This is a genomic window from Psychrobacter sp. TPE 89C (assembly GCF_055522395.1).
In genome coordinates, this window is record NZ_JBVFXW010000020.1 from 1 (window position 1) to 54,210 (window position 54,210).

Here is a 54,210-nt window from a genome sequence, read left to right on the forward strand (position 1 = left end):
ATGCCGGCTTTTTTATTACTATAAGTACGACTTAGTAAAATAGACTTCTAATTAGAAGCTTTTTACGTAAGCAACACCATATACCCAAGGGCTGATATCTACTTCACCAAGATCATCGCCATTTAGGCTTACGTCTGATTTGATGTCGATATAGCGTGCATCAATACGGAAAGCATCCGTTGAAGTGAATGGGAAATCAACACCGACATGGCCAGCAACGCCAACACTATCATCGATATCTAAGTTAGCTGAGCTGCCAGTGTATAGTTTTTCTTTAAAGAACGTCGTGTAGTTCACACCAACACCAATGAAAGGCTTGATGTTTAGAGGGATGTTGTAACCATCAAAGTGATACTGGACAGATAAAGTAGGTGGTAAATGTTGAGTTTCACCTTTAATCGTATCGCCATCAGCAGTAGTCAATGTGATGTCATGGTTGAATGGAATAGCTGCTAGCAGTTCAATACCAACGTTATTAGCAACGAAATATTCGCCAGTAAGTGTTGGACGTGCATCGCCGCCAACATCAACAGAGAGTGCGCCATCTGCAAGAGTACCGTTATCACTCTTAGGGTCAACATAGTGTGCACCGGCAGCAACTGACCAAGTACCAGCAGGTACTGCAAAAGCAGTCGTCATAGTAAGTGCAGTAGCAGCGGCTAAAACTAGGGATTGTAGTTTCATCGTTTAGTTCCTCAATGTAATAAATAGTTATGGGTCAGTTTCTAATAGTGGATTGCATTAGTTACCGATACACAATGTTATGTTTTTTGATTAAGCTGTAACATTATGACTCTATTATAGTACAAAACCGTTTTATCCGTAAGGTTTTAAATGCATATTAGACGTTTTTATCTCATAAGTTACAATATAAAGTTATTTGTATTAATATATTTAGTATTCATTTGGAATAAACAACTACTGTAAGAAGGAGACGTAAATTCTATTTTGATGGAATGAGTGCCTTTGTGACTATTGCTTTTGAACTTCTAATATATTCAATACTTTATTTATCGAATGATTAGGGTATAAAAATAGGCGTAATACATTATGCTTGGCTACTGTAGTAACTCTCCTCTACGCTGTGACAATGCCTATTCTATAAAGATATTGAATCGGATGGATTCTTGTTGTCCTGAATGCAGTCTGTTTCTACTGCCTGCACAGGATGTTAGTCAGCAATTATATGCTGACGAGCAGTTTTTACGATTCGCCATTATGGTAATTATCTTGACGTTATTTACGGTAGTTTATGTTTACTATCTCTGTAATACTTTACCGTGACCTCTCATAAACTCTATTTTGCGACTGTCAGCGTGCTTAGAGTACTATACTGTTAAGTATCTACTAATATAAGACCGGTGTTTCACCGCATAGGAACGGTATGCTATTCCAATCTATACGGCGCCTGCGTATTTTTGTTTATAATATTCTACAAAATGATGAGCATGACACGCTCTTCAGTCGTTATATCGATTATTTTTTGATATTTTTGATCATGACGAATGTGGCTGCCGTGATTGCAGAGTCAGTCGATAGTTGGTATTACCCTTACCAAGATTATTTTACATGGTTTGAAAATTTCTCTATTGTGGTATTTTCTATCGAATACATGCTGCGGTTGTGGAGCGTGGCTGAAGTAAAACCAGATGGCACTACTTGGCGACAGCGTTGGAACTGGCTAAAAAGCCCATCTGCGTTGATTGACTTGATTGCTATTATCCCTGCATTTTTGAACTTCTTTGTCTCCATCGATTTACGTTTTTTACGTATCCTACGTTTATTTCGTATCCTCAAACTGACACGCTATTTTGCTTCGATGCGTATCCTGCTCGTGGTCATCAGTAAGGAAAAAGGCTCGTTCCAAGCGGTTATCTTTATCTTGATTATTATGATTGTAACGGCCTCTAGTGGGATTTATTTGGTTGAGAATCATGCACAGCCAGAGGAGTTCGAGTCTATTCCTAAAGCGATGTGGTGGGCCGTCGTCACGCTTACGACAGTGGGCTATGGTGATGTCACGCCGATTACCAATGCGGGTAAGATATTGGGTGCGGTCATTACGATATTGGGCGTGGGGCTGGCGGCATTACCGGCAGGTATTCTAGCGACAGGTTTGGCCAATGAGCTTGCTCAGCGTCGTGAAGGGCTTGAGCAGCATTTTCGAGAGCAACTGATCGATAGTGATTTTGATTTGGTACAGAATCAGATGATGATCGATAAAATCCGCCGCGAGTTAGGATTAGATAAAGAGCAGGCGCAAAATATTGTGCTGCAAGTACTGCGTGAGCAAGAGCTTGAGCGCCGTGAAAAAGAGGTAGAAATAGGGCAGAAGAATTTTTGCTCACATTGTGGTGAGCGATTATAGAAAATTGCTTTTTTCACTATGAAGTGTGTTCAAAAAAGGGTGCAGCGTTTTTATAATGTCGCACCCTTTTTATACACTATTACTTGGTGAGTATCGTACGAATGCTATATCCCTTGTAGAGGGAGTGCACGTGCCAGCTCGTGAGCCACCTCTTGCGCGGCACTGGCCAAATCTTCGGCAGGCAGCGGTAAGTTTTGCAATGTTAGATGCCAGTCATCCACTTCTCGACGTAAATGAGCGACCCAAAGCGTTGTACAATCACGTGGTAACTTTTTGAGATTGACTTCAAAACAATGGTTACCCTCATCATCACTTAAGTGAATCTCGCCTGTTTTCACTCTAGAAAATGGATGACCATGGTAAGAGTTGGCAATCATAGCAATATGAGTGATATGTGTTGGAATCTTATCTAAGTATAGTCTGATCTGCTCTTGATCAAGAGGGGCCAAATACATCGCTTGCTCACCGCGATCTTTACCGTTTAAGCTATCACCTTGATGCTTAACCGATTCAGCTTTGTCACGCAATTGCTTGAACCAAACGATGTCACTAATAGTACAGTTTTTGTCATACAGCACACAGGCCAAATCAATATCAATCGCGCTTTGATTTTTTTTAAAGCGTTTGAACAACCCTTTGGGTTCAATCTTAGTAAATTCATAGTTTAGCGAAAAAAACAAGGTTCCTGCATCTAGGCCCAGTCCTCTTAAACTGTCTGACAGTAATGGCGATGGGGCAGTGATTGACATAGTGTTCCTTATTCGTTCTTAAATTTTAATAGAGGTATAGTTAGTTTAGAAGTTTGAATATGTCTAGCTTTTAGCGTCATAGCTATTAGTCGTTATCTATCCAGCCGCTATTCATCATCTAAAGACTTGTCTAATACCGCTTGATATAGCAGCTGAGGTTTTGCATCTAATAGACCACTGCCAAAACCGCGTAACCACCAAACCAGTTGTGAGGTTAGATTGACTGTTGCCTGTATAGTCAATTTGTCACCATCTAACGTGACTGTTTGATCGTCGCTGAGCTTGCTTTCAGTGAGGCTTTTGCCTGCTTGTGTGGTGAATTGTAGCTCGATAGCGGTATTTTTACCATGGTCAGGCAGTTCACTGAATAATGGGTGACTAAAGCCCATGCCACCTGCATCTAAGTAAGTATCGAGTTGGAAATTTTCAGGCGTTTTTGCTGCGCTTTCGAGTATCTCAACACTGGCAAAGCGATGTAGCGCAAAGGTGCGGATAACAACTTCGGGATCATCAGTACGAGTTGCCAGTAGGTAAATAATCACACCACGTTGAATGATAGCAATAGGGTTTAGGATATATTCACTAGATTGCGACTTATCACTGCGCGTATAGCATGCTTTAATTTGTAATTGATAAAATAGCGCGTGGTAAATATTGTCTTTGCTATCCAAATCGATATGCGGGGCAATCAATGGCTGCGTGGCAGGTTCGATGCGCACTCTATCGATCCATGAATGGGTGACTTTGCTGTTTTTAAGTTGGCGCCGTGCTAAGTCAAACCAAGGGAAAAGTTCATCTAAAATAACAGGAGGTAGTAATTGGGTGAGATTAGCCTCCACCATGTTAAAGGCCACCGCTTGTGATAAGTTCATATGCGGTAAGCTTTGTAGCGGCGCATCATCGCACCAGCGCCAGCCTTGTGGATTGGCATTGTTTTTTTCGATAGGGAAACGTTTTGCCAGCGCATTTAAATCACGTTGTACCGTGCGTAGACTGATATCAAAACCTGCCATCATCAACTGCTCGTAGATATGCGTGGTGCCTACCCAACGATTACGTTGTAGTTGCGATAGTACTTGCCATTGGCGAGCAGTCGTCGCTGCGCCATGTCGATTATCGTTGCTCACTTCCGAGGTATTACTTCTCTCAGCCGCTAGCGATTTGGTTTGCTCGTTAGCGTCTGTCTGAGTTTGAATGTGATCGGCGTCAGTCGGATGTACAGTCATTAGGAAGTAGCCTTTATGAAGTATCGAGTCAGTTTTTATAGGACAATTTTATATGCTAGAAACGGATCAGTGACCCTATATCATCGCAGAAAATCCCCGTAGCGTCTAGCAACGGAGATTATTCAATGATTCTGCTGTATATGAACTTATATAGCGTCAATAACTCGTTAAATATCACTATTCTGAGTACTTGGTTCGTTATGGGTATCTGCTTCGCTATCAATGATTATAGTGCTGTCATTATCTTTACGTTTTTCTTTCTTTCTCTTATCTGTTTTCTTTTGACGTTTGGTTTTTTTCTGCTTTTTGTCTTTCTTTTTCGATTTTTTATCATCAATATCATCATCGCTATTTTGGTTCTCATCCCACAGCATCAGACGGCTCAAGACTTTTCCAAATAATGTTTCTTTGCGATAGCGACTTTTTTTGTTCATGGTATCGATAGGTAGGCCAGTCATCAGTGTCAATGCCTCGCTCAGGGTATGGACACCATAGATGTGAAATTCATCCGCATTGACGGCAGCAATAATATCGTCGCGTAGCATGAGTTGTTTGACGTTGGCCATCGGAATGACAACACCTTGCTGGCCCGTTAACTCTTGCTCTCGGCAGGCATCGAAGAACCCTGCAATTTTAGAGTTGATACCGCCTACTGCCTGCACTTCACCCAACTGGTTCATAGAGCCAGTAATCGCAAAGGACTGATCAATCGGTACATTTGCTAAGGCAGATAACAGCGCACAACCTTCGCTAACGGTGGCGCTGTCACCATCGATATGGGCATAGCTTTGCTCAAAAGCGAGTGACGCGCTAAAGTTTAAGGCATGATGTTGACTAAATAGGGCTCGCAAGTAGCTGGTCATAATTAACATACCTTTGGCATGTAAGCTACCACCCAAATCTACGTCGCGCTCGATATCCAGAATCTCACCAGTACCAATATTTGGCTGAATAACGGCCGTAAGACGTGCTGGCATGCCAAATTCACTATCGGCATAGCTGACCACCGTTAGTGCATTGACCTGCCCAACGGCACTGCCTTGCGTCTGAATAAGTTGCTGACCATTTTTGAGCTCATCCCAATAGAGATCACGTAAATACCCTGAGCGCTCGTCCATATCTTCGATGGCTTGGGTGACGTGATTGGCATCGACGATGTTTTTACCGCTCAAACGTGCATGGCGATTCGACTCATGCAACAGCTTAATCAATAAATCACTGTGCAAGCTGAGTCGATCTTGGTCTTCTGCTTGTAAGCTCAAATGCTCAAGTAGGGTGGCTTGCGCACTACGATCGAACGGATAGAGGTTGGCATAATCAATAATGTCAGCCATTTTCGCGACCAATGCCAGTTCGTGTTCACTGGTGCGAACCACATCATCGTGGAAGTCGGCACGAACTTTGAATACCGCATCAAATTCAGGCTCAAGCTCTAACAGCTCATAATATAAATCTGCTTCGCCAAGTAAAATCACTTTAATATCAAGGTCGATAGGGGCAGGCGCTAGCGATAAGCTTCCTGTGAGTGTGAGCATCTGCTCAAGACTTGAGAGTTTAATTTTACGGGATTGTAATGCTCGCTTGAGACCTTGCCAAGCATAGGGGTGCTCTAGTAAGTGACTGGCTTCTAATAACAGGTAGCCGCCATTGGCACGGTGTAAAGCCCCCGCTCGAATCATACTGACGTCAGTGGTGACGGTTCCCAGTTGGGTGATTTGCTCGACATGCCCTAATAAGTTTAAATGCGTCGGTAAATCTTCAAAGATCACTGGTGCACCACTGTCTGGCGTGTGACTAACAATAACGTTGACTGCATAGCGACTGGGTGTTGTGGTCAGGACAGCAGTCACAAACTCTTCATCATCGCCATTAACGATACGCTCTACATGAGTGACCATGTCGGCAAATATCGCTTTGAGATAGTCAACAACCAGCGGGTGATTGGCAAATTGCTCATAAACAGGCGTAAATAAAGGTTGTAGCGCACGGCGTGCAATATTGCGATGCAATGCTTCTATCGCGTCATTGGCTTCGTCTTCTAACTGCTCTAAGGCGATGGTCAGCTGACTCAAGCGTTTTTGCATGTGATTCTTTTGGACAAAGTTATTTAGCTCAGCTTCGTATTCACTGTTGCCATATTCGTTGGTGCTGTCATCGTCATTGTTGTCAATACTGGTATTAATATTAGAAATATCAGCGGTGCTACTGTCCTCTGTCGTCGAAGGAGCTTCATCATTGTTAGAATACTTTTCATGCTTGACGTCAGCATCGCTATTTTCTGTGGGTAGCTTGCTAGGATGCACAAACATGGCTTTGTTATCGAAAGAGCGGAATGTCAGGGCTAAGTCATACTGTTTACCTTCAGCATTGAGCACTTCATAAGCCTGACTCTCTTTTTGATGCGTGTCGTTTTTGATGGCTTCGATTTTGCTTTGGTATTGGTCACTACGAAAGCGTTGACTCAGTCGCTTTTTGGCTTGTTGCCACAAGTTATTGACTTGCTGCTGCAATAGCGAAGCTTGACCTGCAGGCAGGCGCAATGCCAATGGGGTACGTGGATCGGTAAAGTTATGCACATAGACCCAATCATCAGGCGTCGGCGCATCGGCTGCGATGCGTGTCAGCAAGCGGCTGATTACGGTACGTTTACCTAAGCCGTTTTCACCTGCTGCAAACACATGGTAGCCACTGGCTTTGATGTCTAAAGCTGTGTGTAAGGCTTTGAGCGCGCGCTCCTGACCAAACCCAACATCTAAATCTGGTGCCGTACGTGTGTCTGTCGGCAGCTCACTTAGCTCGCTATAACGCTTTAATTGCTCAGCGCTAATAAGGCAGCGCTGCTTTACCTCAATAAAGAGTGGGTGCGGTGCTTTTACTTTTTTGTCATTCGTCAATGTGTCTGTCAATTCAGCGATGGGTGTTGCCATATTATTGGTGTCTTTTTTATTAGCGTCTCTTGATACCGTAGAGATAGGGGCGTGTGGCTGTTCGGTCATAGGCGTAGGACATATCTTCTTAAAAAGGTGGAGTGTTGATCTCTATAATTGGTTTTATGCTATCAGGTATTCACATTCATGCTGAACTTTTTATACTTTATATTGAATAGTTAACCAAGAGATTTTACAAGGTATTTTACAAGATACAGCAACGTTTTAGCTAAATCATTAAACGCAATTTTGTATCATTATCAGATATACCAATGTGTATGATGAATAAATGAGAGACAAATTAACAGTGAGTTTATGGCTATCAAAGCAGAATAACGCCTCAATACAGGCCTAGATAGTATAAGATGTCTCACATTGGCGCAATCTGCAACTATTCAATAGACAGAGTGCATGATAAAATAGACGGTTCACATGTCAAAACTGGATAACTCGTTGTATGTCAGCTTCCGATAAAATCACGTCATCATCTGCTAGTACAGGTACTATCCATATTGATCCTACTGGATTTGTAAAGCTTGGATCACAATTGCCAGTGCTGGCCAATACTCTGACGAAAGCCATTCATGAGCTCGGTCTATCCTTAAGTGAGACGCAGCAGCGCACACTATTATTGTACCTAGACCAGCTTTTGTTATGGAATAAAGCGTATAATCTGACCGCTATTACTGATCCTGAAGAAGCTTTAATCAAGCATGTGATTGATTGTTTGGCTATTATAACGCATTTGCCATCGGGGTCATTGCTCGATATTGGTACGGGTGCAGGATTGCCTGCCGTGATTATTGCTATTTGTCAGCCTGAGCGCCAATGTACGGCACTTGATAGTAACCAGAAAAAAATCCGTTTTATTAAGCAAATCAGTAGTGAACTTGGTTTGAGTAATATGCAGCCGATTGCCTCTCGTATCGAAGCGCATGAAGCAAGCTATGAGGTGGTTACCTCTAGAGCGTTCGCCAGCTTGATAGATTTCGTCGATGTGGCACAGCCAAGGCTAGCAGATAATGGTCACTTATGTGCTATGAAAGGTAAGGCACCGAGTGAAGAAGAGCTGCAAGCATTGGATAGTGATTGGCACATAAAAACAATCAAGCTAAAAGTACCACGTTTGCATGATAGTCGTCATTTAATTGAATTGTCTCGTAAAAATGTCTAAGCTATGAGCACCTTTCAGTCATGAAATCGCCATCATGAAATGGTGACTGTCTAATTGTGAAACATAGTTTACGTCTTTAATTAAATGACATAATATCTAAATGGTGTCGAGACAGAGCGAGTTATTTGTATAACGAATGACTAAATATGTCTCACATTTTAAATATATAGCTAAAAAATAACAGTAATAAATTCTAATTAAACTGAGTGAGTGTATGGAAATCATAGCGATTGCGAATCAAAAAGGCGGCGTGGGTAAAACCACGACGGCGGTAAATTTGACCGCTAGCTTGGCTGCAAAGCGTAAGCATGTACTACTGATTGACTTAGACCCACAAGGCAATGCGACCAGCGGTACGGGCGTGGACAAAAATGAGCTCGCGCTGACCATTGCTGATGTTCTACTCGATGGTGTATCACTGACGGATGCTATTGTTACCAGTCCGGCAGGGTTTGATGTTATCGGTGCCAATCGTGATTTGGCTGGGATGGACATCACCTTGATGAACAAGACCAATAGCCATGAATTGTTTAAAACAGCGATGGTGGCTTTGGTTAACGATCAGATAGCGGCTAAAAAACCTGCTTACGATTATGTCGTGATAGACTGTGCGCCCAGTTTGAATTTATTGACGATCAATGCACTGGTTGCCACAGACAGCGTCATTATCCCAATGCAATGTGAGTACTATGCACTAGAAGGCTTAGCAGATTTGTCGCAGACGATTGAGCGACTCACTGAGCTGAATCCGAAGCTCTATATTCGCGGTGTGGTGAGAACGTTATTTGATGCACGCAATACCTTGGCTCGCGATGTGTCTGCTGAATTAGAAGCACATTTTGGCGATATCATGTATAAGACTCATATTCCAAGAAATATTCGCTTAGCAGAGGCACCTGCGCATGGTTTGCCAGTTATTGCATACGAAAGATGGTCAAAAGGGGCACGTGCCTATCAAAAACTAGCCGCTGAAGTGATGAAGCAAAGCAGCTAGTTTTGGTTATAGATAAAATTTGGTGATAAAAGTATCAACCAGATTAAATAACAAAGCACTAAATATCGTATTTATGAGTAATGAGTAAGCCGTATTCACAATCATTTGGCTTTTATTTTAGCGTTATAGGATAGGTAATCATGGCGAAGAAAAGAGGATTGGCTGCCAATCGAGGCTTAGATGCCTTATTGGGGTCAATCAAAAAAGAAAAGCAAATCACTGCGTCTGCCTTACAAGATGATATGGCAGCGCGTGATAATACTTTGCCAGCTGTAACGCCAGATACTGATACGCCAAACGATAGCACGCCCGCTCAAACAGGTCGTGCACAAGACAACGAAAAGCCGACTGCGAAGCCAACGGCTGTGGAAGCTGCTGATTCTAGTAATCGTAAAGTACGTGCGCCGCGTACGATGAATAAGAGCAGCATTCACAAAACTGGTGCTAATAAAAATCGTGTTAGTGGAACAGACACCAGTGCCTCTGAAGATCAAATCAGTTTGGTACAAATCGATGTGACACGATTGCAAGCAGGTAAGTATCAACCACGCCGTGATATGAGTGAAACTGCGCTTGCCGAATTGGCCTCTTCGATTGAACAGCATGGGGTCATGCAACCTATTGTTATCCGTCCATTATTGGCAAATGAAGACAAGAGTGAAGCATTTGTTACTCATGAAATTATCGCTGGTGAGCGCCGCTGGCGTGCTGCAAAAATGGCAGGTAAAGCAGTAATACCAGCGATTGAGCGCGCATTGTCAGATGAGTTGGCTATTGCACTGGCACTGATTGAGAACATCCAACGCGAAGACTTGTCCGTGATTGAGCAGGCAGCAGCATTACAACGCTTTCATACTGAGTTTGGTATGAGTCACGCGATGATTGCAGAAGTTGTGGGTAAGGCACGTACGACGGTATCGAATCTACTGCGCTTGAATCAGTTACACGATACCGTAAAAGATCATTTAGCCACTAGTGCGCTAGATATGGGTCATGCCCGTACGCTTTTGGCATTATCCTCTGAGCAGCAGCCGATTATTGCCCAAAAAATCATCGATGGTGGCATGACCGTGCGCGAAGCGGAAAAGCTCGTGAAGTCAATTTTGCAGCCAGCTCCCAAAGCCAATCGTACTGAACAAGCACAGTCTCATGATGCGGAACGTTTGACACAAAGGCTCACAGATATGCTTGGGGCTGAAGTAAAGCTTAAGCATAAAAAAGACGGACAGGGTAGTGTTGAAATATTTTTCCAAAACCAGGATCAGTTGGCCGCCTTGATTAAGCACATAGAAGCACAGGCTTAAAGTACTCATCCAGTTTGTAATGATTGTACAAGTTTAAGATATTTGGGTCACACTATTATTATAAAAATATAAAAGAGAGCGAGTATGTGGGAGTTGGTAAAAGCGGGTGGTTGGTTGATGACGCCTATCGTGGTGTGCTCAATACTCGCATTGGTTATCATTATCGAACGTAGCCACACTTTACAGTTTAATAAGATTATACCTAGCAGGTTGCGTGAACAGCTAATAACTCGCCTACGTGAAAACGGTGGCATTGGCCGCACACAATTGATGAATGTGAAAGAAAAAACACCTTTGGGTGATATTTTGGCAACGGGTTTGCTTTATCGTCAGTATGGCTTAGAGTCGATGACGATGCATATGCAAAACCGTGCGAGCGTACAAGTTCATCAGTTAGAAAAAAACATCAATATGCTTGGTACTATAGGTGCAATTGCACCGTTGCTTGGTTTGTTGGGTACGGTATTGGGTATCATCTCTTCGTTTTTAGCGATTACTGATGGCGCGATGCAAGACCCAACGATGCTTGCTGCTGGTGTATCACAGGCATTGATTACGACTGCTGCTGGTATGATTGTTGCGATTCCTGCATTGGTTGGCTATCGTTATTTTCAGCGCCGGATCATTGATATCAATGCCCAGTTTGAAACCCAAGCGGGATTGATGATTCAAGAGTTGTATGACTATCAATTGCTAGGAAATGTGCATACTCCTAGCTTTGAGACGTCCAATTCTGATGCTTCATTACATGGCATGGTAGGTAAGGCTTCGTTAGCGGGTTCACTAAACTCAAACGACGGAGTCACAGTGACTTCTTAGTACTATTTTTAATACTATTAGTCTTGTTTTTAGTACTGAGGGTCAGATGAATTATCAATTCATCCTATCTGTATTTTGAACACGCCCTCAGCATAGTAAAAATATTAAGAACATTAAAGAGAGTGATATGCGCTTTAGAAAACCAACCGTTGAACCACTTGAAATTAATCTCACACCCATGATTGACTGCTTATTATTTTTGATTGTATTTTTGCTGCTTGCGACCTCGTTTAACCACTTTAGTCGTTTAAATATTATTCTTCCTGAAGCTGAAGGTGTCGCGCTGACAGAACAAAAAAATAGCATTGAAGTCGCGGTACAAGAAGACGGCAGTTATTTGGTGAATGGTATCACTCTTGCCAGTAGTAATGAGGCTGAATTGATCAGCATGCTACAGCAAGAGGCGGGTAGTAATCGTGATATGCTGTTTGTGATTGCTGCTGATGCTAACGCTACTCATCAATCTGTGGTACGGGTGATGGATGTCGCAGGAAAACTAGGGTTTTTGAACCTCAATATCAGTACAGTTGTGCCACTTGGCCAACCATTACCGCAATAATATATGGCTATATTAGTGTCATAAATACTCCTATAAAACTGTGCTTTGAGTACAGTTTATTCATATCACGATACCCAAACTGAGGCTTTTATGAGCCAAATATATCAATCCGACTCAAAAAAATCTGCTAAAAAATTGTCAGCAGAGCCATCAGATATACCTAAGCGTACGACATTATTGCGCCTGTTACGCTATCTCAAGCCATATTGGTGGGCGTTAGCATTAGTGGTTTTAGGTTTCGCTATCAATGCTGGGACAGAGATATGGGTGGCCAAACTTCTACAGTACATCACTGACGCTATCAATCAAGGTGATCAAAGTAAGCAGAACCTGTTTCCATTACTTATCATCACATTGTTCTTTGTGCGTGGTTTGGGTAGCTTTTTGGGTAATTACTATTCTGCTTTAGTTTCACGTAACCTGGTATATGAGTTGCGAGTAGAAGTCTTCAATAAATTGCTGCGTTTACCAAGCTCATTTTATCTTGCCAACCCAGCAGGTACTATCTCATCAAAGTTGATATTTGACGTTGAACAGGTCACAGCAGCCAGTACAGAGTCAATGAAGACCTTACTGCGTGATGGGTTGACGGTATTGGCATTGATTGGATTTTTGCTCTACAGCAATTGGCGCTTAACTTTAATTTTATTTCTCGTACTGCCACCGATATTATGGCTCATTCGTATAGCGTCTAAGCGTTACCTAAAATTGTCTAAGGGTATTCAAGAGACGATGGGTGATGTCAGTCATATTACCAATGAAGTTATTGGCGGCTATCAGGTGGTCAAAAACTATGGCGGACAAGCATACGAAGCCGAACGTTTTGACAAAACGTCAAAAAAGAACTTGCTCCAAGGTATGAAGGTAGTCGTTACCAATAGTATCAATACGCCAGCAGTACAGTTACTGATGGCAATAGCCATGTCGGTTGTGGTATGGCTCGCACTGCGTCCCTCAGTCATCAATAATATCTCGGCTGGTGAGTTTATCTCATATATTGCAGCTGCTGGATTACTCAGTAAACCAGTGCGTTCACTGACGGACATTAATCAGAAACTGCAAAAAGGTATCGCGGCTGGTGAGTCAATTTTTGCCCTATTAGATGAACCAGAAGAAGAAGATACAGGTGTGATTAATTCAGCCTTAACAGGGGAGATGAGGCTTGATAATGTCAGTCTGATCTATCCAGATTCAACAGTGGCACTGCGCGACTTTACGTTAGATATACGTGCAGGAGAAACCGTTGCACTGGTAGGGCGAAGTGGTGCTGGTAAATCATCTTTAGTAAATCTATTGACACGCACCTTATCAACTTCTGCAGGGCAAATTACTTTAGATGGTATACCAATCGAAGATATCAAACTAGAGAGCCTACGTGCTCAAATTGCGATGGTCAATCAGCAAGTGGTTCTGTTTAATACGACGGTATTTAACAACATTGCTTATGGTAGCTTAGCCAATAAAAGTCAGTCCGACGTAGAGCGCGCCGCAAAAGATGCATTCGCTCATGATTTTATAATGAAAATGCCAAATGGCTACCAAAGTGAAATCGGTGCCGAAGGTCTGCAATTATCAGGTGGGCAGCGTCAGCGCTTGTCTATCGCGCGTGCACTACTAAAAGATGCGCCAATTCTTATTTTAGATGAAGCGACCAGTGCGCTAGACAATGAATCAGAGCATTATATTCAGCAAGCATTGGATAATGTGATGAAAAACCGCACGACATTGGTGATTGCACATCGATTGACTACTATTGAGTCTGCTGATCGTATCGCTGTGTTGGATGCCGGACAGATTGTCGAGTTAGGCACGCATACAGAATTGATGCAGTTACAAGGCTATTATGCACAGATGTATGACCGTGATTTCGAATAGAGTCATATGACTCTGTTTCAATATGCATTTTATGAGAAAGCGGCACTGAATTTATAGAATAAGTGGTCAATAAACATGAGCATCGAAACGACAGTGACACGTGCATGGCAACGTCAAGCTCTTTGGTTGTGGCTATTGCTACCCATTAGCTGCTTGTACGGACTCATTACCATGCTTCGTCGTCAAGCTTATAGAATTGGTTTGCTATCAAGTTATCGTGCGCCCATTCCCATCATGGTCATTGGAAATATCAGTGTTGGTGGTAGTGGTAAGACACCATTGATTATTGCTTTGGTCAATGAGCTACAATCACGAGGCGTCAAGGTAGGTGTCATTAGTCGTGGTTATGGTGGTGATACCAGTCAGATGCCAGCATTGGTTAATGTGGATAGCTTACCTAATGTAGTTGGTGATGAGCCGTGTTTAATCGTCAGCATGACAGGTGCCCCGATGGCAGTTTGTCCCAATCGTCAGCAAGCAGTGACCACCTTATTAGATGCTTATCCAGATTTACAATTCATTATTGCAGATGACGGTTTGCAGCATTATGCATTGCAACGTGATATTGAGTGGATTGTGGTCGATTCGGCAAGAGGTTTTGGCAACAAGCAACTACTGCCCACTGGGTTTTTACGTGAGCCAATATCACGACTGCAGGGTGCCACTGTCATTTACCATGAAAAGTTAGAAACAGGAGCAGTTTATCAAGATAATAATACTCTGCCTCTAGCCAGTCGTTCGACTATGCATTTAGTGCCTGATAAATTGCAGCGCCTGTGGCAACCTAAATTAACTGGTGCCAGAGATACTGATTTCAAAGTGGGTATTAACATGCTTAAGATGGGCAGTCGGGTACATGCTGTGAGTGGCATAGGTTATCCGCAGCGTTTCTTCGATACCTTGGGTTCTATTGGCTTTGAGGTAATCGGTCATCCTTATCCTGACCATTATGATTTTAGCTTGGCTGAGCTCCTGCAGTATCGAGATGATCCGATAGTCATAACTAGCAAAGATGCAGTGAAAATTAGAGCATTGCTAGTCGAATATACAAGTAAGCAAGCACTGAGTGATGAGTATGAGGAGCTGGCAAGTAGACTATGGGTGTTACCAGTTACAGCTGTACTTTCTGATAGCTGTTATGACAATCTAGACGAGCAACTTAAGACACTAGGTATTCAGTCTGATCCTGATATCAGTATGAAAACTACGTGATAGATAACCGCTAATATTTTACATTGCCGCAAAATTTTATAGGAAAAACCATGCTATCAGTCGCCACACCTGCCAAAACTCATATTGTCATTCCTGCTCGCTTTAAAAGCACACGACTACCTGGCAAACCATTGCTACAGATACATGGTAAGCCGATGATTCTTTGGGTGGCTGAAAAGGCTAAGACAGCACACTTTGCAGATGATATGTGCATTGCAACTGATGATGTAGATATAGCAAAGGTATGCACGGATGCAGGATTCGATGTCGTAATGACTAGCCCTGATCATGCCTCAGGCACAGATCGTTTAGCAGAAGTGGCCGCGATAAAAGGTTGGGCTGACCATGATATTGTGGTCAATATGCAAGGCGATGAGCCGTTAGTACCTCCGCTATTATTAGAGCAGGTAAAAGCACTTCTAGTCGCAGATGATGAGAGTGTGATGGCCACTTTATGTGAGCCTATCGATGACTATGAGACTTTTATGCGCCCATCAGTGGTCAAGGTTGTCAGTCAACAATCCAATGATTTACAGCGTGCGCTTTATTTTAGTCGTGCGCCCATTCCTTGTGATCGTGATGTCGTGTTGGCTGACGATAATCAAAGACAACCACCAAAAAATGCGTATCGTCACTTGGGCTTATATGCTTATCGTGTGCGTCTACTACAGCAGTTTGTACATTGGCCACAGACACCGCTCGAAATGCTAGAAAGCTTAGAGCAGTTACGTGTGTTAGAAAACGGTGGTCATATCGCGATTGCTTCCGCTGCTTGTCATTTACCAGCAGGTGTCGATACGCAGGAAGATTTAGATCGTTTAAATGGCATGAGCCTAGCTGGCTTTTTAAGTCCTATCGGTAGTCTATAGGTTAGTAATCCAATTAAAAATTTATACCTTTTATTTAAAGCGTCATTAACGCGCTATATCCTGAATAATCGAGCAATGTTATAGGGCGACAGCTATGAGTAACGGGACAGGAAATACAGGTGCAGCAGATATCAACGACGGCATTTATTTTGCGCCCTTATTGCCATGGCAGCAGTCGTTATGGTCGCAACTGACAGAGCGAGTATTGCAGCAGCAGTCTTTACCTCATGCGCTACTAGCAGCAGGTATGCAAGGAATGGGCAAGCGTGCTTTTGTATGGCGACTGGTCGCTTGGTTACTATGTCGCAGCCGCGACAGTCATCCAACAGGTGCTTGTGGCACGTGTGAGAGCTGTCAATGGCTGAGATCAGGCACCCATCCGAGCTTGCAAGTATTGCCACTGGTCAGTATGCCTATCAGTGCAGAGCATGCTGATAACAAAGAAAAGTCAAGCAACACCGCTAAAGACAAAAAATCCAGTAAAACTGCTAGCAATAGTGCGCTCAAGACCAAAATTGATGATATCCGCGCCTTACAACCTTTTATTTATCAAGGTGGACAAGGAATGCGGATTTGCGTGTTAGATCATGCTGAGAAAATGACCATTGCTGCAGCCAATGCTCTACTAAAAACCTTAGAAGAGCCACAAGCACAAGTTCATCTATTTTTGATTAGTGATGCGCCAGCCCAGCTGCTACCAACCATTAAAAGTCGCGTACAACAGTTGGCATTACAAACGATTGAGCCTGCGATAGCTGTTGACTATGTAACAAGTAAGCTGGGCCATACTATAAATCGTGAAGCAGTTGGTACAGATGCTATTCATCAACTTATTCAATTGGCAAATGGTGCGCCTTTAGCGGCGATAGCACTGGCACAAGCGCCTTGGTATAGCAAGCGCGCACTGTGGTTGACGACGTGGCAGGCATTGCGTAGTGGAAAGCGTAGTAGTATTGCAGCCAGTGATTATTGGCAAAACCAGCTAAACATAGCAGAGTTTATCCAGCTGTCTGAGCTGATGTTGCTCGATATGCGCCGTGTTTGTCTAGGACTAAATGAGCTACAAAAAGATGTCAACTTATCAGCATTGCTAGAGACTTATCAACCGACTGACAGTGGATTAGAATCATTTGCTAATAGCTTGCAGCAAACCAAAATTGCACTACAACAAAATGTGCAAGAAAAATTTGCCTATGATAAGCTAATGCAAGAACTGGCATACTTATAAAGCAATTTTTATGGCATTTGATTATCGTTTGGCAATGGTTTTAATGCTTTGCTCTACATACCGTTAGCCACTCATAAAAACACATTTCACCCAATTAATAAAGGAAGCTAACTATGGCGATGCCAGGACGCGGTGGGGTATTAACCTGCCATATTGAAAATATCGAAATGCTATACGCCAGCTACTTATCCTTTGTGGCTAATGGTGCGTTATTTGTACCTTCGACTCAAGACCAACAGTTAGGTAATGAAGTGTTTATCGCAGTTACTTTACCGAACTCTAGCGAGCGCTTACCTATGAACGGTAAAGTGGTTTGGATAAACTCTAAAACACAAGGTGGTCGTCCAGCAGGTTTTGCCGTGCAGATTGGGACAGATATTTCTGGTCAGCGAATCAAAAATGAAGTTGAGCGACTATTGGCTGGTAAAGTAGATGGTTTGCAGGCCACTTATACGATGTAGCCTTTATGCTTATTAATGTTCTGATCCACTACTATAATCAGTTATTAAATAAATACTGCCATAAAAAAGCAGCCTTATACTTGATATAAGGCTGCTTTTTAGCAAAAGTATAAAAAACTGGCGGAATGTGAGAGTGTTCTAATAGCGCGGTGGCACATACATATCGTTTGGGATAGGTTCACGGTAGTATTCATCATCACGCTTACGATTCGGCAATTCGACCTCATCACGAGGTATTTCTTTATAAGGAATTTGTTCGAGTAAATGGGCAATGCAGTTTAGCCTAGCACGTTTTTTATTGTTGCCTTCTACTACCCACCATGGCGCTTCAGGAATGTGAGTTCGTTCAAACATAGTTTCTTTTGCTTTGGTGTAGTCTTCCCAACGTCGGCGCGACTGTAAATCCATCGGTGAGAGTTTCCACTGCTTAAGCGGATCATATATCCGGCTCATAAATCGCGCATGCTGCTCATCATCGGTAATAGAAAACCAGTATTTTACTAGGCGAATACCTGAGCGTACGAGCATGCGTTCAAACTCAGGTACTGATTGAAAAAACTCTTCATACTGTGCATCTGTACAGAAGCCCATCACGTGCTCAACACCGCCGCGGTTATACCAACTACGGTCAAACAGTACAATTTCACCAGCTGCTGGTAAGTGGGCGACATAGCGCTGAAAATACCACTGCGTCTGCTCGCGTTCTGTGGGAGCGGGTAATGCGGCAACACGGCACACTCTAGGGTTTAAACGCTGAGTGATACGTTTAATGGCACCACCTTTACCAGCAGAATCACGCCCTTCAAAGATAACAACGATGCGCTCACCGCGATCAACGACCCAGTCTTGTAGCTTTATAAGCTCGCGTTGTAGCCGGACCAATTCATGAAAGTATGTTCGTCGGTCTAGCTTTTCCTGCTCGCTCATCTCGCGGCCATCAAAACGAAAATCACGTGCACAGTCATCTATTTCATTTTCTAGCTCTTCATCATAGGTATCGATTAAATCTTGATGCATTTTTCGACGCAACTCATCATCCAGAACTTCTTTTTCGATACGCTCTGAAAGAATAGCTTGTTCTCGATTGTATTGATCTACATGCTCTTTAGTCGCTAAAGATTCAAAATCAGTCGTTGTACGTGGTTCTGACATCACAAATTTTTCAGAACCGAAGATGACTTCCCTTAGCTTTTCTAATAAATATTTTGTCTTACCCATAAATATTACCTTTGGTTGGCATATTGGATTTTGTAAGATACTACTCCTGGTTCGCTTTTATAATAACAAACTATAGGCAATAAAAAATGCCCTTTAATTAACTTAAAGGGCATTTTTGACAGACAGATGCTGATTAAAATAATAGATCAGCGTATTTCTTGTTTTAAACTAAATGCAATCCAGATTATTTTTCTAGAATACAAGTCACACCTTGACCACCTGCTGCGCAGATAGAGATAAGTGCACGGCCTGAGCCTTTCTGATCTAGCAATTTAGCAGCAGTGGCTAAGATACGACCACCAGTAGCGGCAAATGGATGACCTGCCGCCAGTGACGAGCCGTTAACGTTTAGCTTGCTACGGTCGATAGCCCCTAGCGGCGCATCGAGTCCTAAACGCTCTGAACAGAAGCTTTCATCTTCCCAAGCGGCTAATGTTGATAATACTTGTGACGCAAAGGCTTCATGGATTTCATAAAAATCAAAATCTTGTAGTGTTAGGCCAGCACGTTCCAGCATACGCGGTACGGCATACGCTGGCGCCATTAGCAGACCTTCAGTCGTGCCAGACTTGCCGATGAAGTCAACGGCAGCGGTTTCTTGATGAACAATATAAGCCAATGGCTTCAGACCATGCTCTTTTGCCCATTCATCAGTACCCAATAGTACACAAGAGGCACCATCAGTCAGTGGGGTAGAGTTGGCTGCTGTCATCGTTGGATTGGCATTCTTTTTGCCAAATACAGGTCTGAGTTTAGCCAGTTTTTCTAAAGTTGTATCAGGGCGTAAGTTGTTGTCACGAGTCAGACCTTTGTAAGGCGTGATTAAGTCATCAAAGAAACCTTCATCATAAGCACGTGCTAGATTTTGATGGCTATTAAAAGCCAGCTCATCTTGCGCTTCGCGGCTGACATTCCACTCAAGTGCTGTGATCGCTTGATGATCGCCCATTGACAAACCAGTACGTGGTTCACCGTTTTGTGGTGAATCAATTAGGTCTTTTGGATTTAGACCCATCAATGCTTTTAGTCGTTGCTTGTTGTCTTTTGCGGCACCCAGTTTGATAAGTACTTTGCGTAGGCCATCACCAACTGCGATAGGCGCATCAGAGGTAGTATCGACACCGCCAGTAATGGCTGAATCGATAAGGCCCAGTGCGATTTTGTTGGCAGAAGCAAAGGTCGCTTGCAAGCCAGTACCACAAGCTTGTGAGATATCATAAGTTGGAGTATGTGGGTTCAGTGCGGTATTTAGCGCGGCCTCACGAGTTAAGTTGATATCGCGGCTTAGCTTCATCACAGCACCAGCTACTACTTCACCTACAATTTCGCCTTGTAGGTTATAGCGTTCAACCAAACCATCTAAAGCGGCCGTTAGCATGTCTGTGTTGCTGACATCAGCGTATGAGCCGTTTGAGCGAGCAAACGGGATACGGTTACCCCCTAGAATAGCCACTCGGTTTAGATTTGAGGCAGGCTTCGCTTTGCTAGTCTTTCTAGCAGTAGAAGTTTTGACAGCAGTCGTTGCTGCTTTATCTTCAGTTACTTTTTTGTCCTCAACCGTTTCAGCTTCTTTAGTCGAAGCACTTGCTGTTTTTTTGACAGCTGTTTCTTTTTTAGTGCTGTCAGTAGAGGTTGCTTGTGAGTTTTCATTTTTTGTATCACTGGCTTTTACAACAGTGCTTTCGATAACAGGGCTATCAGGGTGGTTGTTTTTATTACTCATAATATTATCCTTAAAAAATATGGGTAGAAGAAAAAGAGGGTAATAATAAAAAATTCAATTGAATTAAAAAATACAGTTAAGAGATTCAAAATAGATAAGAGGTAAATATTATCATTTATTATGCGTTATGGCTGTTTAGGATAAAGTGTTTTTACGACCTTACTGTATATCTTTAGCAAACTATGTGACACTTATATATAAGGTTGATACTGGCTTTGAAAACAGTTAATAATATAACTTTTGTAGACTGGCTGGTATTGACTATTAACATTGCATAAAAGCTGTTTTGATAATATATTGTTATCGATAATTCTATTTACCATAACTTATAGGTCTGATTTTAGCATAATGTTATGGTTTTTAAATCTAGAAAAAGCGGCCGTCTTGTGTACTTGCTTGTTTACAGATTTTTGTGGACATTGTCAGTTTTTGGACTTGTTTATGATGGCAGTGTATAGTTAGGCCAGTTTTGTACGCACTTACTAAATATCAATAATTATAATGTTGCCGAGTCTATATGATAGGCACATTGCATTTTTTATTTTAATCATTTTTATAAGGATTATATTATGTCAGACCGTTACGGTGATTTTGTTCAGTCTTCTCTTGGCAAAAAAGTGGCCAAAAATTTGGGTTTGCCATTACCAGTGACTCTTGATCGTTTCGAGAGTGGTGAGAATTTAGTACGCGGTAGTGTGTTGGTTGGTCGTGCTAAGGGCGAGGATAAAAGCGTTAGCGCATCGATCTCACGTATTTTGTCAGATGTACATGCTGACGTTTATGTGAACAGCAGCGACGATATCAAAGATGAATTGGCTGATGCGAGCATCGAAGCAAAAGCCAATACTGGTGGCGATGACAAATTCAAAGTTCTATTGTTTGATGCCAGTAATATTGTCAATGCTGAGCAGCTCAAAGAAGTGTATGAATTCTTCCATGCTGTTGCTCGCCGTGTCGATAAGTCTGGTCGAGTCATTATCGTTGGTCGTACACCAGAAAACATCACTGACATCGAAGCAGCAATGGCTCAGCGCTCACTTGAAGGCTTTGTAAAGTCTGTCGGTAAAGAATTTAAGCGCGGTGTTACGGCACAGCTTGTTTATGTTGAAGAAGGTGCAGAGCAAAATCTAGATTCGACGTTACGCTTTTTCACCTCAGCTCGTTCAGCGTATGTCTCAGGACAAGTTGTGCGTGTTAACAAAGGCGAATCAGTTGAAGTAGATTGGACGCAGCCTCTAGGTGGCAAAACCATGCTAGTGACTGGCGCAAGTCGCGGTATCGGCGAAGCAATCGCTCGTGTGTTGGCTCGTGAAGGCGCTCACGTTATCTGTCTCGATGTGCCGCAGCAGCAAGCTGATCTACAAAAAGTTGCGAGTGAAATCAGTGGTTCTGTCGTGACCGTTGACATCACTAGTGATGACGCAGGCAAAGAAATCGCAGAAGCAGCACAAAAGCGTGGCGGTCTGGATTCGATTATCCATAATGCTGGTGTCACACGTGATAAGACATTGGCAAACATGGACGAGAAAAAATGGGACATGGTGATCGATATCAACCTAGGCAGTATTGCTAGGCTAAATCGTTACTTACTAGACAATGACGTGCTAAAAGAAAATGCACGTATCGTCTGTGTGTCGTCAATTTCAGGTATCGCTGGTAACTTGGGTCAAACCAACTATGCCACGTCGAAAGCGGGTGTTATTGGTCTGGTTGATGCGACTGCTAAGCAACTAGAAGACAATGCTAAAGGCATGACAATTAATGCAGTGGCACCAGGATTTATTGAAACTCAAATGACGGAAGCGATTCCATTTGCTATTCGTGAAGCGGGTCGCCGCATGAACTCAATGAGCCAAGGCGGCTTGCCAGTAGATGTTGCTGAAACCATCGCATGGTTTGCATCACCTGCTTCTGGTGGCTTGAACGGCAACGTGGTTCGTGTTTGTGGTCAGAGCTTACTAGGGGCCTAACACCTATTTCTAAGTAGACAGAGGTAATGATTAAGCCTATAGTAAATATATAATATAGTGCATTATTTATTATTTACCTCACATATGCTTACGAAAAAATTGCTGATAAATCGTAATAAAGCTGCCCGAGGGTGGCTTTTTTATGATAAAAACACAGAAACCATCAGCCAAATTATGTTTCGTTATAATAAGTGCTTGTAACCTGTATTAAAAATCACGTAGATTACTTATACTTTGGATTGAGTATAGCGCTTAAGATACTGTTTACTGGTAAGCCTTAACGAACGACTTTATAGCATCTCTGTATGCACCAAGAAAATTTGCTCAAGCCCCACTTAGGATTTATTATGTCAGACAAGCATTATGATGCGCTGCCAAAAGCGCATACGACCTACGCCAATATCGTCAAAAGTTTATTGCCTATCGTCAATAATGGTAAAGTTAGTAGAGATCAATTGCCGCAATCGACCTATTATGTGGACGATCTGCACATCGATCAGGGTAACTTAAACGATTATCGTAAAATTTGTGGTTTTGCTGATAATGGCAATATCCCGATTACATACTTTTCGGTGCTGTCTCAAACGCTGCAAATGAACATGATGGTCAAAGAGCCGTTCCCATTTGCTATGCTGGGGTTGGTACACGTCGATAACAGTGTGACCCAGTATCGTCCAATTGGTGAGCGTGAAACGGTCGCTATGTCTGTCACCTTTGACAACTTGCGTGACCATGCTCAAGGTCAGCAGTTTGATTTTGTGACAACGGTAAAATCAGAAGACAAGGTTATTTGGGAAGGTACGTCGACTTATCTGTCACGTAGCAAACAACCAAGCCGTAGTAAAGATAAAAAAAGCACACCGCGTCCTGTAGTGGTCAAACCGTCAGTCAATCCAAAAGGTGTACACAGTATCTTTGAAGTACCAGAAGATATCGGTCGTCGTTATGCCTTTGTGTCAGGTGACTTTAACCTTATCCACTTACATCCATTATCTGCGCGTGCTTTTGGCTTCCCTAAAGCCATCGCTCACGGTATGTGGTCAAAGGCCAAGTGTCTTGCCATGATGGATGAGTTGCCAGATGCTTGTACCGTTGATGTATCGTTCAAACTGCCTATCTTTTTGCCAGCAGAAGTCGAACTCATCGCTGATCCAGTGGCACAGTTTGAGAGCGCAGATGGCACTTGTGAGTTTGGCCTATATAGCGCTAAGAATGACAAGCCGCATTTGGCAGGTACGGTTATATTACAGAGTGATAGTTAACAAAAGCTAGCATAGAAGTCAGTAACATGACTGCCGTTTAACTAACAACTATTTCAATAGCAAACTCAAACTTAACGAACAACTTTATACTTATGACTGCACATACGGAAGCAACAAGCCCAGAACAACTTGATAATTCAGCTGCCAATGACGATGTCGCTAACAACGACGTTGCTAATAACGACGTTGTTAACAATGAGGCTGAGACTACAAACGTCACACCTGACCAAGAGGCTCCTGATAATGGTGTCGATTTAGCTGCCATTTTTGAGCCTTATTTTCGTCCTGATGACAACACCATTGTATGCGGTGCACTCGATGACGAAAAGGTAGTAGCTTTAGCGCAAGCGGGTGTCGAGCTAGTAATTAATTTGCAGCCTGATGATGAATTGAGTTTTGATGAATCATCAGCGGTTGAGCAGGCAGGTATGCACTATGAGCATCTGCCTATTAGCGGCGCGGCGGATTTAAAACAGCTAAAAATATTGGCGTTTGACAATATTTTACGCCAAAACCATGGCAAAAAAATAGCCGTACATTGCGGAACTGGTAACAGAGTAGGCGCGGCAATTGCGTTGCGTGCAGGTTGGTTGCGCGGGCGTAAGATGGATACTGCTATGGAACGTGGGCGCAGTCATGGTTTGACTAAGCTTGCCGAAGAAGTCCATAATCGTCTATTGGTACCACGTTAAAGTATAAGCACGTTTGACGAGTAAAAAGGCGACCGATAGGTGGCCTTTTTTTTGAGTAAATAAAAACAAGTTTGACACCGCTAATCGTACTTTTTGGGGTTGGTATAATACTAAGCGCTAAGGTTTTTCATACTTAGCTATTTTATAAAACAGAGCAGGAAAACTATGACCGATAATAATAAAACTGATCACAACAATCAGATTAATACACAACTTCAGCAGCACTTACAGCAACTGCTCACCGATTTACAGCTTGATGATGCGCCAGCAGGTGGTGCGGTGGTTGTCTATCAGGCTGGCAAGTGTATTGCTCAGGCAAGTACGGGGTTGGCACGTTTAGACATGTCATGGCAGCCTGACACTTTAGCGATTAACTTTTCGACAGGTAAAGGTATATTGGCGACGCTGGTACATGTATTGGTTTCGCAGCAGATGCTTGATTATGACATGCCTATTGCACACTATTGGCCAGCATTTGCGGCACAGGATAAAGGTGAGCTTACGCTACGCAATGTGATGTCACACCAAGCCAATTTATTTTCCATTCAAAGTATAGAGGTAGACAGTGAAGCCTTGCTTGACTGGGAATACATGCTCAAGACGGTTGCTGCAATGCCGATCACTGCACCAGACCATACCGAGCTATATGACAGTGCTTATAGTGCTTTAGTCTATGGTTGGGTGTTGGGCGGTGTGATAGAAGCCGTTACTGAACTGTCTTTAGCTGAAGCGCTGCGCCGTTATCTTACTGAGCCTTTAGGTATCGCTGATAGCTGTTACTTTGGCGTACCAGCAAGTAAAGTTAACCAAGTGGCAAAGCTGGCCAAAGATTTTGAGTCATCAAATGAAGACAGCTCACAATTGCGTAGTAAGCGTCAAAAACCAACCTTAAAGGTGGATTCACAAAGTGTCTTGCGTGCTTACGAAAACCTGCCTAGTTACGCATGTTGGCAGCAACAAGCCTTAGCGAATATGAAATCGGCAGATATTGGCCAAGCTGATGAGCAAACCAACTTGCCTAAGTTGGACACGGCTTATATTAATCGTTTGTACTTTGACACGAGCAAGCTCAATCTAAAAAATTATAAGGCAGCGCTCATACCAGTTGGAAAACAAGCGATCGATTATCATAGTCGTGAGACGCTACAGGCCGTGATTCCAGCCGCCAATGGTGTCGCCTCAGCTCAGGCCTTGGCAACCATTTATGCCATGCTTGCCAGTGGCGGCGAGTGGCAAGGACAAACGCTTATTGATAGCACAATCTTTGAACAGCTATCCACACCACAAGTCTCAGGACTAGATGCTGTCATGCCAGCAGCGATGCATTGGCGTTTGGGTTATCATCGCCGGTTTGATATTTGTCAAAGCGAAGCCAATGAAAAAACTGATGTAAGCAAGCAAGGATTTGGACACATGGGCTACAACGGTTCAGTTGCTTGGTGTGACCCTGAGCGCCAGTTGTCATTTGCCTTTGTCCATAATTTTGATTCAACAATGCTCAATGATATCCGTCAGTTTGCGCTAACGGAATCTGTGTTGAGTATGATTGATGCAGCGCTTTAAAAACCTTACTGATAAGTTCAATGAGGCTTATTCGGTGTCATTTTAAGTAGCCTAGTTGCACTCAAGCCATGAATAAAGATTGAGGTTAAAATCACAATTGAGCAGACAATCCATAACTTGAGTGCATCTTCATCACCGAAGAACCCTTGGTTCAGCGCATAAGATAAATAATACAACGTACCAATACCACGGATACCTAATGCTGAGATAGCGTATTTTTCAGTGCGAGGAAGATTCAGCCCTGATAAAGCGATAAACCCACCAATGGGACGTATCAATAATAGGAAAGTGAAGCTGACGATGTAAACACGCCACGTCAGCTCCACACCTGACTGTAATCCTTGACCTAGAAAAATGCCAAACATAACCAGTACGAGCGACATAAGCAAACCTTCGGATTGCTCTGCGAAATCATGGAGTTTGTGATGGTAGCTGTGCTCATGCTCTGAACGCCGGAAGGCAAATGCCGCAATAAAGACAGCGATAAAACCATAACTGTGTACAAACTCTGCTAATCCATATGCCACGAGTGTCAGGGCAATGACCACATAGCCTTGAGAAATAGTAGTGTCTTGGCTATATTTCGAAAATACCAGCTTTGCCATGACTTTACCCACGACAATACCCACCACCAAACCTGCGCCAATTTTCCACAGTACATCATGGGTGAACCACGACCAAAGCATCTCACTAGTAAAGCTATTACCTTCACTAAATGCTTCTGCTATTTTTATTGCCAGATAAACGAAAGGGAAAGCCAGTCCGTCGTTAAGTCCTGCCTCTGAGGTGAGGGTAAATCGCGGTGTATCTTCGCCACCCGTATTAGGCGGCCCTACCTGAATGCTAGACGCCAATACCGGATCGGTTGGGGCTAGCACAGCCCCTAGCAAAATAGCTGCTCCAAGGCTCAAACCAAACGCGTAATATCCCAAAATAGCCATCGCAAAGATACCAATCGGCATGGTAATCAGTAATAGGCGTACTGTCGGCCTCCACAATCGCCAAGACAGCTTGGTATCAATCTTGATACCAGCGCCCACCAATGATACGAGCACCACAATTTCGGTTAGTTTTTCGATGATTAAACCGTTATCCATCGGATCTAAAAACGATAGGGTCGTCCACCAATAGCCCATAATTAGACCAAAGCTGACCTGTAGCATAGGTAAGGAGACGGGCGTGCGTTTAAACATAATAGGAAACAACGCTCCTAGTAAGAAAGCGACACCGCAAATTAATAAGAATAAATTATAGTTTTCGATCATAAGGAGTAGGCACGTCGTGGTTTTTAAGGGGGTGGTTTTGATAACCCTTATCATGACGCCAAAAAAAATCAATTACCGCAAAAAATCGTTATTAAAACGTCTGCTACGTTGTTTTTTGGTGAAAAAAAGCCTGCATCGCGCAGGCTTAATTGATTATGAGACTATGGCTTTGTTTTAAGATAATTTATTTACCTTAAAACACCGTTTTCACGTTTTAGCGTTCTACTTGGCTCACATCACGGACAGCACCAGTATCGGCACTGGTCGTCATAGCAGCATAGGCACGTAGCGCAGGGGTTACGTGACGATCACGGCTCACAGGCTTCCATGCATCGCGCCCGCGTGCTTCCATCGCATCTCGGCGTGCGGCCAAGTCGGCATCACTGACTTGCATGTTGATGGTACGATTTGGGATGTCGATATGGATGGTATCGCCTTCTTCAACCAGACCGATGGCACCACCTTCGGCTGCTTCAGGGCTGGCATGACCAATTGATAAACCTGACGTACCACCAGAGAAGCGACCATCGGTGAGTAGGGCACACTCTTTACCCAAGCCTTTAGACTTTAGATAAGTCGTTGGGTAAAGCATTTCTTGCATACCAGGGCCGCCTTTAGGGCCTTCATAGCGGATAATGACCACATCACCGGCAACGATATCGTCAGCCAATACCGCAGCGACGGCATCATCTTGTGACTCAAATAGACGCGCGCGACCAGTAAATACTAAGATGCTTTCGTCAACGCCCGCGGTTTTGACCACACAGCCACGCTCGGCGATATTGCCATACAGTACGGCCAAGCCACCATCTGTAGAATAGGCATGTTGGGCACTACGGATACAACCAGACTCGCGGTTAACGTCTAAATTTGACCATTCTTTTGATTGTGAAAACGCTTCAGTGGTACGTACGCCACCAGGCGCTGCAAGGAATCGTGCACGCGCCTCAAGGTTATCAGCGTTCATGATATCCCACTTATCAATCGCTTCTTTCATCGTTGCACTATGAATAGTCGGTACGTCAGTGCTGAGTAAGCCTGCACGATCAAGCTCAGCCAATAACGCAAAGACACCACCAGCACGATGCACATCTTCCATATGGTATTTTTGTGAGGCAGGAGCGACTTTTGCAAGACAAGGCACACCACGGCTTAGACGGTCAATATCATGCATTTTAAAGTCGATTTCTGCTTCATTAGCAGCCGCTAACAGATGCAAGATAGTATTGGTCGAGCCACCCATGGCGATATCCAAGGTCATCGCGTTTTCAAAAGCCGCTTTGCTAGCGATTGAGCGTGGTAAGACTGAATCATCATCTTGCTCATAGCGACGTTTGGCCAATGACACAATGGTGCGACCTGCTTCTAAGAATAGCTCACGGCGCAATGAGTGAGTGGCTAGTAGCGAGCCATTACCCGGTAATGCCAAGCCTAAAGCTTCGGTCAAGCAATTCATTGAGTTAGCAGTAAACATACCAGAGCATGAACCACAAGTTGGACAAGCTGAGGCTTCGATAGCGGCTACATCTTCATCACTAATGCTGTCATCAGCGGCATCCATCATTGCATCGACGAGGTCGAGTTTACGAACCGCGCTGCTGTCACTACTATCAGTATTGTGACTCTTACCAACGGTACTGGCTAAAATCTTGCCCGCTTCCATTGGGCCACCTGAAATAAACACTACTGGAATGTTAAGGCGCATGGCAGCCATCAACATACCCGGTGTGATTTTATCGCAGTTAGAGATACACACTAGCGCATCCGCGCAGTGAGCATTGACCATGTATTCGACAGAGTCAGCAATCAGGTCGCGGCTGGGTAGCGAGTACAACATACCGCTATGGCCCATCGCAATACCATCATCGACCGCAATAGTATTGAACTCTTTTGCAACGCCGCCTGCTTGCTCAATCTCACGTGCGACCAGTTGTCCAAGATCTTTTAGATGCACGTGACCAGGTACAAACTGAGTAAATGAGTTGGCAATGGCAATAATTGGCTTGCCAAAGTCGCCATCAGTCATGCCAGTTGCACGCCATAATGCGCGAGCGCCTGCCATATTACGACCACCAGTAGAGGTTTTTGAGCGATAATCCATGTGATATTCCTTACAAATAGGCGAGGTTTGTGAAAATGTGCAGCCTCAGCTGTGATATTGATAGTGTGCTTTTTATGATGCGTGAGGACTAGTGAATAATTCTAGGTTGTTACCATACCATTAGCTATGAATACCTAAAAACAATTCGTTGCTTATGATAAATGATGGATCAAAAAAGTGCTATTCAAGACGCTCCAATATCGCTGTCTCAAACCACGGCAGCTTGACTTTATCTGCATCCAGTTTGGCGATAATCACTAACGCATGAGTCGATGGCAAAAGCTGATAATCGCTACTCACATCGATGTTCATAATCTGGGCGTTAGCGGGTGCTTGTTCGTCGATACTGACCAGCGCCTGCTGAGTGTTTTTATAGAGCACATCCACTCGGCCAAAAAACTGCCAGTCTTTAAACGAAGCGGCGAGCGCGTCAGCAGCATTTTTGGTATAGATTTGCTGTGTCTCTTTGCCTGTGTTGGTCCAATGTAGACGTACTGCTAATTGCAGACTCTCACTAAAAACAACCAATGAGCCAATGACTTTGACATGCCAAGGGCTAGCCAATAATGCTTCACTAATACCAATTAATTGAGCGGCTTCATGAGCTGTCATGGGTATATTGAATTTAGCCAGTAGCGCAGGTGTGAGTGGATGTGTCTGTTTAATCACATCGTCTAAACTGTCGTAATGATACAGAAAGGGCAGCGGGAGGTCTTGAGTGACTGTTTTTTTGCTGATTTTACAATTATGAATCCGCCAAGCGATTGTTTTATCAGTTAAGGCATCTGCCAAAATAATGGTATTAGGCGCAAGGGTTTGCGCGCTATTATTAGCATTAGTTTGCTCCGCATCGCTCACAGACACGCTATCATCGGATACAGAGATTGATGGCGTGTCATTAAGTGTGGAATGAGCGTGATTGTCATCTGATTGAGTCGTCAAGGTAGGCGAGTCCATAAACATCATGTTATTAAAATAGAGGGTTAATATAACATTTTAAGGGCATGGCTCGCTAATAAATTGGTGAGTGAGCATCGTTGAAATATGGCTTGATATTTTTCAAATACGATTGTGATAGCGACTTGTACTTAACTGGCATTTCGTCCACTATATGACAGACAATTTTATCTATTTTAGATAACTATGAAGCAAGTAATTGACTAATAATAAAACTCTCAAAGGAAAAATAATGACTGAATTGAATCAACAAACTACTTATGATAACAACAACATTTTTGCCAAAATGCTAGACGGTGATATTCCATATCATAAAGTATATGAAGATGATAAAACGCTCGCCTTTATGGATATCATGCCACAAGCAGAAGGCCATGTATTGGTCATACCAAAACAGAAGGCCGTTGATTTAGCGGATCTGGAGCCTGAATATGCCGCGGCTGTTTTGATGACGTCTAAGAAAGTCATGCAAGCCCAGCGCCAAGTGTTTGCGCGAGAAGGAATTATTCAAATGCAATTAAATGGTGCGCAGGCAGGGCAGACCGTGTTTCATTATCATATACATTTAATTCCTAGCAGTATTCATGAGCTGGGTCGCCATGCCGCTGTGATGGCTGACCAAGAGCAGTTGGCCAATTTGGCTAAGCAGTTGGCAGCGGTGATTGATGCTGAGTAAATAAAATATAATCAGAGATTGGGGCGTGTCTTCAATTCACCCGATAGTCATCTCAATGGGCTAAAAATGGCTAAATCTTGCCAAACATCGTCAAATAGCGGGTTAATATCCCGATATTATCTGCGCTATTTTTCTTGTTTGACGGCAATTTATCTCATTTTTATCACCATTTTTGAAATGAAGACACGCCCTAGAAGCATTAATCTCGCTTGAGATGTCAGTTATAAATCGCGAATAGGTCTATATCAATAAAAAGGTAGCTAACAAGCTGCCTTTTTTTATTGCTTGGTAATAGTCATGTAACAATCTTTGAAGTAATGTTACGAATTCAGTGCTTACCTAGGGTTTCTGAAAGGAGTGTGATAAAAATCATACCTATCTACGTACGTTTGATTCATTTTGAGGACATTGTTTTTTATGAGTAAATTACCTCGTTCGACTATTTTACTGCCAGTGTTTGTGCCAGCAGCGATTATTATGCTGTTATTGGTGGTTGGTACGGCTATCAACCCTGATGCAGCGGGAGCGCTGTTCAGTGATGTGCTGAATTTTACCACCGAAACGTTTGGTTGGTTTTATATGCTGGCAGTAGCATTGTTTTTATTATTTATTATCGCATTGGCCTTTTCGCCTTATGGTGGGATTAAGCTTGGGCCTGATCATGCAGAGGCTGAGTATAAGTTCCTAGAATGGTTTGCCATGCTGTTTTCGGCAGGCTACGGGATTGCGCTGCTCTTCTTTGGTGTGGCAGAGCCTGTCATGCATTTTGCCAGTCCGCCTATGTCTGCGCCAGAGACCATTGCCGCTGCAAAAGAAGCGATGCAGATTGCTTACTTTCATTGGGGTTTTCACATTTGGGCGATTTATGCCGTAGTAGGGTTATCGCTGGCATATTTCTCCTTTCGCCATGGTTTGCCGCTGTCGATGCGCTCCACGTTATATCCTCTGATTGGCGATAAGATACATGGTCCTATCGGTCATGCGGTCGATGTGTTTGCGATTGTCGGTACCATGTTTGGTATCGCGACCAGTTTGGGTCTATCGGTATCACAAATCAACGCGGGTCTGAATTATCTCATGCCAGATCTGGTTCCCGTTAGTACGGGCGTTCAGGTCATTGCCATTGCAGTGATTACCGCTGCTGCACTGGCATCAGTGCTGGCAGGTATGGATAAAGGCGTAAAGCGACTGTCTATCTTAAATATGCTATTGGCAACTGCCTTAATGCTTTTTGTATTCATCGTGGGACCGACGATATTTATCCTCAATGCTTTTATGGAAAATACAGGTAGCTACTTGGGTAATATCGTTGAGCGTACCTTTAGCTTGCAGGCTTATGAGCATAATGACTGGATTGGCAATTGGACGCTGTTTATCTTTGCATGGACGATTGCATGGGCGCCATTTGTTGGTTTGTTTATCGCCAAGATTAGCCGTGGTCGTACGATTCGTGAGTTCGTGTTAGGGGTGATGTTAGTACCGACTTTCTTTACCTTTTTCTGGTTTGCTGTATTTGGTGACACCGCGCTGAATATGATCATGATTGATGGCTATAACTCATTAATCGGTGACGTGCAAAATAACCAAGCGATTGCTTTGTTTAAGCTATTAGAGAACTTACCATTTACTCAATTCGTCTCTTCACTAACAGTTCTATTGATTATTACCTTTTTTGTGACCTCATCGGATTCTGGCTCATTGGTCATTGATGCGCTAGCGGCTGGTGGCCGTAGTGATACGCCATGGTGGCAGCGGACGTTTTGGGTGGTGACAGAAGGTGCGGTCGCGTCAGCACTGCTATTGGCTGGTGGACTAGAAGCCTTGCAAACAGCCGCTATTGTGAGTGCCTTGCCGTTTGCCGTCATTATGTTGATTGCGATGTTTGGGATGTGGCGTGCGTTACGTATCGAAGGTCATCGTAACCAAAGCTTGGATAATAATAGCAAGCTACCACCGCATCTATTAAATTCATCAGCATGGCGCGATCGTATTGATTACATCACCGATCAGCCCACACGAGACAAAGTTTTAAGCTATATCAAAAATGTAGTCATGCCATCGATGACTGAGGTTTCAGAGAAGTTCGCTGAAACAGGTTGGAAGCCATCTGTGAATTATGATGCTATTAATAATCGCGCGATACTGGAACTACAACGCGGTGACGATGTTGAGTTTTGGTATGAAGTGCGCTTGTCAGAGCATGATGCCCCTGATTATTACACTGAAAAAATGGCCAATGATTTGCCACAAGAGCATCATCACCGTGCAGAAGTATATCTGCGCCGTGGCGGTCAAACCTATGATTTGTACGGTTATAAGTCAGATTCTGTCATCAACGATATCATCGATCAGTTCGAAAAATATCTGCACTTCTTAAACGTGTCTCCAGATAGCCTACCATGGCGTATGCAAGAGCACGATGAAGACATCACATTAGAGCAGGGCAGTGTGTTCGATAAATGATCGGCTTGATGATGAATTAGTGTTTATTGATGCAAGTTATTCACGTTAATAGCTTGCAATAAGTGCAGGATTCCTTAGAATAACGGCTTGTTTTCTCTGCAGATCAAGCCGTTTTTTTATGTCTATAGATTCTCCTGTTTTACCCTCGTCTTTGCCAGTGTCTGAGCATCCATTATTGCAGCCGTTAACTATCGGTGGTCTGACGATTGAAAATCGTCTGATGGTAGCTCCTATGGCGGGTGTGACAGACAATCCTTTTCGCCGACTGTGTAAGTCATTTGGCGCAGGTCACGCAGTCAGCGAGATGATTATCGCTGATACGGCGCTTTATGCACGCAAAAAATCGCTTTATCGTGCCAATTTCGATAATGAAATTGCGCCTATTTCTGCGCAGATAGCAGGGGCCGAACCGGATAAGCTGGCTGAAGCTGCTCGTTATCAAATTGATAATGGTGCGCAGATTATCGATATTAATATGGGCTGCCCCGCCAAAAAAGTTTGCCGCAAGCTGGCAGGTTCTGCGTTGCTGCAGGATGAAGATATGGTTGCGCGCTTGTTAGATGCGGCGGTCAATGCAGTCGATGCCCCTGTGACATTAAAAACGCGACTGGGCTATGAAAATGGCCGCGAAAATATCTTGCGAGTGGCCAAGCGGGCGGAGCAAGCAGGCATTGCCGCGATTGCCATTCATGGGCGTACGCGTGAGGATATGTATACGGGCGAAGCACGCTATGAGCTGATACGTGAAGTCAAAGAAAGCATCAGTATTCCAGTCATCGCCAACGGTGATATTGATAGCGCACAAAAAGCCCAGCGTGTTTATGAGCTGACAGGCTGTGATGCCGTCATGATAGGGCGGGCAGCCCAAGGTCAGCCGTGGATATTTCGTGATATCGGGCATTTTTTACGGACTGGTGAGACTCTAGAAGCACCTAGTGTGAGCGAGATAAAAGAGATTGTACTGGCGCACTTGCAAGAGCTATATGGCTTTTATGGTGAGTACTCTGGTTGCCGTATCGCTCGCAAGCATATCGCTTGGTATACAACGGGTATTCCAAACTCTAACGCCTTTAGACAAGCGATGTATGGTGAAGAGAGTACCGCTGGGCAGTTTCGGGTTGTTGAAAGTTTTTTGCAAGCGCACGAGTGATAGGTAACACAAACGTTTACTGCCACAGGAATATTGGGTTATTGAATCGGTGAAATCGCAAATGCAGTAATCACACTATTATAAGTTTTTGAATTCCCAAAGTCGTCAAATTATCTGGATGCGATGGCTGTTTTATTCACTTTAGTCCATGCTTTCTTGCTATTCTATAATTGAGATGTTCATAGGCATAGGACAAAAAAAAGGAATTTTTATGGCAAATCCCTCGAAACAAGCGATAACCAAAGCAGTAACAGGTAAGAATATTATTATTACAGGAGCTTCAAGTGGTATTGGCGAACGTACGGCTTTTTTGCTTAGCGAATGCGGTGCTCATGTTATCCTATTGGCACGTACTGAAGACAAACTGAAAGCCGTTCAAGAAAGTATCGAGGAGCTTGGTGGTAATGCTGATTATTACCCTTGCGATTTGACTGATATGGATGCTATTGAAAAAGTTAGTGAGCAAATTTTGATGGATTTTGGCCATGTTGATGTCTTGGTGAATAACGCTGGTCGCTCGATTCGTCGTTCAGTTCATGAATCGGTCGATCGTTTCCATGATTTTGAGCGTACGATGGATATCAATTACTTTGGCGCCGTTAAAATAGTTCTCGGATTTTTGCCGACGATGATTGAACGTCAGACGGGTCAAATTGTTAACATATCCTCGATTGGTGTACTGGCAAACAGCCCGCGCTTTGCCGCTTATGTCGCATCTAAGTCGGCATTAGATGCTTTTAGTCGCTGCTTAGCTGCTGAAGTAAAAGGGGATAATGTGACGATTACCAATATCTTTATGCCATTGGTTCGTACGCCTATGATTGCCCCAACCAAGCTATACCGCTACATGCCTGCGTTGATGCCTGATGAAGCCGCGTTGATGGTCGCAAGAGCTATCGTTGATAAGCCAAATAGTATTGCTAGTAATATGGGCAAGTTTGCGTCAGCTACTTACTCATTGGCACCAGCGATCAACGTCGGTATTCAATCGATAGGTTATCGTATTTTCCCAAGCACCCGCGCTGGAATGACTACCGATAAGAAGCTAAACCTTGCCCAGCGTGCTTTTGCCAGAATCCTTCCTGGTGAGTATCATTAAAACAGCAGATTGATTGGTTCTGATATAAGATCAAAGAGGATACTGCGGTATCCTTTTTTAGTACCTGAAGAGATATTAATACTTATATGAATAGGTAGAACAGCGGTGCTTTTTAGCTATCTGATGACCAGAACCACGAGATTATTAGACGTTTTAAGCTTTTACTACCTTAAACCTCGCTTAGAGTGTCAAATATACATACACAATCGGCCGCCTTGTATTTCTTTTAAACTGAATCAATTATAGTAGAATGAGTTTACCATGGCCTAATAGTCTCTACTCTCATGCTTAATGAGATTATTAATTAAGCTTTGCACATCCGAAAAATCCTAACAACCACATAGATACACACTAAGCACTCATTCTCTGAGTGTTAAAGAATTCACATAAGATAATTTGAAGAGGTAAGAATGTTAGTTAAATTGCTACGAGAAGGTCTAGGACGAATTATTGCTGGTATAAGTGTCATGACCCAAGGTAATGCTATGAAACGCACTGAAGAAGAACAAGCTCTTGTTAATAAGGCTGGTGAAGATTTATCGTTGTATCAATTTCAATCTTGTCCTTTTTGCGTAAAAGTACGTCGTCAAATTCATAAGTTAAATGTGCCTATTGAGCTTCGAGATGCAAAAAATAATGAGCAATTTCGCAATGAGCTTGCTGAAAACGGTGGGCGAATAAAAGTGCCTTGTTTACGTATTCAAGAAAACAACGATGTCCAATGGATGTATGAATCTAATGATATCAACGCTTACTTGCAACAGCGTTTTGGTTAGGGCATGTCCAAAATTCGAACAAAAACTGTTAAATGGGCTAAAAACGGCTAAAGTATGAGCACTGAAAACATGGATATCGAAAGCGAAACCGCTAACCAAGCTAACCAAATAGAAATTATCTATGAAGATGAGTATCTAGTGGCGATTAATAAAGAGGCTGGTCTACTGGTGCATCGCAGCTGGCTGGATAAAGGCGAGACGCGCTTTGCTATGCAACTTACCCGTGATGCGGTCGGTTGTCATGTGTTTCCGGTGCATCGGTTAGATAAGCCTACATCAGGTGTGTTGTTGTTTGCCAAGAGCCCAGCCGTGGCGCGTAGCCTGACCGAAGCGTTTACGGCACACAAGGTGACGAAGCAATATTTAGCTGTGGTGCGTGGCTTTATGTCAGAGCAGGGCAGCGTTGATTATGCGTTGAGCTTTAAGCCCGATGCGATTGCCGATAAGTTTGCCAATTTGGACAAGCCTGCTCAAGAGGCGGTGACGCATTGGCAGAGTTTGGCACAAATTGAGCTGCCGTTTGCAGTATCAAAAAAGCATGAGACTAGCCGCTATAGTCTCATACGCTTAACACCAGAGACTGGGCGTAAGCACCAGCTGCGTCGGCATATGAGACATTTATTCCATCATATCGTGGGTGACACGAGCCACGGTGACGGACGACACAATCGGTTTTTTCGTACTCAATATGATTGCGCACGTATGCTACTGCACGCCCAGACTTTAGCGCTTAACCATCCGGTTACTGGTGAGCCGTTGTTGCTAAAAGCGGGATTAGATGATCAATGGCTGCGTATCATGGAAGAATTTGCTTGGGTAGATAGTACTGAAAGTTCAAGTTCCTAATGAAATCGAGCATAAAAAAGACAGTTTATACAAGGTTCATTGAGGTATATATTAATATTAATTATCTGAACTCAGGAATTAAGCCATGTTATTTCTTCATTTAAAATCACCATTGCCTATATTCAAAACGCTAATGGTTTCTACTTTATTAATTGGTACTGTACAACTGATGATAGGTTGTGACTCACAGGACTCATCTTCAAATAATGACAGTGCTGTGCAAACAGATAGTGTAAACAAGGAGGTAATTAAGAATGATGAGGTATCTATAAATTCAGCGCCTACGGATAAAGTACAGACTAACGAAGTAGCAGATATAGCCGATGAGGAAGTCGTCAGCCCGTCAGGTTATCAAAAACTAAGCTTCGGTCAGGTTATTACACCTGAACTGCTCAACAGTTTAGGAATGACCAAATCAAAGAGCGATAATGAACATTGCTATTACGTCAGTAATCCAGAACTGAGCTATGTGGACAAAGAGTACGGTGAACGTGCTTCTGTGCTATATCAAATCATAGATAGTAAAGTTGCCCTGATCAGTATTCAGGACCCAAGTATACGGTTCTATAAAGACATCACCATTGGCAATTCAGCTAAAAACGTTATGAAAGCACATAATGACGAGCTTACTTACGAAGTCGATAAATATGCAGTTGATGGTGACTATTACAGCCTGCTTGCTAACGTCAATTTTAAAGTGATAAAAGAAAGCCCAATTGGAAAATTCTTGCAGAACGAAAACATTGAGCTTAATAATAAACAGGACAAGTTACCTCTACAAATTGAATATCATATCAAGAACGGTCAAAAATTGAATGACTATACGATTAAGGCAACTGAATGGAAAGTAGATGATAAAAACCTATTAAAAGGTGAGGTAGAAAGTATCGATATTGGTATACCGGAAGCGATTTATTTGGTGGAAGGCTGCTCTTAAAAGTTGAACGCAAAAACCCTAGAATCTAGCTTGGTTTTTAGTGAAAGGCTATTTTTTATAAGGTTGAATTGAGCTTCAGCATCACCTTGATTCGTTAATCTTTGAGTTTGATTAAAGTTCAAATCCATCGCTGATAAAGAAAACATAGCTGCGACTAAAAAGAAAATTATTTTGCTCATGAACGAGATTTTAAGCAGTGGCATGGAGAACCTTTACTGAGTGATTTCTTGATTTACATTTGTATGTTAATGCCATAATAGCAGAACTATTTCCGAGCATTTGTGCCGGTGGCTTTTTTAAGTGAAAATCATTTGTCATAAACTCTGTTATAGAAACAGTTAGGGTTTTTGCGGTTCTCTACTGCCCATTTCAGACGGTAAAAAGGTAGTGATTCAACACTGTAATTGTTATAGGAATAGAATCGGTGCGCTATACAGGTATCGATGTGGCAGAGGTATGAGACACCTCGGAACTTTCATACTGTCTAAGATTATTGAATCTCAAATAATCCCAACGCGGTTCAGCATATCCATACGCATCAAAGAAATACTTTTTATGGTATTAATCTGCTCAATATTGATAATGTCGCAAACCTTGTGAGCATAAAACTTTACTGCATACACCCGTGTAAACCATGAAATATACGGCGTCTCTCTAGGGCATGTCCTTAATTCAAGCGATAGTCATCTAACTGGGCAAAAAAAGCAGTAAACCGTAATAGTGACATGATTAGGTAATTAAAATACTAAAAGAGTATCATGTGGGAATTATTTGCATAACGGATGGTAAAAAAGGGAAATGACATCCTGTTTTTTACGAATATTTTTTATTAGGAACAGTCATGCTTCTTCGTTTTATTGCGCGTCATAGCACATTAATTATGCCAGTTTGCGCAATTTTTGGCTTTGTTTTTCCAAACGTATCCAATGCGGTATTAGTATATTTACCCCAAATGCTGTTCTTTTTGATGTTTTTTACTTTACTGGGTATCGACCAATATGCGCTGTTAAAGCGTATAGCGACAAGCTATGTGTGGGTTTTTGCCTTATTACAAAGCGGGGGTATGAGTCTGGTTTTAATACTAGTTGCTTATGTGCTCGGCGTACGTGGCGATTGGCTGTTGGCTATTGCAGGCCTTGGTGCCACTGCCCCGTTATTTGGTAGTGGTGCATTGGTCAATGCGGTGGGGTTTGATGCACAACTGGCGACAGCAAAAACCATCGCTGCTACGCTCATTATGCCATGTACATTATTAGGCGTATTGTGGCTATTAGGCGATAAAAATGCGAATGTAGACATCGGCACTTATATCAATCGCTTGTTGGTTTATATTGTTATGCCAATGGTGCTAGCTGTGGGGGTGCGCCGGTTCGTTTCACCTGCTATTTTGTTACGTTATTATCCCAAAATTGGGCAGTTTAATATTTTACTGCTGATGTTGTTTCCACTGGGGTTGATGGCAGGATTTCGTGCCACCTTTGACCATAATCCGTTGCAAGCATTGTTATTACTGGTGCTAAGTTCTGTATTAGCATTGGTGTTTTATTTTACAGCTTATGTAATATATCGGCGTTTTGGCTATGAAAATGCCATTATCGCTGCGTTGGTGTGTGGTGGACGCAATGTATTGCTTGCTTACACCATAACGGCACCTTTTATGGGTGCGGTGTTTTTACCGTTACTGGGTGCTTTTCAATTACCAGCATTTTGCTTACCCTTGCTGGGCAAATATATGGCAAAACAGCATCAAACATAAAAATCGTTATGGGAACATGTTCCGTTTGCCATACAGGTAGCGAAGCATCGGCTATATAATTAGCATTCTTTCGTCTATCATCCTAAATTGTACGAAATTAATTGACCACGGACTTTGATCATAGGAAAGAAAATGTCGTTCTTTTATCCTAAAGATGTAGATTTTATGGAGATGTTTGGATGCGAGAGTCATATAGATAAGGATGGTTTGCTAGAATCCACATTCATTGATACACAAAATAAAAAAATGGTTTTTTCTATCAGTGATATGCAGAACTCAATATCTGCTTATGTATATCAAGATGAAGCAGTAATATTTAAGATATATGAAGAAGGAGCGATGAGGGTCATGATATATGAAAATCAGATCATTATAGAATATCTGAATTATCAGGATTTATACGCTAAAAGACTGACTATTATTGATGTGTATCCAATATTTAAGATTGACCACTGTACTCTGATAGACAAAGACATGAGCCAACTAAACTAAATGCCTTACAGGTATTTTTATATTAAGATATACCTACACCGAACCAATCAGTCCTTCACTGGTTCGGTACCCTAGTGAGGACTTGAATCTTTGGCTGTAGACTAATGGTAGCAACGTTTTAACTCACTGGAATAGTCACGGTGTACTTCATAGTGTACTTACCATACATATTCCATTCGTGATCGGTGCGCTATACAGGCATCAAACTAACCGTATTGGATACGACTTTAATGAGCGCACAACTGTTAAACTGATAGGTAGGTCATTATCACTAAGCTGTCTTATTAAAATTCCTAGATTATTTTTTACGGTGTTATGAACATAGCTCAATATCGAAGGTAGTTTCGTAACTCCGTAAAATAACTGGTACTTTTGAAAGAGGTCTAATGATAAATCTCACTTATTTAAGTTCAATTCTTTTTGAATAAGTGGGTTACTAGTTATCATATAGTCATGAAAGTCAAAGGGAATTCGTCCCCAGAGTATTCTCATAATATGATTAAAACGGTCACGACACTCGCATGCCTCGTCTTCGTTAAATTTCTCTAATATGTAACATTCTGAAGGATGTATTTGGTTTGTTATCAAGTTATTTATACTATGACCAAGATAGTATAAATCTGCCGCGAACTTTCTGTACAATACCTCGTTACCTTGTAAGCTTGCACACAATTTAATTAAAAAATATTCTAGACTCCAATATTTTTCAATATCCCAAATACACAATTCCTCTAAAGAGTAGTTAAAGGATTTCTCATCCCAAAAAATATCTTTGCATTCACTATATTTTCTAACAGTCATTATTAGTCTCCTGTTTTTCATATTTTCATCGTATGTATTCGTTTCTAGTTATATTATGAATACGCTTGGATGTTGATGACTTTATTTTAAGAAACTTAATTAGGGTATACCCTAGCGGAACCAGTTATTTCTTCCTTCAAACCTATTAACAGACTACTTAAAAAAAACTAGTATAATGGAACCATGTAAAACAGACTTCGTTAGGTTTCTGGCATCAACTATTTGAACAATCACGCTGATTAGCTATAACTTCTCGGTACAAAGTTTTACCCAAACACCTGCCATAATATCCAAAACAACCCTGCCATAACGACAGCGATAACTAGCAACCGTTTCACCCAATAGGGCAGTAATGGTTTTTTATATCCTAACTCATCAAGCTGACTCTCTACACCATCTTGCAGGTTCTTAAACGATTTACCTGTCTTATTGGCTTTGAGACGATTTTTGACCAATTTATCAGATTTATCTTCCGTTTCTGGTTCTCTATCAAAACTAATAGCCTGATTGGGTATGCCTTGTTTGTTTGCGATAGTATTGAGCTTCTGCTGCTGTTTTACCTTTAGCTGTGTCTCATAAGCATCAATCCGTACCTTGGCTTCATCCATGCTGATGTTTTCGTCAGCTGCCAATGTTTTGATGGCCATCACTAGATTATTTTTTTCAATCATGATGGTGATTTCTTTTGGCAGCTTTGTATTGACTGGTTTTGAGCTAGGATCGGCGTTAAACATGGTTGTCCTTATTGCGACGTAAAAATATAAATATGGTGTTGCGTTTATTATAGCTGCTTTACAGACATAATATTCAAGCAAAAAAATACCGCAATCATAATCATGACTGCGGTATTTTAATATCTATCTTTATCAGCATTTCTGCCAATCTTCGATAAATTATAAATCTTTCCAACGTTGGATAGACTCTTTGATGACTTCTTTGGCTTCTGCAACATCACCCCAAGATTCAACAACAGTAGTACCTGGTTTTTTCAGGTCTTTATAATGGCTGAAATGGAACTCTAATTGGTTGATTAGCTGTTTTGGTAAATCAGCTAGGCTGTTGTAAGCATTGCCTGTGTCACGGTCGTCAGCAGGTACGACAACGATTTTGTCATCCACTTCGCCGTCATCAACGAACTTCATGACACCGATTACTTTGGCTTTTAAGAAAATGCCTGTCGGTAATGGTTGCTCAGTAAGCAATAACACATCTAACTCATCGCCATCTTCGTCAAGCGTTTGTGGGATAAAGCCATAGTTGCAAGGCTTAGCAAAAATCTGTGGATCAATACGATCAAGCTCAAATACGGCTAGTTCGCGATTCCATTCGATTTTGTGGCTGCTACCAGCTGGAATTTCTACTACTACGTTGATGATGCCGCCATCTACGTCGCCTGCGTCTAGAATTTTATTAAAATCAGCCATAAAATGCTCCAGTTCTATTTTGTTTTAAATATTTGAATAGTATATAGGGGTTGGGCTGCGATATTGTCATATCATCGCTGCACCAATTGTACCGACAGCGATTATAGCAAGTTTGCTACAAATTTTCTCATATTGCTTAAGTCTAAGGGCGCAAGAGATTATGCAAAAAAAGATTATGCAAAAATGGACTCAAAACTCACTTTGGTGCAAGTGCTCGTAGTTCAATTATGCCAGCATGACGTTTGGCAATATTATCAATCAGCTTCTGAGTTACTTGCTCATAGCTTAAAGCGTTGCTGATCTGTTGAGTTACTTGTGCACTTGGCGCTTTTTGCATGGCCACAAAGTCAGACAGTCGTAGCATTTGCATCCCTGCATAACCGCAAGGATTAATAGCATTGAATGCTGACAAATCACAATTTAAATTGACAGCAATACCATGGTAACTAAAGCCATGCTTGATCTTAAAGCCTAGAGAGGCCATTTTCCCAAGCATGATTTTATCATCAACAGGTGTGTCGTTGGTTTGCGTATCGGTATTGCTATCTGGTTCAGGCATATCTGCATATAAGTAAACACCGGGTGCATCGCGACGTGCGTGGGCGCTGATATTATTACTAGAGGCCTCTGAATCCTGTAAGCATTCATTAATCACATCTTCGATAGCTTGTTCTGCATGTGATACTAAGTTGCGCACACTCCAGCCCAAACTGTTTAAGTCAAACAACCAATAAACAACCAGTTGTCCATGGCCGTGCCAAGTGACTTGACCACCGCGGTCAGTCTTGATGATGGGCGTATTGGTATGTTGTAAGATGTGCTCTTCTTTACCGGCCTGCCCTAGAGTATAGACGTCATTATGATCGACAATCCATAGCTCGTCAGGCGTTCGCAGTCCTTGTTCTTTTTTTAGAGTAATGCGGTCTAATGTACGTTGTAGCATCGCATCATGGGTCGGATTATAGTCGGCTGCTGATAGATATTTAGTGATCAGCGTTTCATTGAGCGGTTGCGTGATATTTTCCATGAGGGTAATAGTCTTATTGTTTCTAGTTTAAAAGTTTGAGTTATTAATATTTTGGAGGTGTCGTTTCTTGATATGAAGTGTAGCAGTTTTTCAGATTGTCACCCAAAGTTATATTTTGTGCCTGTGTAAACAGTGCTTGTGTAAACTGTATCTCTATAAATTGAGACTTTATAAATTTCGCCTCTGTAAAACTCATAAAGATCAGCTGTGTACAGACGCAGTAGTCAACTGAATTTGCTGTTCATTGGCTATTGACTACGCTACATTAAAGGATAGTGAATAAATGCGTAGGGTTTTACTATTTATAGATTGCCCTTGACTAGAAATACAGCATTTGTAACCCAATATAGAAGCTATGACCTAAGATAGTACAGTGACGCTAATACATATAACAAGGAAGCTAAATGACAGATAATAACCAGAATACCAGTGAGCAGACTGCAATGGATGCCAGTCTAGTAGCACAAGGAGCGCCTAAAATGCTTAGTACCGCCAATACTATTGATGAGATGCGCGCACAGTTTGCACACCTGCAAGCACTCAGCCGGACGAAGCCAATCAACGATTGGGCAACGCGTGAGACTCAACTCGACAACTTAGAGATCATGCTCAGCGATAATCAAGTCAGTTTTGCTAAGGCAATCAATGCAGATTTTGGTTATCGCAGTGAGTCAGAGACGCAGTTTGCCGAACTGTTTCCGAGCTTTACGGGTATCAGCCATGCCAAAAAACACGGCAAAAAATGGATGAAAACTCAGCGAGCTTCTATTTCAGCCTTGTATATGCCTGCTCATAACGAAATTCAGCCGCAGCCATTAGGTGTCGTCGGTATTATGGTGCCTTGGAACTACCCATTATTCTTGGCAGTAGGGCCATTGATTGATGCGCTAACGGCGGGCAATCGGGTGATGATTAAGATGAGCGAAGCAGCGCCACAATTTGCCCAAGCATTTGCGGATGCGGTTGCGCGCTATTTCTCTCCAGACATGGTTTGTGTGGTTTTAGGCGAGGTCGATATCGCTGCTGCATTTAGCTCGTTACCGTTTGATCACCTGCTTTATACAGGGTCAACGGCAGTGGGTAAAAAAGTCATGGCAGCGGCGGCGCCTAATTTGACGCCAGTCACGCTTGAGCTTGGTGGTAAGTCTCCCGTGGTTGTATTGGATGATGCCAATCTAGAGTCGGTGGTCAATCGTGTGATGATGGGCAAGACATTGAATGCTGGTCAAACTTGTATTGCCCCTGACTATGTGTTGATTCAACGTCAATATCATGAGCAGTTCATCAGTTTGGCAAAAGCATGGATGGAAAAACACTATCCTAATATTGAGAACAATCCAGATTATTCGCGCATCATCAATGGTGACCAGTTTAAACGAGTCAAAGGCTATCTAGATTCGTTGTCAGGTAACGAGATATATCCGCTTACTGCTATTGAGGCCAATATCGAAACGCGTCTAATGCCGCCAGTGATTGTGAGTGAGCCTGCGGCTGATAGTGCTGTCATGCAAAATGAGATTTTTGCACCGATACTGCCATTGATGCATTATGAGACGCTTGATGATGCAATTGCGTTTGTAAATGCACGTCCACGACCATTAGCCTTATACATTTTTGGTGATAACTATGGTGGTATCGAAAAAGTGCGTAACAACACGGTCTCTGGTGGTCTATGTATTAATGAAGTTCTGATACATGTGGCTCAGCATGATTTGCCGTTTGGCGGTGTCGGTGAATCAGGTACTGGTGTTTACCATGGCAAGGCAGGATTTGAGCGTTTAAGCCATATGAAACCCGTGTTTGTACAATCGAAGCTCAATGGTCTGAATCTGTTATTACCACCTTATGGTGGGCTGTTCAAAAAGGCTATGGCACTGTTTTTGAAATAGTATTTTGAAGTAGTGATATATTCAAGTTTAAAATAGCGATGCTTTTAATATTACTGTGTTGAAGCAGCTATTTGGTGTATATCGATTTCGTATCATTGATATGTTAAACAGACAATATGATAAGAAATAGCATTTACTTAGGTAAGTGCTATTTTTTTGTCAAAAATATGAGTAGATTGATAAGGTTTAATCACTATTTTCAATATTATTAGCAGCGTGATAATGGTGCTGACTAAGCGAAAAATAAGCATTTGTCATCAGTCTGATAAGTCGCTACACTTTGTAGTAAGTCTAGACAGCAGTATTGTGTCATCGATTTAATGCCGCATCAATTATCAATAGGACACCCCATGCGCCAATGGATTGCGTTAAGTTTACTCTGTATGAGCGTGCTGTTATTGCCGATATCGGCGTCAGCAGCTTGCGAATCACCAATTAAGTTTGGCGCGCTGACATGGGAGAGTGGCCAGTTCACCTCAGGGGTGCTCAAGTACATCGCTGAAGAGGGTTATGGTTGTACAGTTGAAGAAGTGCCAGGAGCAGGCCCTGCGCTTGATACAGCGTTGTCACAAAATGATATCCAAGTCATTGGTGAACAGTGGGTTGGCCGCTCACCGATCATGGAGCAAGCCATTGAGCAGAATAAGGTAGCAATCATTGGCGATACGCTTAAAGGCGGTGCAACCCAAGGTTGGTATGTTCCTGACTATGTATTAGAAGAAAATCCAGGTCTACGCAATTATCAGGATCTGCCTAAATACGCTGAGCTGTTTAAAGATCCTGAAGACCCTAGTAAGTCTCGTTTTATGAACTGTCCCTCTGGTTGGACGTGTGAGATATTCAATACCCGTTTGCTAAAAACCACAGGTCTAGACAGTACCTTCAACAATGCTCATCCTGGTACAGGTGCTGCGCTTGATGCCGAAATCTCTTCTGCCTTTGAGCAGCACAAGCCACTCTTATTTTACTACTGGCAACCTACGGGCCTGATGGCAAAATATGATTTTGCGCCATTAGCGTTTCCTGCCCATAACGACGCCTGCTGGCAGGATTTGTTACTAGCAGATGGTACTATGGATTGTGTCTCTGGATTCCCTGTATCGCCTTTAGGTATTGCAGTCTCTAAGCCATTTATTGAGTCTAATCCTGAGCTGGCGGATGTCTTCAAAAAAATACAGTTCACTTCTGAGGAGCTCAATGGCGCTATCTTAGAGATGAGTGAAAGCAAACGTAGCGGTGATGAGCAAGCATTGGTGTTTTTGCGTGAGAACCCGAATGTTTGGCAAGTGTGGTTATCTAACGAGGCTGCTACCAATCTTGCGGCGAAGTTAGGTATCAGCTTAACAGGCGATGCTATCGACAATACGGCTGTTAATAATAACTCTGCCAATGATAACTTTGCCAGTGATAACCAGCTCGGCCTCGCATCAAGCTTCCCCTCATGGTCACTTGAGACACCGCTTAATAATACATTGGCAAGCGTTGTTCAAAATTACGGTGACGTCTTTCGCAGCATCAGTACGATGGCTTTAACCTATTTATTGCTACCCATTGAGCGCCTATTAACGGTCATTCCACCATGGTTGATTATTGCATTTGTCACGGTGCTGGGCTGGTTTGGTGTGCGTAAGGTTTGGTTTGCGCTGGCATGCGGTGCAGGGCTGTTCCTCATTGGTGCCTTTGGACTATGGGGTGCGTTGATTGATACTTTTGCACTGCTCATCGTATCAGTATTGGTTACGGTAGTAATTGGTATTCCTATTGGCATTGCGATGGCAGTCAGTCAGCTGCTCCGCAAGGTTGTGACACCGATACTGGATGTCATGCAGACCATGCCCAGCTTTGTCTATCTCATACCAGTGCTCATGTTATTTGGGATTGGTAAAGTGCCTGCATTGTTTGCCACCATTATTTATGCACTGCCGCCATTAATTCGTCTGACGACATTAGGGATTACGCAAGTCAATCATGAAATGGTAGAGGCGGGGCGCTCATTTGGTAGCACACATTTGCAGTTACTTATTTGGATTAAATTGCCTCAAGCATTGCCTAGTATCATGGCGGGCGTCAACCAAGCGGTGATGATGTCGCTATCCATGGTGGTGCTTGCTTCTATGATTGGTGCGCCTGGCCTTGGCGAAGATGTGTTGCAATCTATCCAAACCCTCAATATTGGTCAAGGCTTACAAGCAGGTACGGCGATTGTCATTGTGGCTATTATTATTGATCGTATTACTCAGGCATTTGGTCAAGGCAAGCGGGCCCGTCAAAAAACGATTGACGCAAGCAGACGCTCGATTGGTTAATGTCTTGGTCGGTTATAAAAGAAATTAAGCTGACATTTGAATATGAGAGTTTGAAGATGAACGTTTGAATGGGCTAACAATGAAGACAGGCCTTAATAAAAAATACCAATAGTGAGAACCACAATGAATCACATCCGGCTAGAGAACATCAGTAAGATTTATAATGCCAGCAGCACGCAAGCGAAATCTGTGATGGCATTATTGGCTGAAGGTATGGATAGTGTTGCGGTGAAGGAGCAAACAGGTTACTCGGTTGGGCTATATGATATTAATTTAGACGTTAAAGCGGGCGAGCTACACTGTATTATGGGGCTGTCAGGCTCCGGAAAATCAACCTTGATACGGCATATCAATCGCTTAATCGATCCAACCAGTGGCAAGATATGGGTCGATACGAGTATCGATGCGCAGACCACTATCACAGATGACGATGTAATTGCAGCTAATCAAAAACCATCTGCGGCTATCAATGTATTAGAGCTGAATGATAAGGAGCTGCAACATTATCGCCAGCAAACTGTCAGTATGGTCTTTCAGCACTTTGGGCTAATGCCACACATGACAGTTATGCAAAACGTCGCTTACGGTTTGCGTGTGCGAAAAATGAGTACCGAAGAGCGCCACGAAATTGCACGGTATTGGCTAAATGAGGTTGGGCTACCTAATTTAGAGCATAGCTATCCGGATGAGTTGTCGGGAGGCATGCAGCAGCGTGTGGGTCTGGCGCGTGCTTTGGCCACTGATAATCCAATCTTACTGATGGATGAGGCGTTCTCTGCACTTGACCCACTCATTCGTGCGCAGTTGCAAGATCAACTACTTGAGCTACAAGAGCGGCTACACAAGACCATTGTTTTTATCACTCATGACATAGATGAAGCGGTTAAGGTCGGTCAGCGTATCAGTATTTTGAATGGCGGACGCTTAGTTCAAACGGGCACACCCAATGATTTACGCCACAACCCAGCGGATGACTATGTCGCACAGTTTATGCGTGCTAAAGCATAAAGCCTGTTCAGTATTTATTGATAGGTTTGTGCGGTATATTTATGGAAGGTGTGAGTAATCGTAGTAATTCTGCTGCAATTAATCGCGAACTCTGAAATGAACGGCAAACTTCGTTATACTTGACGGCTTGTTAATGATTCTTCATCTTTTATTATTCGCATATGATGTCGCTTTGAGTATTGGGTGGCGTTTATTTCTTATTTTTGTGTTTTTTAAGGCCATAGCATGACTGCTACCTATGCACCTATTATTACCTCGTTACTTGATAATGACTTATATAAATTTACGATGTTACAAGCCATGCTGCATCAGTTTCCACAAACGCATGGTGTGTATCGTTTTCGCTGCCGTAATAATAAAGATGCCCTCTATCCATTGGCTGATATTAAAGAGCCGTTAGAGAGGCAATTAGACAGTCTGTGCGAGCTGCGATTTTTAGAAGATGAGCTGGAGTACTTGCGCGGCTTACGCTTTATGCGTTCAGATTTCGTCGATTATCTAGAACTGTTTAAGCTGAAACGTCGCTTTATCACTGTCAGTACCGATGAAGAAGGTCGCTTGTTTATCGATATTGAAGGGCCGATGATTCAAGCGATGTTTTTTGAAGTATTCGTCTTAGCCATTGTTAATGAATTATATTTTGATGCATTATCCAGTGACATTGTGATTGAAGAAGGTCAGCGTAGGCTCGATGGGAAAGTTATTTTATTGCATCAATATGCAGCAGAACAGACAAAAGAAAACGGTGATACACCACCATTTATTGTCGCTGATTTTGGTACTCGTAGGCGGTTTAGCAAAGCGTGGCAAGCGCATGTGGTGCAGACGTTGCATCACGCTGAACCAAAAATCGTCAGCGGCACATCTAACGTGTATCTAGCAAAAAAATTAGGTATGACGCCAATCGGCACCATGGCGCACGAGTTTATGCAGGCATTTCAGGCATTGGATGTGCGTTTGCGTGATTCACAGAAAGCTGCGCTTGAAGCATGGGTACATGAGTATCGTGGTGATTTGGGTATTGCATTGACGGATGTCGTTGGGATGGATGCATTCTTACGTGATTTTGATTTATATTTTGCCAAGCTGTTTGACGGCCTGCGTCATGATAGTGGTGATCCCTATATTTGGGGTGATAAGGCGATTGCTCATTATGAGAAATTGAAGATAGATCCAAAGACTAAAATACTCACCTTTAGTGATGGTTTGAATCTTGATAAAGCGTGGGAGCTGCATCAATACTTTAAGGATCGCATTAGAACAAGCTTTGGTATTGGTACCAATCTCACCAATGATATGGGTATCACACCAATTAATATTGTGCTGAAATTGGTTGAGTGTAACGGGCAGCCAGTGGCGAAACTTTCTGATAGCCCAGGCAAGACCATGATCAATAATGACACGTATCTTGCCTATCTTCGCCAAGTATTCGAGGTGGATGAACCAGAGTAAGTGTAACTTAGCTGTCTACTTCATCAGATTTAATGTCTTCAGCAAAGGCGGCATCTAGTGCTTGTTGTACCGCATTGATGCGGGTCTCGCAAACGCGATAAGCCGCAATGGACTCTTCAACCGTTGTCATTAGATTATCAATATCAGGCTCGTCTTGTTGCTGTAATTCAGCCGCATTGGTTTTTAGAATATCATAAGCCGCCTTAAAGGTTTTTGGGGCGGCTTTTTTGCGTCGACGAGTAGGGGTAGTCATAAAATTTCCTAATTTTAAAGGTAAAATAAATAGATGGGTAATCGTTAGATATTATTATGTCGTTAAGTTGGTATATCTGCGGTTTCCGACGCTTTTTGATTCGTATTGACATCAATAATCTGCGCTTTTGCTTTGCCGTCTTTTAGGACGATATGCACAGTTTGCTCAGGAGATAGCTGGGTACTACTGGTCAGTATCTGTTTTTCTTTTGTGTCAGTCAGCATGGTATAACCTTGCTTAAGCACACGAGATGGTCGATGCAGTAGCACAATGTCACGTAGATGCTCACTGTCACGTTGCGCTTGTACGACTTGTTGCTGAGCACTCTGCATAACAGATTTCTGATGATTCTGACTATAAGTAGCAGCCGTGACTAATTGCTGATCGGCAGAGGTTTGTGTTTGTACACGCAGCTCGCTTGTCAATCTGATGGCTTGCTTTACTTGGCGCTGTGCGCTTTGCTGAATATTGCGCCATGCATAATCGCTGTCTTTTCTCAGGGATGTTAGCTGTCCAATCGTTTGTGACTGTATTTGGCTCAACTGTCGTGATGTTTGCTGCTCGGCAGTATTCAGTTGACGCTGAGCAGCTTGCTTGATTTGCGCTCGATACTGTAGTGTCTGAGCGACCAGTTGCGCCAAATGACTACTAATCGCAGCGATTACTTTTGATGGCGTATCAAAGCTTGTGTGCGCGACTTCATCTAATATGACTTTGTCACGCTCATGACCGATACCGACCCAGACAGGAATAGGCTGCTCAGCGACTAAAGCGGCCAGCTCATAATCATTGAGATAAGCCAAATCACCAACAGCACCGCCACCACGAATAATCACTAATAAATCTGGCAAATGCTGATACGTGTCGTAAAATTGCTGTTGAGCGCTGACAATAGCTTGGCGGATTTCAGCAGGCGCATGATTGCCTTGAAAAGTGGCGTTATGGTAATGGAAATGACAAGCACCTGTACTGGCTAAGCGATCAGCATCTGCTTGAAAATCTCCTAGTCCAGCGGCTTTTTCAGGTGCGATTACAATGACATGCTCTATATCAAATGGGGCAGGCAGTTGCTGATTGAGATGTAATAACCCTTCGCCTGTTAGACGGTCGACCATCTCCGCATATTGTCGTGCAAGATCACCTAGCGTATAGCTAGGATCGATGTCTTCAATAGTGAGCGAGAAGCCATATTGCGCATGAAAACCTGCTGATACTTTTAATAAAACGGTCAAATCACGATCGAGTGGCATACCCGTTGCGCGCTCAAACTTTGCTAGGACACGTGCCGCTTTAAAGCGCCAAAGATTACCACGGCAGCTAGCAATAACTTTACCGTCATCATCTTTTTCTGCCAGTTCAAAATAATAATGTCCGCCTTTGCTAGACAGGTTACGAATCTCTGCCTTCACCCATACACGGTGATTAAAGGTTTGTTTGATAACCATATCAACCGCTGATAAGTAATCGCTCAGACGCAATACGGTATCTTCTAAATTGACTTCAAGGTTGTTTTCTTGCTCAGCCAACTCAGCCTCTAAAGTCGCCAAATCTTTAGCAGGCGTTATTACTTTCGCTTGTTTGATACTTGAAAGATTGGGTTTGCGCATAAATAGTAGACCGAAGATGATGAAAGCTTAAAAGCGAGTTGCTTATTGGTTTTCTATGGACTGATAACTTATAGATTGACTAGAAGCTATTGAGTATTGAATAGGGTAGTTTACCCCAAAAGCGTACACACAAAAAGAGAAGCCAACAAGTCTGCGATAAGAATAATATATTAATCGTAGACTTGTTGGCTAAATGCTAAACAGCAATCTTTTTCTGAAGGATATTGATATTATTGGCAGCGGAAATTAATCATATACTCATAATCGTCATCACGTGATAACTCTGGTGAGCCTGTACCAAAAATTGAACCGACGACTGCACCTACTTGTCCAACCATACGGCCAGTGCGTTCATCTAAAATGCCGTTATAAGTTACTGTATCATCAACGATAATGACTTGCTTGCTTTGGCAGGTTTTTTGCGCGCTGTCTATCGCATTTTGCTGTGCTTTTACTTTGGTCTCTGCGATGCCAGTTGTCTCATAAATAGAGTTGGCGCGCTGGATAACGGGTGACGAAGGTGTACTTTGGCAAGCACTTAAGGCGAGTGCCGCAGCCATAGTCGCGGTTAAGGTGGCAGTTTTATTAAAAGTATTCATAAGTGGTTTTCAATCCTTGTCAGTCGAACATAAATATCAATGTTAAGCAGATATTGTGTGAGCAATATATCAACTAATGTGTCGTCCAGTAACGCTTAAGAATTTAACCTATTCGACTCTTGGTTGTCTAGGCGGTTCTTGTGTTCTGTATTACAGGGACATTTCATAGCTGCTTTGCTTGTCTGGCTATAATATATTTCATTTTTATCGCTACTTTCAAAATAAGAATACACCCTAATATTATAGATACCGCCAACTCTAGCCATTCATCATTCATCATTCGTCAAAAATTAAAAAAGCGGTCCTTGGTCACAGCAAATCACTTGAAATAAAAACCATATCTAGGATAATTGAGGCATTCACTCTTAATTAATAAGTAATTGTATGCAATTGATTCCTGCTCCTGCTGGCGTGCTAGAAGTTGACGCACTATGGCAACAAGACAACCCTAACGATCCAAATACTGATACCGTGGCACTACTTTGCCATCCAAATCCGTTATTTGACGGTACGATGAATAACAAAGTAGTCACGACCATGTATCGTTTTGCCCGTGACAATGGGATGCATGTCGTGCGTTTTAACTTTCGCGGCGTAGGGCAGTCAACTGGTGAGCATGATTATGCTGAAGGGGAAGTGGTGGATGCAATGACCGTGCTACAATGGATTGCTGAGCAGACCAATGCACGAAAGTTATGGCTTGGTGGTTTTTCTTTTGGTGGTTATGTGACGGCACGTGTGGCTGAGCAAGTGATCGAGGCGTCCCATATATGGGGACTGAGTGACTTTGAGGTATCAAACATTGCGCTGATCGCACCATCAGTTGAAAAAAATGATAGCAGTGACATTAGCTTACCTGCTGATAAAACCTTTGAGATTTATGGCAATGCGGATGAAGTCATCGACCCTAATAATATGCAGGAGTTTGCTGATCGACTGGGTATTCCTGTGAGCATCGTAGACGGAGCAGGTCACTTTTTTCACGGGCGTTTGTCAGAATTGAAAGGTTTGCTAGAAAAACACAGCATTTAAAGGTTTTACTTGAATGTGGTCAGGTAAAATTTATTTGTTATTTTAATATTTATTTAGGGTGTGTCATCAATTAGATTGTGAGGCTTAAAATGAGAAAAATT

44 protein-coding genes are annotated in these 54,210 nt (G+C 42.7%); 29 read left to right on the forward strand and 15 right to left on the reverse strand.

Annotated features, from left to right (window positions below):
* Window positions 1-51: 51 nt before the first annotated feature.
* Entirely contained in the window at window positions 52-684 is a 633-nt protein-coding gene (locus ACZW67_RS07655) for an OmpW/AlkL family protein (protein WP_465182781.1), read from the reverse strand.
* A 700-nt stretch (window positions 685-1,384) separates the two neighbouring features.
* Here ACZW67_RS07655 and ACZW67_RS07660 point away from each other — a divergent pair.
* Entirely contained in the window at window positions 1,385-2,368 is a 984-nt protein-coding gene (locus ACZW67_RS07660) for an ion transporter (RefSeq protein WP_197133722.1), read from the forward strand.
* Window positions 2,369-2,472: 104 nt separating this feature from the next.
* Here ACZW67_RS07660 and ACZW67_RS07665 read toward each other — a convergent pair whose 3' ends face one another.
* The 3 genes from ACZW67_RS07665 to ACZW67_RS07675 all read right to left on the reverse strand — a co-directional run bounded on the left by ACZW67_RS07665 (window position 2,473) and on the right by ACZW67_RS07675 (window position 7,339).
* Window positions 2,473-3,117: a TerD family protein gene (locus tag ACZW67_RS07665; protein ID WP_197100219.1), complete on the reverse strand. Its 645-nt coding sequence runs from the start codon at window positions 3,115-3,117 to the stop codon at window positions 2,473-2,475.
* Window positions 3,118-3,224: 107 nt separating this feature from the next.
* The gene (locus tag ACZW67_RS07670) at window positions 3,225-4,343 is read right to left on the reverse strand and encodes a helix-turn-helix transcriptional regulator (protein ID WP_465182782.1); all 1,119 of its coding nucleotides are present in this window, start codon (window positions 4,341-4,343) and stop codon (window positions 3,225-3,227) included.
* A gap of 167 nt (window positions 4,344-4,510) precedes the next feature.
* Window positions 4,511-7,339 carry an AAA family ATPase gene (locus tag ACZW67_RS07675; protein ID WP_465182783.1) on the reverse strand — a complete coding sequence of 943 codons (2,829 nt, stop codon included), beginning with the start codon at window positions 7,337-7,339 and terminating at the stop codon, window positions 4,511-4,513.
* Window positions 7,340-7,727: 388 nt separating this feature from the next.
* Here ACZW67_RS07675 and rsmG point away from each other — a divergent pair, with 388 nt between their 5' ends.
* The 10 genes from rsmG (at window position 7,728) to ACZW67_RS07725 (ending at window position 17,765) form a co-directional block, all read left to right on the forward strand.
* Entirely contained in the window at window positions 7,728-8,444 is a 717-nt protein-coding gene (gene rsmG / locus ACZW67_RS07680) for a 16S rRNA (guanine(527)-N(7))-methyltransferase RsmG (RefSeq protein ID WP_197100222.1), read from the forward strand.
* Between the two features lie 214 nt (window positions 8,445-8,658).
* Window positions 8,659-9,438, forward strand: coding sequence for a ParA family protein (locus ACZW67_RS07685; protein ID WP_465182784.1), 780 nt, complete (start codon window positions 8,659-8,661; stop codon window positions 9,436-9,438).
* A gap of 140 nt (window positions 9,439-9,578) precedes the next feature.
* Window positions 9,579-10,742 carry a ParB/RepB/Spo0J family partition protein gene (locus ACZW67_RS07690; RefSeq protein ID WP_465182785.1) on the forward strand — a complete coding sequence of 388 codons (1,164 nt, stop codon included), beginning with the start codon at window positions 9,579-9,581 and terminating at the stop codon, window positions 10,740-10,742.
* A gap of 84 nt (window positions 10,743-10,826) precedes the next feature.
* The gene (locus tag ACZW67_RS07695) at window positions 10,827-11,561 is read left to right on the forward strand and encodes a MotA/TolQ/ExbB proton channel family protein (RefSeq protein WP_465182786.1); all 735 of its coding nucleotides are present in this window, start codon (window positions 10,827-10,829) and stop codon (window positions 11,559-11,561) included.
* A 127-nt stretch (window positions 11,562-11,688) separates the two neighbouring features.
* Entirely contained in the window at window positions 11,689-12,120 is a 432-nt protein-coding gene (locus ACZW67_RS07700; protein WP_021814788.1) for an ExbD/TolR family protein, read from the forward strand.
* 90 nt (window positions 12,121-12,210) lie between these two features.
* On the forward strand, window positions 12,211-13,995 hold the full coding sequence (gene msbA, locus ACZW67_RS07705) for a lipid A export permease/ATP-binding protein MsbA (RefSeq protein WP_465182787.1): 1,785 nt from the start codon (window positions 12,211-12,213) through the stop codon (window positions 13,993-13,995).
* 75 nt (window positions 13,996-14,070) lie between these two features.
* Window positions 14,071-15,207, forward strand: coding sequence for a tetraacyldisaccharide 4'-kinase (gene lpxK, locus ACZW67_RS07710; protein WP_465182788.1), 1,137 nt, complete (start codon window positions 14,071-14,073; stop codon window positions 15,205-15,207).
* Window positions 15,208-15,257: 50 nt separating this feature from the next.
* On the forward strand, window positions 15,258-16,076 hold the full coding sequence (gene kdsB / locus ACZW67_RS07715; RefSeq protein WP_465182789.1) for a 3-deoxy-manno-octulosonate cytidylyltransferase: 819 nt from the start codon (window positions 15,258-15,260) through the stop codon (window positions 16,074-16,076).
* Between the two features lie 94 nt (window positions 16,077-16,170).
* Window positions 16,171-17,304, forward strand: coding sequence for a DNA polymerase III subunit delta' (locus tag ACZW67_RS07720; protein WP_465182790.1), 1,134 nt, complete (start codon window positions 16,171-16,173; stop codon window positions 17,302-17,304).
* A 113-nt stretch (window positions 17,305-17,417) separates the two neighbouring features.
* Window positions 17,418-17,765, forward strand: coding sequence for a PilZ domain-containing protein (locus ACZW67_RS07725; RefSeq protein ID WP_465182791.1), 348 nt, complete (start codon window positions 17,418-17,420; stop codon window positions 17,763-17,765).
* A gap of 138 nt (window positions 17,766-17,903) precedes the next feature.
* Here ACZW67_RS07725 and ppk2 read toward each other — a convergent pair whose 3' ends face one another.
* Together ppk2 and ACZW67_RS07735 are read right to left on the reverse strand one after the other, a co-directional pair.
* A complete protein-coding gene (ppk2, locus tag ACZW67_RS07730) occupies window positions 17,904-18,983 on the reverse strand; it encodes a polyphosphate kinase 2 (RefSeq protein ID WP_265091204.1) in 1,080 nt (359 codons plus the stop codon).
* A gap of 184 nt (window positions 18,984-19,167) precedes the next feature.
* Entirely contained in the window at window positions 19,168-20,706 is a 1,539-nt protein-coding gene (locus tag ACZW67_RS07735) for an acetyl-CoA C-acetyltransferase (RefSeq protein ID WP_465182792.1), read from the reverse strand.
* A gap of 569 nt (window positions 20,707-21,275) precedes the next feature.
* Here ACZW67_RS07735 and ACZW67_RS07740 point away from each other — a divergent pair.
* The 4 genes from ACZW67_RS07740 to ACZW67_RS07755 all read left to right on the forward strand — a co-directional run bounded on the left by ACZW67_RS07740 (window position 21,276) and on the right by ACZW67_RS07755 (window position 26,193).
* Complete coding sequence (locus ACZW67_RS07740; RefSeq protein ID WP_465182793.1) at window positions 21,276-22,676, forward strand: 3-oxoacyl-ACP reductase; 1,401 nt, start codon at window positions 21,276-21,278, stop codon at window positions 22,674-22,676.
* 347 nt (window positions 22,677-23,023) lie between these two features.
* Window positions 23,024-23,938: a MaoC family dehydratase gene (locus tag ACZW67_RS07745; RefSeq protein ID WP_465182794.1), complete on the forward strand. Its 915-nt coding sequence runs from the start codon at window positions 23,024-23,026 to the stop codon at window positions 23,936-23,938.
* A gap of 92 nt (window positions 23,939-24,030) precedes the next feature.
* Entirely contained in the window at window positions 24,031-24,630 is a 600-nt protein-coding gene (locus ACZW67_RS07750) for a protein tyrosine phosphatase family protein (RefSeq protein WP_465182795.1), read from the forward strand.
* 165 nt (window positions 24,631-24,795) lie between these two features.
* Window positions 24,796-26,193 (forward strand): serine hydrolase domain-containing protein, encoded by a 1,398-nt coding sequence (locus ACZW67_RS07755; RefSeq protein ID WP_465182796.1) that lies wholly within the window; start codon window positions 24,796-24,798, stop codon window positions 26,191-26,193.
* 17 nt (window positions 26,194-26,210) lie between these two features.
* On the opposite strand, the gene ACZW67_RS07760 is transcribed toward ACZW67_RS07755, so the two are convergent.
* The 3 genes from ACZW67_RS07760 to ACZW67_RS07770 all read right to left on the reverse strand — a co-directional run bounded on the left by ACZW67_RS07760 (window position 26,211) and on the right by ACZW67_RS07770 (window position 30,516).
* Complete coding sequence (locus ACZW67_RS07760) at window positions 26,211-27,458, reverse strand: cation:proton antiporter (RefSeq protein WP_465182797.1); 1,248 nt, start codon at window positions 27,456-27,458, stop codon at window positions 26,211-26,213.
* Window positions 27,459-27,672: 214 nt separating this feature from the next.
* Window positions 27,673-29,559, reverse strand: coding sequence for a dihydroxy-acid dehydratase (gene ilvD, locus ACZW67_RS07765; protein ID WP_201551814.1), 1,887 nt, complete (start codon window positions 29,557-29,559; stop codon window positions 27,673-27,675).
* Window positions 29,560-29,739: 180 nt separating this feature from the next.
* A complete protein-coding gene (locus ACZW67_RS07770; protein ID WP_465182798.1) occupies window positions 29,740-30,516 on the reverse strand; it encodes a hypothetical protein in 777 nt (258 codons plus the stop codon).
* 232 nt (window positions 30,517-30,748) lie between these two features.
* Here ACZW67_RS07770 and ACZW67_RS07775 point away from each other — a divergent pair, with 232 nt between their 5' ends.
* From ACZW67_RS07775 to ACZW67_RS07815, 9 genes are all read left to right on the forward strand, one after another.
* Window positions 30,749-31,192 (forward strand): HIT family protein, encoded by a 444-nt coding sequence (locus ACZW67_RS07775; protein ID WP_465182799.1) that lies wholly within the window; start codon window positions 30,749-30,751, stop codon window positions 31,190-31,192.
* Between the two features lie 417 nt (window positions 31,193-31,609).
* Complete coding sequence (locus ACZW67_RS07780; protein WP_110923025.1) at window positions 31,610-33,655, forward strand: BCCT family transporter; 2,046 nt, start codon at window positions 31,610-31,612, stop codon at window positions 33,653-33,655.
* 118 nt (window positions 33,656-33,773) lie between these two features.
* Window positions 33,774-34,805 (forward strand): tRNA dihydrouridine synthase DusB, encoded by a 1,032-nt coding sequence (gene dusB, locus ACZW67_RS07785; RefSeq protein ID WP_465182800.1) that lies wholly within the window; start codon window positions 33,774-33,776, stop codon window positions 34,803-34,805.
* 211 nt (window positions 34,806-35,016) lie between these two features.
* Window positions 35,017-35,904, forward strand: a complete 888-nt coding sequence (locus ACZW67_RS07790) for an SDR family NAD(P)-dependent oxidoreductase (protein WP_465182801.1) — start codon at window positions 35,017-35,019, stop codon at window positions 35,902-35,904.
* 410 nt (window positions 35,905-36,314) lie between these two features.
* The gene (locus tag ACZW67_RS07795; RefSeq protein WP_197216232.1) at window positions 36,315-36,680 is read left to right on the forward strand and encodes a glutaredoxin domain-containing protein; all 366 of its coding nucleotides are present in this window, start codon (window positions 36,315-36,317) and stop codon (window positions 36,678-36,680) included.
* Between the two features lie 54 nt (window positions 36,681-36,734).
* Entirely contained in the window at window positions 36,735-37,526 is a 792-nt protein-coding gene (gene truC / locus ACZW67_RS07800; protein ID WP_465182802.1) for a tRNA pseudouridine(65) synthase TruC, read from the forward strand.
* Window positions 37,527-37,611: 85 nt separating this feature from the next.
* Window positions 37,612-38,463: a hypothetical protein gene (locus ACZW67_RS07805; RefSeq protein WP_465182803.1), complete on the forward strand. Its 852-nt coding sequence runs from the start codon at window positions 37,612-37,614 to the stop codon at window positions 38,461-38,463.
* A gap of 841 nt (window positions 38,464-39,304) precedes the next feature.
* Complete coding sequence (locus ACZW67_RS07810; protein ID WP_465182804.1) at window positions 39,305-40,219, forward strand: lantibiotic ABC transporter permease; 915 nt, start codon at window positions 39,305-39,307, stop codon at window positions 40,217-40,219.
* Between the two features lie 132 nt (window positions 40,220-40,351).
* On the forward strand, window positions 40,352-40,711 hold the full coding sequence (locus ACZW67_RS07815) for a hypothetical protein (protein ID WP_201591285.1): 360 nt from the start codon (window positions 40,352-40,354) through the stop codon (window positions 40,709-40,711).
* Window positions 40,712-41,778: 1,067 nt separating this feature from the next.
* Here ACZW67_RS07815 and ACZW67_RS07820 read toward each other — a convergent pair.
* The 3 genes from ACZW67_RS07820 to lipB all read right to left on the reverse strand — a co-directional run bounded on the left by ACZW67_RS07820 (window position 41,779) and on the right by lipB (window position 43,963).
* On the reverse strand, window positions 41,779-42,246 hold the full coding sequence (locus ACZW67_RS07820; protein WP_465182805.1) for a hypothetical protein: 468 nt from the start codon (window positions 42,244-42,246) through the stop codon (window positions 41,779-41,781).
* A 159-nt stretch (window positions 42,247-42,405) separates the two neighbouring features.
* The gene (locus tag ACZW67_RS07825; protein WP_010198287.1) at window positions 42,406-42,936 is read right to left on the reverse strand and encodes an inorganic diphosphatase; all 531 of its coding nucleotides are present in this window, start codon (window positions 42,934-42,936) and stop codon (window positions 42,406-42,408) included.
* Between the two features lie 196 nt (window positions 42,937-43,132).
* The gene (gene lipB / locus ACZW67_RS07830; RefSeq protein ID WP_465182806.1) at window positions 43,133-43,963 is read right to left on the reverse strand and encodes a lipoyl(octanoyl) transferase LipB; all 831 of its coding nucleotides are present in this window, start codon (window positions 43,961-43,963) and stop codon (window positions 43,133-43,135) included.
* Between the two features lie 404 nt (window positions 43,964-44,367).
* Here lipB and ACZW67_RS07835 point away from each other — a divergent pair, with 404 nt between their 5' ends.
* The 4 genes from ACZW67_RS07835 (at window position 44,368) to pncB (ending at window position 50,618) form a co-directional block, all read left to right on the forward strand.
* Window positions 44,368-45,852, forward strand: coding sequence for a coniferyl aldehyde dehydrogenase (locus tag ACZW67_RS07835; RefSeq protein WP_465182807.1), 1,485 nt, complete (start codon window positions 44,368-44,370; stop codon window positions 45,850-45,852).
* Between the two features lie 350 nt (window positions 45,853-46,202).
* Window positions 46,203-48,158 carry a glycine betaine ABC transporter substrate-binding protein gene (locus ACZW67_RS07840; protein ID WP_465182808.1) on the forward strand — a complete coding sequence of 652 codons (1,956 nt, stop codon included), beginning with the start codon at window positions 46,203-46,205 and terminating at the stop codon, window positions 48,156-48,158.
* A gap of 123 nt (window positions 48,159-48,281) precedes the next feature.
* Window positions 48,282-49,166 (forward strand): ATP-binding cassette domain-containing protein, encoded by an 885-nt coding sequence (locus ACZW67_RS07845; RefSeq protein ID WP_465182809.1) that lies wholly within the window; start codon window positions 48,282-48,284, stop codon window positions 49,164-49,166.
* Between the two features lie 225 nt (window positions 49,167-49,391).
* A complete protein-coding gene (pncB, locus tag ACZW67_RS07850) occupies window positions 49,392-50,618 on the forward strand; it encodes a nicotinate phosphoribosyltransferase (RefSeq protein WP_465182810.1) in 1,227 nt (408 codons plus the stop codon).
* Between the two features lie 7 nt (window positions 50,619-50,625).
* Here pncB and xseB read toward each other — a convergent pair whose 3' ends face one another.
* From xseB to ACZW67_RS07865, 3 genes are all read right to left on the reverse strand, one after another.
* The gene (gene xseB / locus ACZW67_RS07855) at window positions 50,626-50,871 is read right to left on the reverse strand and encodes an exodeoxyribonuclease VII small subunit (protein ID WP_465182811.1); all 246 of its coding nucleotides are present in this window, start codon (window positions 50,869-50,871) and stop codon (window positions 50,626-50,628) included.
* A gap of 62 nt (window positions 50,872-50,933) precedes the next feature.
* The gene (xseA, locus tag ACZW67_RS07860; protein WP_465182812.1) at window positions 50,934-52,478 is read right to left on the reverse strand and encodes an exodeoxyribonuclease VII large subunit; all 1,545 of its coding nucleotides are present in this window, start codon (window positions 52,476-52,478) and stop codon (window positions 50,934-50,936) included.
* A 230-nt stretch (window positions 52,479-52,708) separates the two neighbouring features.
* The gene (locus tag ACZW67_RS07865; RefSeq protein ID WP_465182813.1) at window positions 52,709-53,077 is read right to left on the reverse strand and encodes a hypothetical protein; all 369 of its coding nucleotides are present in this window, start codon (window positions 53,075-53,077) and stop codon (window positions 52,709-52,711) included.
* Window positions 53,078-53,461: 384 nt separating this feature from the next.
* On the opposite strand from ACZW67_RS07865, the gene ACZW67_RS07870 reads away from it, so the two are divergent.
* Window positions 53,462-54,109 (forward strand): alpha/beta hydrolase, encoded by a 648-nt coding sequence (locus tag ACZW67_RS07870; RefSeq protein WP_110923004.1) that lies wholly within the window; start codon window positions 53,462-53,464, stop codon window positions 54,107-54,109.
* The last annotated feature ends 101 nt before the right edge of the window (window positions 54,110-54,210 follow it).

Coding starts and splice junctions, on each gene's coding strand:
- ACZW67_RS07870 (WP_110923004.1), top strand. CDS start 53,462: ATGCAATTGATTCCTGCTCCTGCTGGCGTGCTAGAAGTTGACGCACTA.
- lpxK (WP_465182788.1), top strand. CDS start 14,071: ATGAGCATCGAAACGACAGTGACACGTGCATGGCAACGTCAAGCTCTT.
- ACZW67_RS07745 (WP_465182794.1), top strand. CDS start 23,024: ATGTCAGACAAGCATTATGATGCGCTGCCAAAAGCGCATACGACCTAC.
- ACZW67_RS07675 (WP_465182783.1), bottom strand. CDS start 7,339: ATGACCGAACAGCCACACGCCCCTATCTCTACGGTATCAAGAGACGCT.
- rsmG (WP_197100222.1), top strand. CDS start 7,728: ATGTCAGCTTCCGATAAAATCACGTCATCATCTGCTAGTACAGGTACT.
- truC (WP_465182802.1), top strand. CDS start 36,735: ATGAGCACTGAAAACATGGATATCGAAAGCGAAACCGCTAACCAAGCT.
- ACZW67_RS07695 (WP_465182786.1), top strand. CDS start 10,827: ATGTGGGAGTTGGTAAAAGCGGGTGGTTGGTTGATGACGCCTATCGTG.
- ACZW67_RS07815 (WP_201591285.1), top strand. CDS start 40,352: ATGTCGTTCTTTTATCCTAAAGATGTAGATTTTATGGAGATGTTTGGA.
- ACZW67_RS07790 (WP_465182801.1), top strand. CDS start 35,017: ATGGCAAATCCCTCGAAACAAGCGATAACCAAAGCAGTAACAGGTAAG.
- ACZW67_RS07700 (WP_021814788.1), top strand. CDS start 11,689: ATGCGCTTTAGAAAACCAACCGTTGAACCACTTGAAATTAATCTCACA.
- ACZW67_RS07740 (WP_465182793.1), top strand. CDS start 21,276: ATGTCAGACCGTTACGGTGATTTTGTTCAGTCTTCTCTTGGCAAAAAA.
- ACZW67_RS07655 (WP_465182781.1), bottom strand. CDS start 684: ATGAAACTACAATCCCTAGTTTTAGCCGCTGCTACTGCACTTACTATG.
- pncB (WP_465182810.1), top strand. CDS start 49,392: ATGACTGCTACCTATGCACCTATTATTACCTCGTTACTTGATAATGAC.
- ACZW67_RS07775 (WP_465182799.1), top strand. CDS start 30,749: ATGACTGAATTGAATCAACAAACTACTTATGATAACAACAACATTTTT.
- ACZW67_RS07685 (WP_465182784.1), top strand. CDS start 8,659: ATGGAAATCATAGCGATTGCGAATCAAAAAGGCGGCGTGGGTAAAACC.
- ACZW67_RS07865 (WP_465182813.1), bottom strand. CDS start 53,077: ATGAATACTTTTAATAAAACTGCCACCTTAACCGCGACTATGGCTGCG.
- ACZW67_RS07660 (WP_197133722.1), top strand. CDS start 1,385: ATGCTATTCCAATCTATACGGCGCCTGCGTATTTTTGTTTATAATATT.
- ACZW67_RS07805 (WP_465182803.1), top strand. CDS start 37,612: ATGTTATTTCTTCATTTAAAATCACCATTGCCTATATTCAAAACGCTA.
- ACZW67_RS07750 (WP_465182795.1), top strand. CDS start 24,031: ATGACTGCACATACGGAAGCAACAAGCCCAGAACAACTTGATAATTCA.
- ACZW67_RS07780 (WP_110923025.1), top strand. CDS start 31,610: ATGAGTAAATTACCTCGTTCGACTATTTTACTGCCAGTGTTTGTGCCA.
- ACZW67_RS07795 (WP_197216232.1), top strand. CDS start 36,315: ATGTTAGTTAAATTGCTACGAGAAGGTCTAGGACGAATTATTGCTGGT.
- ACZW67_RS07770 (WP_465182798.1), bottom strand. CDS start 30,516: ATGGACTCGCCTACCTTGACGACTCAATCAGATGACAATCACGCTCAT.
- ACZW67_RS07735 (WP_465182792.1), bottom strand. CDS start 20,706: ATGAGTAATAAAAACAACCACCCTGATAGCCCTGTTATCGAAAGCACT.
- ACZW67_RS07825 (WP_010198287.1), bottom strand. CDS start 42,936: ATGGCTGATTTTAATAAAATTCTAGACGCAGGCGACGTAGATGGCGGC.
- xseA (WP_465182812.1), bottom strand. CDS start 52,478: ATGCGCAAACCCAATCTTTCAAGTATCAAACAAGCGAAAGTAATAACG.
- ACZW67_RS07690 (WP_465182785.1), top strand. CDS start 9,579: ATGGCGAAGAAAAGAGGATTGGCTGCCAATCGAGGCTTAGATGCCTTA.
- ACZW67_RS07720 (WP_465182790.1), top strand. CDS start 16,171: ATGAGTAACGGGACAGGAAATACAGGTGCAGCAGATATCAACGACGGC.
- ACZW67_RS07840 (WP_465182808.1), top strand. CDS start 46,203: ATGCGCCAATGGATTGCGTTAAGTTTACTCTGTATGAGCGTGCTGTTA.
- dusB (WP_465182800.1), top strand. CDS start 33,774: ATGTCTATAGATTCTCCTGTTTTACCCTCGTCTTTGCCAGTGTCTGAG.
- xseB (WP_465182811.1), bottom strand. CDS start 50,871: ATGACTACCCCTACTCGTCGACGCAAAAAAGCCGCCCCAAAAACCTTT.
- ACZW67_RS07845 (WP_465182809.1), top strand. CDS start 48,282: ATGAATCACATCCGGCTAGAGAACATCAGTAAGATTTATAATGCCAGC.
- kdsB (WP_465182789.1), top strand. CDS start 15,258: ATGCTATCAGTCGCCACACCTGCCAAAACTCATATTGTCATTCCTGCT.
- ACZW67_RS07670 (WP_465182782.1), bottom strand. CDS start 4,343: ATGACTGTACATCCGACTGACGCCGATCACATTCAAACTCAGACAGAC.
- ACZW67_RS07810 (WP_465182804.1), top strand. CDS start 39,305: ATGCTTCTTCGTTTTATTGCGCGTCATAGCACATTAATTATGCCAGTT.
- msbA (WP_465182787.1), top strand. CDS start 12,211: ATGAGCCAAATATATCAATCCGACTCAAAAAAATCTGCTAAAAAATTG.
- ppk2 (WP_265091204.1), bottom strand. CDS start 18,983: ATGGGTAAGACAAAATATTTATTAGAAAAGCTAAGGGAAGTCATCTTC.
- ilvD (WP_201551814.1), bottom strand. CDS start 29,559: ATGGATTATCGCTCAAAAACCTCTACTGGTGGTCGTAATATGGCAGGC.
- ACZW67_RS07725 (WP_465182791.1), top strand. CDS start 17,418: ATGGCGATGCCAGGACGCGGTGGGGTATTAACCTGCCATATTGAAAAT.
- ACZW67_RS07755 (WP_465182796.1), top strand. CDS start 24,796: ATGACCGATAATAATAAAACTGATCACAACAATCAGATTAATACACAA.
- ACZW67_RS07820 (WP_465182805.1), bottom strand. CDS start 42,246: ATGTTTAACGCCGATCCTAGCTCAAAACCAGTCAATACAAAGCTGCCA.
- ACZW67_RS07835 (WP_465182807.1), top strand. CDS start 44,368: ATGACAGATAATAACCAGAATACCAGTGAGCAGACTGCAATGGATGCC.
- ACZW67_RS07665 (WP_197100219.1), bottom strand. CDS start 3,117: ATGTCAATCACTGCCCCATCGCCATTACTGTCAGACAGTTTAAGAGGA.
- ACZW67_RS07760 (WP_465182797.1), bottom strand. CDS start 27,458: ATGATCGAAAACTATAATTTATTCTTATTAATTTGCGGTGTCGCTTTC.
- lipB (WP_465182806.1), bottom strand. CDS start 43,963: ATGGAAAATATCACGCAACCGCTCAATGAAACGCTGATCACTAAATAT.